Raw genomic sequence first — 57,671 nt, forward strand, 5'->3', positions numbered from 1 at the left:
CCAACGTGAAAACCGGCGCCGTGGAGCGTTTGAGCCCGAACAATTACCTGCTCTTCGCCAACGCACCGCTGCGGCATTACTTTGTGTTCGCCGCGCACCGGCTGGCGATGCTGGTCCGTGAGATTCGCCGGGTATCACCCGATGAAACCATCAGCATCATGGGCCACAGCCAGGGCACCTTGATCGCGCTGTTGGCGCAGGCCCTGTTGATGGACAAGGGCCAGCGCTGCGCCGACACCCTCATTCTCGTGGACTCGCCTTACAGCGTACTGCCCAAGGTCACGCCCAAAGACCATGACACCCTCGCCACACTGATCGGTATTGTCAGCGCGGTGACGCAAACCCCTCATGCGCAGCCACCGTTGTCCGCGCTCCGGGATATCAAGACCTATGGCGGGCGCAGCGGCCCTCGCTGGTCGCCGACGCAAGGTAGCCGGCCCGATAAAATCGGCAACCACACGGTTTTTCCCGAGCGCGACAATCGCGGCAAGGTGTATGTGTATTTTTGCCCGGATGACACCACCGTGGCGCTGGATGATGTGCAAGGCATTGGCACCTACGGCGTGCCCGATGCCACGCCGGATGGACGACCGGCAATGACGGCCCTGCAATCCCTCGGCTTTTACCAACGGCTGTGGACCAAGCGCCAGCGCGACGGCGAGCCGGTGCTGGTGGGTAAATCGCCGCAGCCTGAATTCATTCGCGCGCCGGGCGAGCACCGTTACCCGGGCGCGTCCATGCTCATCGGCGTGGCTTCGCAAGCGCCGATCGCCAAGGGGCAGGAACGCCTGATCAATGCCGAGGCCCTGACCCCGCCCCATGCGCCGCAGATGTTTGGCGGCGAAGCCATCCAGGGCAGCCCGACCACTGCCGGCCTGGACAAACCCGATGAAGTTGCCAAAAGCATCGCCCTGGGCAAAGACGCCGCGACCTTTTTGTGGATCAGGATGCCCGCCGAATATGACGCGCCCAACACCACGCAGCAGGAAGCGCTGGCGCGGTTTAACGGATTAACCGAAGACCCGGAGGACCACACCCGCGCCGTCCGCAAAGGCGCGGCCCGCACTCGCACCAGTTCTTTCCACGAGCGCGAGGAAACCCCGCGCGAAGCCCGGGCACGCATGGAGCGTGACCAACGTGAATGGGGTGCCAATTCCTATCACTCGGCGATCCTGCGCAGTCCGGAAAACCAGCGCTGGGTGACGGCGATGGACATTGCCATTGGCCAGGCGCATTGCCTTGACGACCCGCGGATGCGCGAGGTGTTGGTGGCGATTGCGGATTGGAAGATGGACAAAACACTATTCGATCAAGTCGGACGATTACCAGGATGGTCACGACTTAGTGCTGAGGCTCAGTTGTTAGTAAGGGCCAGTCATTTGTATTACGACAAAGGCACTTTTCCACCCTCCGACCTGGTCTCTCTAACACCGCCCTCCCTGCTTGCTGGTAACTCAAAAAAAGGAGGAGCCTTGTGAGCAATCCTCAACACCGAACCCGGACTTTACCGAAACTCAAACCCTACCTCTGGATCGCCGGCGTACTGCTGATCCTTTGGCTCGGCTTCGTCTGGCTTGTCCAAATCAAGGCACAGGAACTCAATATGGAACTTCGTGACATGAACCCGGTAATGCGCTGGGGAATCGCCGCTATTTTGGGGCCCTTGCTGCTGATCTTCAGCGTTCACTGGTGGGGCAAAGCCGTGGCCAGTGAAAAAGCGGGGCTCGCTGCTTACAAAGCCAACGTCGTGGCGCAAATCGCCGAGCGGCAAGCCACGCAAGTGCGGACATATGCCTTGGAAATCCGCGGGGTGGGGCTGGCTGTTGATGATTGGCATCAATCATCGATATGGAGAGAAACAAAAAAAACGAACAACAACTTCACTTCAATCTATTCACGAGACCCCAAGGATTACGATTCTTCTTTGAGTTCTCGGAAAATCACGAGGGATATTAATGTACGAGTTACGTTCAAGCATTCAGCAAGCGGGTCAGTAGCGTACTGGCCAATCCCGGTGTTTTCCATCGCGCCGCCCAAGCAACCGTCAGATACAGGAGCTGCGGATAATATTCTCAACGGGCGCAACGCCGCCACGCTCGGGGTCACGCTGTTTTTGTGGCAAGACGCAGAAAACACAACCCATGCCCAGGGCATGATCGAGCGATTGTTCCAGTTCTTCGATGACAACCCAGAAGTGCCCCAGGCCTTGATCGTGAGCGAGGATGGCGACGTCACGCGAGACGGATTGCGGGTTATAGGAACTCCGGGATTGCAGAACGGTCATGTCGTCCCGACGGTCTACGAGAGCATGGCCGGGTTGCTGGTCACCCGCTCGGATCGTGTGGATCGGTACATTCGTCGTTATGCCACCCACGAACGTGAGGACAACCAGAACAAGGACACTGATTTGGGCAACCTCTGGGCTTTCTATTGGGACCGTGATCGAGCATTTACCGATTGGTACGAAACCGCAGCACGTGCCAATGCATTAGAGGCGCCCTATGCGCCTACCACCATGTCCACCGCCTACTGGCAATCCCAACTCCCCACCCTCTGGCAAACCATCAGCAACCGCGGCCCCGGAGAGTTCGAACCTTCGCCATGGCTACCCATCCGCTGGGCCCAGCACCAGGTCAAAGAGTTCGACGCCGCGCCGGTGCTGGGTTATTTGCATCGCCCGATCAAGGTCTCGATGCAGGATGAACACGGCAAACGGCTCAAACCGGCATTGCAGGCCAAGGCGCTGCAAGCCGGCTGGTTGCAGGCGCTGGATACCCTGCCCGAAGGGCATAAGCCGGTGCGTGTGTTCTACGACACCACCGACAATCAAGAAGCTGAAATCGCCCTGACCCTTGCCTTGCACGGCCTGAATACCGACGGCCACGGCATCGAGTTGGGCAATGTCGACGAGGGATACAACATCGGGCGACGCCTGGGGAATACCGGGGTGAGTAGTGCGCTGGTGGAGATCAACCTGGCCACCATCGCGAGCTATCTGGACGGTGGAACCAGTGCGGTGGTTTACGCCGGTGCAGATGGCAGCCTGACGGTGCAAATGATCCGCCCTCCGAGCGAGGCCCGCAAAGAGAAAAACCGCAAGAACCGAGGCGCCGACCCTTTCAAATTCGGGTCGCCTAGCGGCGGAGTACCCAAACCATGAAGCACCCCATCTGCCTGAGTGACGCTACAAGTAGCGGCGGCGAAGTAGTCTCCTGCCAGCTCAAGGGCACGCATACCCTCAATGGAAAAACCCCGGCGGTGTTGGGCGACAAGGCTTACTGCCCGCTGCATCTGGGCGAGTTTGCCTTCGTCGAAGGGCATCCGCGCCGGCGTATGAATGGCATTCCGGTTGTATTGGAGGGCCATCTCCTGGCCTGTGGTTGTCATGGCGTAGCGAGCACTGCCCGGAATGTGCAAGTGGTCTAGGTCGAAAGTTGTGCAGCGTCGGGTGGCTTCAGTTTTGTGCACAAAGAAGCCGACAGCGATGTCGGCTTCTTTGTGCGCGCGGACTATTAAAATCCACGGATGATTCTGGACTTGAGATCCGTATGGAATCGATCCGCATTCGTCCTGTTGACGCTGCGCACAGACTCGCTGCCGTTCACCGACTCCAGTGACATCGATCGCTTGATGGTCGATTCGTTTCGATAGGCGTCAATGAAAAACTCAATGTCTCTGTTGCTGGTCAGCTTCGGCCATTTGTCGAGATACAACGGCAGTTCTGTCGGGCCGGTCTTGAAAGAACAAATGCGTCGGTTGGTGATGGTCGCCTCGCCGATTTCGAACGGCACCCACCACGACAGCGCGGTTTTTTCCGATACCACGGCGAGCAGGTGCGTGCATTCACTGATGTTGCGCGTGATCACCCCGGTGATGTCGTCGGTGGTCTGGGATTCGGCGTCCAGCACATCGAGGTAGGTCTTGATGTTGGCCTGCATCAGGCGGGTGTTGATGTTGACCGCATGGGCGCGATCCATGTGGCGGTAGCTGATAAACACTGGCATCAGAAATGTCCCTTGATCGCGAGTTCGCGGTAATAGGCGCCGAGCGCGGTGAGGCGGCAGCCGGTGGAGTGAATGGCGGCGTAATACATGTGTTCGGCGTCAACCGGTTCGATCAGGCTGTGACGATTGCACTTTTGCAGTTGCGCGAAGACCTCGCCGTGCTCTGGGTTGAATTCAGGCTCGGTGGGCTCAAAGCTCGGGGCGAGGGGATATACCGATTCCGCTTCGGCAAACCAGTCGGGCAGCTTGCGCAGGATTTCCTTGGGGATCAGCGGCGACACTTCGCGCAGGGAGATGAACTGCGACACGTTGGTCTTGAACACCGGGCGCTGCTCCCAGGCGTCGAGCGCATTGTCGACAAACGAATAGAGGCTGCCGGGGGTGATCTTGCCGAGGATGTTCGCGGCGCCACCGTGCAAGGCCTGGAGCAACAAGCCGGTGAACACGCCATGCTGCCCGCCTTCCATGGCTGGTTGCTCTTTTTTGCAGGCGGTGAGAATGGTCATGCCTTCGTCCACTACGCTGCTTTCACTGCGCAAGGCGCGTAGTTCGCCGGCCGAGCCGCTCTGGCAGCAGTCGAGAATGATCACCTTGTTTTTGATCCTCGTCGCTTTGCTCGCCCAGTTGAGAATATCGCTGAGGCGAATCCCGTCCTTGGCGCTCTTGTAGTCTTGCGGGATCAACATGCCTTCGTCGGTGTCGGTGTCAAAGCTGCCATGACCGGCAAAATACAGCAGCGCCACATTGCAGTCCCCGGAGAATAATTCGCGGATCTGGTCTTCGAGTTTTTCCCGGCTCAGGTAATCCTCGGCGGAGGTCAGCACGACGTTCTTGAAGTTCGGATCGCCATTGGCGTCAGTCTTCAGCACAGATGCCATGGCCATGGCGTCGTTGCTGCAACCGCTCAGGCGCGAGACATGGGTGTAGTCGTTGATCCCGATAAACAGTCCCTTGCGCATGGTTACACCGCCGTGTGCAGGCGAATGGCGCTGATGATGCTCTTGGTGTTCCACGCGCACTCGGCATGGGCGGCGTTGCGTACCACCGTGGAAATGCGCTCGGCACCAAACGGCTTGATGGCGATGATCACCTTGCCCATGCGCCTGGCAATTTCGATTTCCTTGTTGATCCACTTGCTGTAGGTGGAATACATCCCGGCCATGATCAACACCGCCGAGCACGGACGAATCTTGTTTTCCAGAGCCACTTCGAGCTGCTTGTCGGTTTTGGCGTCGACAATCGGGTTGTGAGTCGGGACCGAAAAGTTCTTGTAGGTGAAATCCGGCTGCGCATTGAGCAGGCGCACAAGATTGTCGTGGGCGTGAGGATAGGTCCACGAATGGCTGATGAACAAATGGTAGGTCTGCATGGGTGTCCCTCGGTGTCGCAGAAGTGCGAAGAGGGCTTGAACTTAGGCCATTGGCTGGCGGCCACAAGGGGCTGAGCGTTAAAGAGAAATGCCCTACAGGTGCGCGCGCAGACGCCCTACAGAAAGGTCTGATAGTTAAGTGGTTGGGGGAATTAAACAGCAGAACCGGCAACTCACCGCCCCGTTGGACCAGGGGCGGTGGACGCGACTGTTTAGTAGCCGTTTTCCGGCAAACTGGCGATGATCGAGCGGTAGCTGTTCATCCGTTGCTGTTGCACGCGGCCCTCTTCGAGGGCTTTGAGCAGCGCGCAACCGGGTTCGCGGTCATGCTTGCAGTCGCGGAAACGGCAGGTGCCTAGCAGGTCGTTGAACTCGATGAAACCGGCCTCGACGTCGGCACGGCTGACATGGCCCAGGCCGAATTCGCGGATACCCGGGGAGTCGATCAGCTCACCGCCACCGGGGAAGTGGAACAGCCGCGCGGTGGTGGTGGTGTGAGTGCCCTGGCCGGACAGCTCGGACAACGGGCCGACGCGGGTTTCGACTTCCGGCAGCAGGCTGTTGACCAGCGACGACTTGCCGACGCCGGACTGGCCGACGAACACGCTGATGCGTCCGTCCAACTGCTTTTGCAGTTGCTCCATGCCGTTGCCGTGATGGGCCGACACTTCCAGCACCGGATAGCCGAGCGTGCGGTAAACCGCCAGCAGGGCATTGAGCGCCGGGGCGTTGTGCTCATCGATCAGGTCGAACTTGTTCAACAGCAACAGCGGCTTGATGCCCGCGTGTTCGGCGGCGACAAGATAACGGTCGATGAGGTTGGCGTGGGGCTCAGGCAGTGGTGCGAAAACGATGACGATCATGTCGACGTTGGCGGCAACCGGCTTGAGCTGGCCACGGCTGTCCGGACGGCACAGTTCGGTGTTGCGCGGCAGTTGCGCCACGATCACACCGATGCCCTGGTTGCCGGCACGCCAGACAACCTGATCGCCCGTCACCAGCGCCGGCAGGTTGGCACGCAGGTGACAACGGAACACCTTGCCGGCCAACTCGCCGTCGCGGGCCTCGACCTCGACCTGCACACCGAAGTGCGCGATCACCAGGCCGTGCTGTTCCGGACCCAGGTCGCCACCCTCAAGTGCCTCGACAGCCGAGGACTCGCGTTTGGCGGCGCGGGCAGCGCGCTCGCCCTGAATCTTTTCGATGCGCCAGTTTTGACGACGATTGAGTTGGCGTTTGGCCATGGGTGTTCCGTATCAAGAATGCAGCGATTAGGTAAAACGGCCGCGAGTTTAGCACGCCCAGCCACCGGGCTAGGCTAAACTGCGCAGCATTGCCTAGGAGCCGACACATGCAAAATTCGCAGAACCTGATCTGGATCGACCTGGAAATGACCGGTCTGGATCCGGAAAACGACGTCATCATCGAAATGGCCACCATCGTTACCGACAGTGACCTGAACACGTTGGCCGAAGGTCCGGTGATCGCCATCCACCACAGCGACGCAGTCCTCGCCCGTATGGACGAATGGAATACCCGCACCCACGGCAACTCCGGCCTGACCCAGCGCGTGCGCGACAGCCGTATCAGCATGGCCGAAGCCGAAGCCGAGACCATCGCGTTTCTGGAAAAGTGGGTGCCGAAGGGCAAGTCGCCGATCTGTGGCAACAGCATCTGCCAGGACCGTCGCTTCCTTTATACGCACATGAAATCCCTGGAAAGCTATTTCCATTACCGCAACCTCGACGTGTCCACGCTCAAAGAGCTGGCCGCACGCTGGGCGCCGGACGTGCGCGACAGCTTCAAGAAGGGCAGCACCCACCTGGCGCTCGACGACATCCGCGAATCGATCGCCGAGTTGCAGCATTACCGCAAACACTTCATCAAGTTCTGATCCTGGAATCCGACCTGTAGGAGCCGGCTTGCTGGCGATGGGGCCATTGAGGACGCCATCGCCAGCAAGCCGGCTCCTACAAGTAGTGGTGCCCTCTTTTGGTGCCTTGGGGAAGTGAGTAGACTGCGCGGCTTTTTGCAAGGATCGCCACCATGTTGCTGATGCTCTACCTGATCGCCATCACCGCCGAAGCCATGACCGGCGCCCTGTCTGCGGGGCGTCGTGGCATGGACTGGTTCGGCGTGGTGCTGATCGCGTGCGTCACGGCGCTGGGCGGTGGTTCGGTGCGCGACGTGCTGCTCGGCCACTATCCGCTGACATGGGTCAAACACCCGGAATATCTGGTCCTGACCACCATCGCAGCGATGTTCACCGTGTTCACCGCACGCTGGATGCGTCATCTGCGCTCGTTGTTTCTGGTGCTCGATGCCGTGGGTCTGGTGGCGTTCACCCTGATCGGCTGCATGACCGCCCTGGAAATGGGCCATGGCATGTTGGTCGCGTCCGTTAGTGGCGTGATCACCGGGGTATTCGGCGGCATCCTTCGGGACATCTTCTGCAACGACATTCCGCTGATTTTCCGCCGTGAGCTATACGCCAGTGTCTCGTTCGCCGCGGCGTGGTGTTACATGCTTTGCCTTTACCTGAATTTGCCGGGAGAGCAGGCGATTCTGATCACGCTGTTCGGTGGTTTCCTGTTGCGACTATTGGCAATCCGGTTCCACTGGGAAATGCCGAAATTCGTTTACAACGACGAAGCCTGACGCTTGGCATGTTGCTTCAGCGCCCATTCGACGTGCTCTCGCACCAGCTCAGACGGATAATCCCGCCGCGCTTTCAACGCTTCCAGTACCGGAATCGTTGAAGGCGCATTGCCCAGGCCCACCGCCAGATTACGCAGCCAGTTTTCATAACCGGTGCGGCGCAGTGGCGAACCTTCGGTGCTGCTGAGGAATTTGTCCTCGTCCCACATGAACAATTCCGCCAGCCCTGCGTTGTCCAGGTTGTGGCGTGGCTTGAAATCGCTTTCGCCGGTCGGACGGGCAAAGCGGTTCCATGGGCAAACGATCTGACAGTCATCGCAACCGAACACCCGGTTGCCGATCAGTGGGCGCAGGTCTTCGGGAATGGCGCCCTTGAGTTCGATGGTCAGGTAGGAAATACAGCGTCGGGCGTCCAGCACGTAAGGGCCGACGAAGGCGTTGGTCGGGCAGATGTCCAGGCAGGCGCTGCAGCGGCCACAGTGTTCGGTGGCGTGGGGCGGGTCCACCGGCAGGGGCAAGTCGACGAACAGTTCGGCGAGAAAGAAATAGCTGCCAGCCTTGCGATTCAACACCAGGGTGTTTTTGCCGATCCAGCCCAGGCCGGCCTGTTCGGCGATGGCTTTTTCCAGCACGGGCGCGCTGTCGACAAAGGCGCGAAAGCCGAACGGGCCAATCTGGGCCTGAATCTTGTCCGCCAGTTGCTGCACGCGTTTGCGGATCAGCTTGTGATAATCGCGACCCAGGGCATAACGCGAGACGTAGGCTTTTTCCGGTTGGGCCAGCACTTTCGCCATGTGCGTATCGCCGGCCAGGTAGTCCATGCGCAGCGACACCACGCGCAACGTGCCCGGCACCAGTTCTTCGGGGTGTGAGCGTTTGCTGCCGTGGGCACCCATGTAGTCCATTTCGCCGTGGTAGCCGGCTTCGAGCCAGCGCTCCAGATGCTGCTCATGCTCGGCCAGGTCGAGGCCGCTGATGCCAACTTGCTGAAAGCCCAGCTCACGGCCCCAGTCCTTGATGGATTGGGCGAGGGCGGGCAGGTCTGTGGTAATAGCAGGCATGAGGCGAGAGAAACCGGAGCTGAGGTGCGTATAATTCTGCCAGACATCGGAGCCCGAAGACGCATGCCGCACACTAAAGATGAATTACCCGACGCGCTGTACAGCGCCGCCCAGGTGCGAGCACTCGATGCGAGCCTGATCGCGGCGGGTACGCCGGGTTTCCAATTGATGCAGCGCGCGGCGCGTGCGACCTGGCGTGCACTGGTCCGCCAATGGCCGACAGCGGGCGAGTTAAGCGTGCTGGCCGGTCATGGCAATAACGCCGGCGACGGCTATCTGGTGGCTGTGCTGGCCCGCCGCGCGGGATGGTCGGTGCGGGTACTGGCGGTCGGCGACCCGCAGCGTTTGCAGGGCGACGCGGCACTGGCCCACGCCGAGGCCGTCTCTGAAAAAATCCTTATCGAAACCTGGACGGCTCAGTCCGGGTTGCGCGGCATCGTGCTGGACGCCTTGCTCGGCACCGGTTTGACCGGCGACGTGCGCGAGCCGTACCGCAGCGCGATCCACGCGATCAATGCCGTCGGGCTGCCGGTGGTGGCGGTGGATACCCCTTCAGGGCTGTGCGCCGATACCGGTCGTATCTTGGGGAATGCAGTGCAGGCCGAACTGACCGTCACGTTCATTGGCTTGAAACTGGGATTGTTCACCGGCGATGCGGCGGATGTGGTGGGCGAGCTGGTTTTCAATGATCTGCACGCCGACCCGCAACTGCTTGAAAGCGCGCCAACCAGTGCCCGTCGTCTGTCAGCCAGTAATCTTCCGCGTCTGGCCACCCGTACACCGGCCTCCCATAAAGGCCGATTCGGCCATGTCTTGCTGATCGGCGGCGATCGCGGATTCGGTGGTGCGATCCTGCTGAGTGCGCAAAGTGCGCTGCGCAGCGGCGCCGGCATGGTGTCGGTGGCGACCCGCAGCGAACATGTGCCTGCCGCGCTGGCGAGAATCCCCGAAGCCATGGTGCTGGGCACCTCATCAGCCAATCAGTTGATGGGATTGCTTCAAAAGGTTTCCGTATTGGTCGTCGGGCCCGGACTCGGTCAAGCTGCGTGGGGGCGCAGCCTGTTGTCCGCCGCCGCCAACGCACCGTTGCCGCAAGTCTGGGACGCCGATGCGCTGAACCTGCTCGCCGAGGAGCGCGTGGCGCTACCGAAGGATTGCGTGATCACGCCGCATCCGGGTGAAGCCGCGCGGTTGTTGGGGATCAGCACCGCGCAGGTCCAGGCTGATCGACCTGGGGCGGCCCATGCGTTGAGCAAAAAATACACAGCTGTCGTTGTGCTCAAAGGTGCCGGGAGTTTAATCGCCAGTCCTGACGGACGGTTGGCGGTCTGTCATCAAGGGCACCCGGCAATGGCCACCGCCGGTTTGGGCGATGTGCTGGCCGGTTTGGTCGGCGCGTTGCTGGCCCAGGGCATGGCGACGTTCGACGCGGCCTGCCTGGCGGTCTGGCTGCATGCCAATGCCGGGGCCCGGCAAGGTAAATTCGGCCGTGGGCTGGCGGCCAGTGATCTGATACCAGCCATTCGTCAGTTGATGGAGGAGCAAGCACCGTGTCTGAAGTAACCCTGTACCTGGCTGATGAAGAAGCGATGACCGCGTTTGGCGCGCGTATCGCTCAAACGACTCAAGGGCACGGTTTGATTTTTCTGGAAGGCAATCTTGGCATGGGCAAAACCACGCTCTCCCGGGGCATCATCCGTGGCCTGGGTCATGTCGGGGCGGTGAAAAGTCCTACCTTCACCTTGGTTGAACCCTACGAAATCGGTGACATTCGCGCCTTCCATTTCGACCTGTATCGCCTGGTCGACCCTGAAGAGCTGGAATTCCTTGGTATTCGCGACTACTTCGAAGACGATGCGTTGTGCCTGATCGAGTGGCCCGATAAAGGTGCAGGCTTTTTGCCAAAGCCTGACCTGACCATTACCATTAGCCCGCAAGACAGCGGACGCTCGCTGAAAATTTTATCCCAGGGTTCGCGTGGCGAAGCCTGGTGTGCCGCTTTGGCATTGGAATCCAAATAAATGATGGGGTTAGGTATGCGCTTTCGCGCGTTGGTTGCTGCCGTTGGGGTGTTGTTTTTGGCGGTGACCGTCGACGCTGTGGCCGAGACGAAGGTCAGCAGTGTTCGCCTGTGGCGGGCGCCGGACAACACGCGGCTGGTGTTTGACCTGACAGGTCCCGTGCAGCACAGCGTGTTTACCCTGTCGGCGCCCGACCGTCTGGTCATCGACATCAATGGGGCAAGTCTTGGCGCGCCGCTGAATGTCAACACCTCCAATACGCCAATCACTGCCATGCGCTCGGCTCAGCGTACGCCGACCGACCTGCGGGTGGTCATCGACCTGAAAAAGGCGGTTACGCCGAAAAGTTTCTCCCTGGCCCCCAATGCCCAGTACGGCAACCGACTGGTGGTCGACCTGTTCGATAACCCGGCTGATGCCGCGCCGCCGCCTGCACCGACGCCGTCGGTCGCCACGGTGCCTGCCGTACCGGTTACGCCGGCGGAGCCTGCAATCAAGTTGCCGCCAGCCCCGGCCGGCAAGCGCGACATCATTGTGGTGATCGACGCCGGCCACGGTGGCGAAGACCCGGGTGCGTCCGGCTCTCGCGGTCAGCGTGAAAAAGACGTGGTGCTGCAGATCGCCCGCGAAACCCAACGCCAGGTCAACGGCATGAAAGGCTTCCGCGCGGAGTTGACCCGTACCGGCGACTATTTCATCCCGTTGCGTGGCCGTACCGAAATCGCCCGCAAGAAGGGCGCCGACCTGTTCGTTTCGATTCACGCCGACGCCGCGCCTTCGGCCGCTGCGTTCGGTGCTTCGGTGTTTGCCCTGTCTGATCGCGGCGCCACTTCTGAGACCGCCCGCTGGCTGGCCGACAGCGAAAACCGTTCCGACTTGATTGGTGGTGCCGGCAACGTCAGCCTCGATGACAAGGACCGGATGCTCGCCGGCGTGCTGCTCGATCTGTCGATGACCGCCTCCCTGACCTCCAGCCTGAACGTCGGCCAGAAAGTCTTGAGCAACATTGGCCGGGTCACGCCGCTGCATAAGCAGCGTGTCGAACAGGCCGGGTTCATGGTGTTGAAGTCGCCGGACATTCCGTCGATCCTGGTGGAAACCGGGTTCATCTCCAACGCCAACGAAGCCTCGAAACTCGCGGCTTCGAGCCACCAGCAAGCGCTGGCGCGTTCGATCAGCAGCGGCGTGCGCCAGTTCTTCCAGCAGAACCCGCCACCAGGCACTTACATTGCCTGGCTGCGTGACTCCGGGAAGATCGCCCAGGGTCCGCGTGACCACCGCGTCAGCCCGGGCGAGACGCTGGCGATGATCGCCGTGCGTTATCAGGTGTCCCCGGCCGCCTTGCGCAGCGCGAACAAGCTGTCGAGCGATGAGCTGAAGGTCGGTCAGCACCTGACCATCCCGGGTAATGATCTGGCGGCCAAAGAATGAATCAGGTCGTGAACAACGGCGCGCGCATCGAGCTGCTCAGCCCGCGACTGGCGAACCAGATTGCCGCCGGTGAAGTCGTTGAACGCCCGGCTTCGGTGATCAAGGAACTGCTGGAGAACAGCCTCGACTCCGGTGCCAGGCGCATCGACGTCGACGTGGAGCAGGGCGGGGTCAAGCTGCTGCGGGTGCGCGACGATGGCAGCGGTATTTCCGCCGATGACCTGCCGCTGGCCCTGGCGCGACACGCCACCAGCAAGATTCGCAATCTGGAAGACCTCGAACAGGTAATGAGTCTGGGCTTTCGCGGCGAGGCATTGGCGTCGATCAGCTCCGTAGCACGCTTGACCCTGACGTCCCGCACCCGTGATGCCGACCAGGCCTGGCAGGTGGAAACCGAAGGCCGGGACATGGCACCCCGCGTGCAGCCCGCTGCCCATCCGGTGGGCACCTCGGTGGAAGTGCGTGACCTGTTCTTCAATACCCCAGCGCGGCGCAAGTTTCTCAAAACTGAAAAAACCGAATTCGATCACCTGCAAGAGGTGATCAGACGCCTGGCCCTGGCACGCTTCGACGTGGCCTTCCACCTGCGCCACAACGGCAAAACCATCCTCAGCCTGCACGAGGCCCATGATGATGCGGCCCGTGCCCGGCGCGTGGCGGCCATCTGCGGCCCGGGTTTTCTGGAGCAGGCGCTGCCGATCGAAATCGAGCGCAATGGCCTGCACCTGTGGGGCTGGGTCGGTTTGCCGACCTTCAACCGTAGCCAGGCGGATTTGCAGTATTTCTTCGTCAACGGTCGTGCCGTGCGCGACAAACTGGTGGCTCACGCGGTGCGCCAGGCCTATCGCGATGTGTTGTTCAACGGCCGGCACCCGACATTCGTGCTGTTTTTTGAAGTCGATCCGACCGGTGTCGACGTCAACGTGCACCCGACCAAGCACGAAGTGCGCTTTCGCGAAGGGCGCATGGTCCACGATTTCCTTTACGGCACTTTGCACCGGGCGTTGGGCGATGTGCGACCGGATGATCATCTGGCGGCACCGGTGGCGACGGCGATCGTCCGGCCTACCGGTCTGGATGCCGGTGAGTTCGGTCCCCAGGGTGAAATGCGCCTGGCAGCCAATGCGCTGCTGGAGCAGCCACAGGCTCAGCCTTCATTCAATACGCCTGCCGGTTCAGGTGCTGGCGCCGGTTATCAATATCAATACACGCCGCGTCCGCAGTCCGCCGTGCCGGTCGCTGAAGCGCAAGCGGCCTATCGCGAGTTTTTCGCACCGCTGCCCGAGGCCAATGCCGTCGCACTGCCGGCAGGGCAGGACGATATTCCTCCGTTGGGTTACGCGCTGGCGCAGCTTAAAGGTATCTACATCCTTTCGGAAAATGCCCAGGGCCTGGTGCTGGTGGACATGCACGCCGCTCACGAACGGATCATGTATGAGCGTTTGAAGGTCGCGATGGCCAGCGAAGGCTTGAGCGGCCAACCGCTGCTGGTGCCGGAGTCGCTGGCGGTCAGCCAACGTGAAGCCGATTGCGCCGAAGAACACGTCGCCTGGTTCCAGCGTCTGGGCTTTGAATTGCAGCGCCTTGGCCCGGAAACCCTGGCCATCCGGCAGATTCCGGCACTGCTCAAACAAGCCGAAGCCAACCGCCTGGTCGCTGACGTTCTGGCCGACTTGATGGAGTACGGCACCAGCGATCGCATCCAGGCGCACATCAACGAACTGCTCGGGACCATGGCGTGCCACGGTGCGGTTCGGGCGAATCGGCGTCTGGCCTTGCCGGAAATGAACGGTCTGCTGCGTGACATGGAAAACACCGAGCGCAGCGGTCAATGCAACCATGGCCGACCGACCTGGACCCAACTGGGCCTGGACGATCTGGACAAACTGTTCTTGCGCGGTCGTTGATGAGCCAGCTCCCACCTGCGATTTTCCTGATGGGCCCGACCGCCGCCGGCAAGACCGACCTGGCCATCGAACTCACCAAGGTCCTGCCGTGCGAGCTGATCAGTGTCGATTCGGCGTTGGTCTACCGTGGCATGGACATTGGCACCGCCAAACCGTCGAAAGAGCTTCTGGCAGAGTTTCCGCACCGGTTGATCGATATTCTCGACCCGGCCGAGCCTTATTCGGCCGCCGATTTTCGTCGTGACGCCCTCGAAGCCATGGCCGATATCACCGCGCGGGGAAAAATTCCGCTGTTGGTAGGCGGCACGATGCTCTACTACAAGGCGTTGCTCGAAGGCCTGGCGGACATGCCGGCGGCTGATCCCGAGGTCCGCGCGCAAATCGAAGAAGAGGCTGCGCGCCTTGGCTGGCAAGCCCTGCACGACCAATTGGCAGTGTTTGACCCGGTTTCTGCGGCGCGGATTCATCCGAACGACCCACAACGTCTGAGTCGAGCGCTGGAAGTTTATCGTGTGAGCGGTCAAAGCATGACTGACCTGCGCTTGCAACAATCTGCGCAAAGTACTGAAGCAGCCGCTTCGGGACGGCAACAATTGCCCTATACTGTCGCGAACTTGGCCATTGCTCCGGCAAATCGTCAGGTATTGCACGAGCGAATTAAACAAAGATTCACTTTAATGTTGGAACAGGGATTCATTGACGAGGTCGTAGCCCTGCGCAAGAGAAGTGACCTGCATGCCGGGTTGCCGTCTATACGTGCAGTAGGCTACCGCCAGGTCTGGGACTACCTGGATGGCAAGCTGACGTCAGCCGAGATGCAGGAGCGTGGAATCATTGCCACGCGCCAGTTGGCGAAACGCCAGTTCACATGGCTGCGCAGTTGGGCTGATTTACACTGGCTGGACAGCCTGGATTGCGACAATCTGCCGCGCGCCTTGAAATACCTTGGGACCATCTCCATATTGAGCTGAGTCCTTGCAATTGCCGTCTATCCTTGGGGGTGTGGCGGCCAAAGCCATCTGTTTACCTATTTTTTATATTGAATCCTTAAAGGAGTGCGGCACATGTCAAAAGGGCATTCGCTACAAGACCCTTACTTGAATACTTTACGTAAAGAGAAAGTTGGGGTTTCCATTTACCTGGTCAACGGTATCAAACTGCAAGGCACGATCGAGTCGTTCGACCAGTTCGTTATCCTGCTGAAAAACACCGTCAGCCAAATGGTTTACAAACACGCTATCTCTACAGTGGTGCCGGTTCGTCCAATTCGTCTGCCTAGCGCAACCGAATCTGAAGCCGGTGACGCTGAGCCAGGTAACGCCTGATAGGAGTCTCCTTTGTTCTTTGAGCGCCACGGTGGTGGTGAGCGAGTGATCCTCGTTCACTTGGATGGACAGGACCCTGAGGCGCGCGAAGATCCGCAGGAGTTTCAGGAGTTGGCAAATTCGGCCGGCGCCGAGACCGTCGCGTTTTTCAACGTGCCGCGTCATCGGCCAACCGCCAAATTCCTGATTGGCAGCGGCAAGGTCGAGGAGCTGCGCGACCTGGTTAAAGCCGAAGAAGCCGATCTGGTGATCTTCAATCACGTCCTCACGCCCAGTCAGGAACGCAACCTCGAACGAGTCTTCGAGTGTCGCGTGATCGATCGCACCGGTCTTATTCTCGATATTTTCGCCCAACGCGCCCGTACCCATGAAGGCAAGCTCCAGGTAGAACTGGCCCAGCTTGACCACATGAGCACCCGGCTGGTTCGTGGCTGGACTCACCTTGAGCGTCAGGGTGGCGGTATCGGCATGCGTGGCCCGGGTGAAACCCAGCTGGAAACCGACCGCCGTTTGCTGCGGGTTCGCCTGCGGCAGATCAAGGGGCGGCTGGAGAAGGTGCGCAGCCAGCGCGAGCAGTCGCGACGCGGCCGTATGCGCGCGGATATTCCTACCGTGTCGCTGGTGGGATACACCAACGCCGGCAAGTCCACGCTGTTCAATAACGTCACGAAGTCCGACGTTTACGCGGCTGACCAATTGTTCGCCACCCTGGACCCGACTCTGCGCCGTCTGGATCTGGACGACCTGGGGCCGATTGTCCTGGCGGACACGGTAGGTTTCATTCGCCACTTGCCCCACAAGCTGGTCGAGGCATTTCGGTCTACCCTCGAAGAGTCGAGTAACTCCGACCTATTGTTGCACGTGATCGATGCGGCCGAACCGGATCGCATGTTGCAGATCGAGCAGGTGATGGTGGTGCTGGGCGAGATTGGCGCCCAGGACTTGCCGATCCTCGAGGTCTATAACAAACTCGATTTGCTTGAAGGCGTTGAGCCGCAAATCCAGCGCGACGAAAACGGCAAGCCCCAGAGGGTCTGGCTGTCGGCGCGTGATGGCACGGGGCTGGAATTGCTTGAGCAAGCCATTGCCGAATTGCTTGGCAGTGATTTGTTTGTCGGTACCTTGCGCTTGCCGCAACGCTTCGCCCGACTGCGTGCGCAGTTTTTCGAACTCGGTGCGGTACAAAAGGAAGAACACGATGACGAAGGCATCAGTTTGCTGGCCGTTCGTTTGCCTCGAGCCGAGTTGAATCGACTGGTGAGCCGCGAAGGTTTGCAACCGCTGGAATTCATCGAGCAACACACTTTGCAATAAAAGCCTGACAAAGCGGTTGTGCCGTGGTGACAGGCATTCTGTAGCATTGGTCGGCGCGCCGTGGGTGCGTCTTTGCTTTATCAGATGGAGAGCGCTATGGCTTGGAATGAGCCGGGTGGCAACTCGAATAATCAGGATCCTTGGGGTGGCAAGCGTCGCAATAACGGCGACCGCAAGGGACCACCAGATCTCGACGAGGCCTTCCGAAAGCTGCAGGAAAGCCTGAACGGGTTGTTCGGTGGTGGTAAGAAACGTGGTGATGACGGCGGCGGTTCGGGCAAGAGTGGCGGCTTCGGCGGTCTGCTCGGCATCGGCCTGGTCGTGTTGGCGGCCGTATGGCTGTACAGCGCGGTCTATGTAGTCGACGAGCAGGAGCAGGCCGTTGTGCTGCGCTTCGGCAAGTACTACGAAACGGTCGGCCCGGGTCTGAACATCTATTTCCCGCCGATCGATAAAAAGTACATGGAAAACGTCACGCGTGAGCGTGCGTACACCAAGCAGGGCCAGATGCTGACTGAAGACGAGAACATCGTCGAAGTGCCGCTGACCGTGCAGTACAAAATCAGCAACCTGCAGGATTTCGTGCTGAGCGTCGATCAGCCGGAAATCAGCCTGCAGCACGCGACCGACAGCGCATTGCGCCATGTGGTGGGTTCCACCGCCATGGACCAGGTGCTGACCGAAGGTCGTGAATTGATGGCCAGCGAAATCAAGGAGCGTCTGCAACGCTTCATGGATACGTATCGCACCGGTATCACCGTCACCCAGGTCAACGTACAGAACGCGGCAGCCCCGCGCGAAGTGCAGGAAGCCTTCGACGACGTGATCCGCGCCCGTGAAGACGAGCAGCGTTCGCGTAACCAGGCTGAAACCTACGCCAACGGCGTTGTGCCGGAAGCCCGTGGTCAGGCCCAGCGTATTCTTGAAGATGCCAATGGCTACCGTGACGAAACCGTCTCGCGCGCCAAGGGTGAGGCCGATCGCTTCACCAAACTGGTCGCCGAGTACCGCAAGGCACCTGAAGTCACCCGCCAGCGTCTGTACCTGGACACCATGCAGGAAGTCTTCAGCAACACCAGCAAGGTTCTCGTGACCGGTAACAAGAATGGCCAGAGCAACCTGCTCTACCTGCCTCTGGACAAGATGGTCGAAAGTGGTCGCAGCACCAGCACTCCGGTGACCGGCGCGGCAGCCAGCAGCAATGAAGCGAATGCGCGTGCGGCAGCTGATCTGCAGCAACAGCAAGCACGTACCCGGGAGAGTCGCTGATGAGCAATAAATCGCTGATCGCCCTTATTGTCGGCGTCGTCGTGGCGATCGCTGCCTGGAACTGCTTCTACATCGTGGCTCAGACCGAGCGTGCGGTGTTGCTGCAGTTCGGTCGCGTGGTTCAGACCGATGTCCAGCCAGGCCTGCATGTGAAAGTGCCTTACGTTAACCAGGTGCGTAAATTCGACGCACGCCTGATGACGCTCGATGCACCGACACAGCGCTTCCTGACGCTGGAAAAGAAAGCCGTGATGGTCGATGCCTACGCCAAGTGGCGTGTGAAGGACGCCGAGCGTTACTACACCGCGACTTCCGGTCTCAAGCAAATCGCCGACGAGCGTCTGTCCCGTCGTCTGGAATCGGGTCTGCGTGACCAGTTCGGTAAGCGCACCTTGCACGAAGTGGTGTCGGGTGAGCGGGATGCGTTGATGGCTGACATCACCGCGTCGTTGAACACGATGGCGGAAAAAGAGCTGGGCATTGAAGTGGTCGACGTTCGGGTCAAGACCATCGACCTGCCTAAAGAAGTAAACCGCAGTGTGTTCGAACGTATGAGCACCGAGCGTGAGCGTGAAGCTCGCGAGCACCGCGCCAAGGGTAACGAGCTGGCTGAAGGTATTCGTGCCGATGCCGATCGTCAGCGCCGCGTATTGTTGGCTGAAGCCTATCGTGAATCTGAAGAGGTTCGCGGTGACGGTGATGCCCAGGCCGCTGCGATCTACTCCAAGGCCTACGGTCAGGATCAGGAGTTCTACGCGTTCTACCGTAGCCTGCGTGCCTACCGTGAAAGCTTCGCGAACAAATCCGACGTCATGGTCCTGGACCCAAGCAGTGACTTCTTCCACTACCTGGAAAAAGCCAAGCCTTGATACGACGTTGACCTGAATCATCCCCGCCGGGCGGCTAAAACCTCTGGCGGGGTGATCCTTTGGGAAAACGTGTGTATGATGCGGCAGCCGGGAAATTCCCGGCTTTTTTGCGTCTGCACGTTTGATTGCTGTTTTATGCAGGTGCCCGAGCGCTATGGCTCGAAAGGTTTTACGAGGAAAGTGGTCGGCGAAGCCCGTTTCAGGCTTTTCGCCACGTCGCTCATGCGCGTGGTTTACGCTGGGCCGGCCATTTTCTGCTTCACTCAAGGCTCGCCTCAAGGCTGGCTGCCCGGATCATAGGGGATTGGCGTAATGGCAACGGTAGACCGCTGGCTGCTGCCAGATGGCATCGAAGAAGTACTGCCACCGGAAGCGGCGCGCATAGAAGTAGCGCGTCGCCAGGTGTTGGATCTGTTCCAGAGCTGGGGTTACGAGTTTGTCGTGACTCCCCATATCGAGTACCTGGAATCCTTGCTGACCGGCGCGGGCCAGGACCTGGATCTGCGTACCTTCAAGGTTATCGACCCGCAATCGGGTCGGCAGATGGGGTTTCGGGCCGACATCACCCCGCAGGTGGCGCGAATCGATGCGCATACCTTGCGTCGCGAAGGGCCGAACCGTCTCTGCTATGCCGGCAGCGTGCTGCATGCCCAGCCGCGCGCCTTGTCGTCCTCGCGCAGCCCGATTCAACTGGGTGCCGAGTTGTACGGCGACGGCAGCCCGAGCAGTGACGTCGAAGTCATCAGCCTGATGCTGGCCATGCTGCAACTGGCCGATGTGCCGGATGTGCACATGGACCTGGGGCATGTAGGCATCTACCGCGGCCTGGCCCGTGCTGCCGGTTTGTCCGGCGAAGTTGAACAGCAGTTGTTCGATGCGTTGCAACGCAAGGCCATCGACGAGGTCATTACCCTGACCGAGGGCTTGCCTGCCGATCTGTCGGGCATGCTGCGGGCGTTGGTCGACCTGTGTGGCGGCCGTGAGGTGCTGGCCGCTGCGCGTGAGCGTCTGGCCAAGGCGCCGGCGCCGGTTCTGGCTGCCCTGGACGATTTGCTGGCGATTGCCGAGCGTCTGTCCGCGCGCTTCCCGGAGCTGCCGCTGTATTTCGACCTGGGCGAATTGCGTGGTTACCACTACCACACCGGTGTGGTGTTCGCCGTGTTCGTGCCGGGTGTTGGCCAGTCCATTGCCCAGGGTGGTCGTTACGACGACATTGGCGCCGACTTCGGTCGTGCTCGCCCGGCAACCGGCTTCTCCACCGATTTGAAAACCCTGGTGACCCTGGGGCGTGCTGAAATCGAGCTACCGTCTGGCGGTATCTGGATGCCTGACAGTACGGATGCGGCACTCTGGCAGCAGGTTTGCCAGTTGCGCAGTGAGGGTCAGCGTGTCGTTCAGGCATTGCCTGGACAGCCTTTGGCCGCCGCCCGTGAAGCGGACTGCGACCGGCAATTGATTCAGCAGAACGGGCTTTGGCAAGTTTCGCCACTGGCTTCTTGAGTTTTCCTGCCGGCCGCCGCCGGCACCAAGTTTGCGCGAATGAGGACAAGTGTTATGGGTAAGAATGTCGTAGTCCTGGGCACCCAATGGGGTGATGAGGGCAAAGGCAAGATCGTTGATCTGCTGACCGAACATGCTGCCGCCGTAGTGCGCTACCAGGGTGGCCACAACGCTGGTCACACGCTGGTGATCGATGGCGAAAAAACTGTCTTGCACCTGATCCCCTCGGGCGTGCTGCGCGAGGGCGTGCAGTGCCTGATCGGTAACGGCGTGGTGGTTGCACCTGACGCCCTGCTGCGCGAGATCACCAAGCTGGAAGAGAAAGGTGTGCCGGTGCGCGAGCGCCTGCGTATCAGCCCGTCCTGCCCGCTGATCCTGTCCTTCCACGTTGCGCTGGACCAGGCCCGTGAAAAGGCCCGTGGCGAGCTGAAGATCGGTACCACCGGTCGCGGCATCGGCCCGGCTTACGAAGACAAGGTTGCACGTCGCGGTCTGCGTGTGGGCGACCTGCTCAACATGCCGCGCTTTGAAGACAAGCTGCGTGAACTGGTGGATTACCACAACTTCATGCTGGTGGGTTACTACAAAGAGCCAGCCATCGAGTTCGAAAAGACTCTGGCCGAGTGCAAGGAATACGCTGAACTGCTCAAGCCGCTGATGCTGGACGTGACGGCCGAGCTGCACGACCTGCGTCGCGCTGGTAAAGACATCATGTTCGAGGGCGCCCAGGGTTCCCTGCTGGACATCGACCACGGCACCTATCCGTACGTGACCAGCTCCAACACCACCGCTGGCGGCGTTGCGACCGGTTCGGGCGTTGGTCCGATGTTCCTGGACTACATTCTGGGCATCACCAAGGCTTACACCACGCGTGTAGGTTCGGGCCCATTCCCGACTGAGCTGTTCGACGAAGTCGGCGCGCACCTGGCCAAACAAGGTCACGAGTTCGGCGCGACGACCGGCCGTGCCCGTCGTTGTGGCTGGTTCGATGCCGTCATCCTGCGTCGCGCTATCGATGTGAACAGCATCTCGGGCATTTGCCTGACTAAGCTGGACGTACTGGACGGTCTGGAAACCATCAATATCTGCGTCGGCTACAAAGATGCGCAAGGTAATGCGGTTGCCCCGACCGATGCGGACAGCTACGTAGGTCTGCAGCCTGTGTACGAAGAAGTGCCGGGCTGGACCGAGTCGACCGTGGGTGCCAAAACCCTGGAAGAGCTGCCCGCTAACGCTCGTGCTTACATCAAACGCGTCGAAGAGCTGATCGGCGCGCCGATCGACATTATTTCGACGGGTCCGGACCGCAACGAAACCATCGTTCTGCGTCATCCGTTCGCTTGATAAGTTGTTGATGTAAAACACAAAGGCCCCTTAACAGGGGCCTTTGTCGTTTATGCCTGTCGGACGGCATGACCTTTGCTATCAGCTTTGCTTAAAGCGTCACTTTCGGCGTGCCATCAATTTAATGGCGCCTATGCAGAGGGATTTAAAGTGTCGGCCGTTCTCTCACTGTTACAAAGCCGTTTGTTGCGGCCTGTGTTCGTTACCCTTGGTATCGCACTTTTGGTGCAGGTGTTGGTGGCCGTTGCTCTGACCCGGAGCACGGTGACTGCACTGGAAGCCGATCTTGGCGTGCGTCTTGGTGCGGACAGTCAAAAACTGTCCGGTGAGCTCGAGCAGGCGGGGCGTGAAGTCACGTCGAGCCTCGACAGTCTCTCCACCAGTACCCGTCAACGTCTCACAGCAGGCTTGTCCGCCCGATTGAAGGACGAGCAGGCGCAGTTGCGTGCCACCCTGGAAAAAGACCTGAAGGACTCCGCCGGCGATATGGCGCAGCTTCTGGCTTCCGTGGCGCCTCGTGCCATGTGGGACAACGATGTGCCTACCCTGTCCGAGTTCGCCCGTCGAGCCCAGCGCAATCCCAACGTGCTGTTTGTGGTGTATGACGATGCCACAGGTCAGCACCTGACGCGCTACCTCAACCGGGAAAACCCGATCAACAAGGCGCTGCTGGAAAAGGGCCAGGGCGAGCGTGCGCTGGACAAAGTACTGGATGCAGCGAAGAACGATCCTTCAGTGTTCTACATCGAGGCTTCGATCAATCCTAACGGCGTAGAAATCGGCAAGGTCCTGATGGGCGTCTCGACCGCTTCGGTGGAAGCCGACCTGGCGGCGCTGGACAAGCGCTTTACGGCATTGATTGCCAGTGGTGATCAACTGGTGGGCGACAGCCTTAAAGGCGCGGCGGCCGACAGTGCGACGGCCATGCGTGCGCGTTTGCAGTCGGCGCAGACCACGGCATCCGAAATGAAGGCCAATACCACCACTACCGTGCAGGAGGCTGCATCCAACCTGCGCTGGCGCATCGGGGTGAGCCTCGCGGTAGTCGGTTTTGGCGTTTTGCTGCTGCTGGCCATAGTGTTGGGGCGTCGTGTGGTCAATCGCCTGAAAATGCTGATCGTGGCCATGGATGACCTGGCGGCAGGCGAGGGCGATCTCACCAAGCGTGTGCAAATCAACAGCAAGGACGAAATCGGCGACATGGCCTCGGCGGTCAATCGCTTTGTGGATAAGTTGCAGCCGATCGTGCGCGAAGCGGGTGATGTGGCTCAGCGTACCGGTGTGGAAATCGGTGCCATGACGTTGCGCAACGCCGGAGCCGACGCGGCGGCGGGGATGCAGCGTGATGAGGTCGCGGAAAGCCTGCGTGCCTTGTCACAAATGGCTGACGAAGCCCAGTCGGAAAGCCATGCCATGCAGGCGGCGTTGAAGCAGGTGGTGGAAATTCGTCAGGCGACCGACGAGAACACCCGGACGTCGGCGAAAGTCGGCAGCCTGATCGAGGAGTTGGCCGGACAGGTCAATACCGGCGCACAAGTCATTGAGCGACTGGCGCAGCAGAGTGAACAGATTGAAGTGGTGCTGACGGTGATTCACGGAATTGCCGAGCAAACCAATCTGCTGGCATTGAACGCTGCCATTGAAGCGGCGCGAGCCGGTGAGACCGGGCGCGGCTTTGCGGTGGTGGCTGATGAGGTGCGGGCACTGGCGAGCAAGACGCAGAGTTCCACCGGCGATATTCAGGCGCACATCGTGGCGTTGCAGCAGGGGGCGCGTGAGGCGGTGGCGGCGATTGGTCAGGCTGGGCGTCAGGCCAACGAAGGCTTGCTGGTATTGCGTGACAGTGCGCGGTTGCAGCAGTCGGTGCAGGCATCCGTTGAGCAGGTGCATGCGGCGATCGGTCTGGCTACCCAGGCAGCGGCGCATCAGGCCAAAGGCGCGCAAGCGGTGCGGGGTCGGGTCGAGACGATTCATGCGCAGGCTGAGAAAGCCGCTCAGGCGGTGGTGGAAACCACGGCCAGTGGGAAGGTGCTGGATGGTTTGGCGGCGCAGTTGAAGGCGAGCCTGGGGCAGTTCAGGGCTTGATGTGTTGTCAGATATGACGCCATCGCGGGCTTGCCCGCGATGGCAATCTCAACGGCTCAAATACATCCGGGTCGTCAGCAAATAAACCGGCAACCCCGACACCAATATCAACAACGCCGCATAAGGCGCCGCCGCCGCGAATTCCACATTCGCGGTATGCGCCCAGACTTCCGTGGCCAGCGTATTGAGCCCGGTCGGACTTAATAGCAGGGTGGCCGTCAGCTCCTTCATCGCATCCAGAAACACCAAGGCAAACGCCGCCCCCAGCGCCGGAAAAATGATCGGCAGCGTCACTCGGCAAAACGCGGTGAACGATGACGCGCCCAGCGTGCGCGCGGCTTCCTCCAGTTGCGGTGCGGCCTTGTTCAGTGCCGTGCGAATCGGTGCCTGAGCCAGCGGCAAAAACAACAACGCATAGGCGACCAGCAGCAGCGCCGAAGTCTGGTACAGCACCGGCACAAAGTGCAGGGCGAAATACACCAGCGTCAGTGCGATCACCAATCCAGGCAGTGCATGCAACAGGTAGGGCAGGCGTTCCGCCCAGATCGCCAGTTGGCCTTTGTAGCGCACCACCAGTAGTCCGACGGGCACCGCCAGCACCAGACACAGTGCCGCGCCGCCCAGAGACAGCGCCAGAGATGACAGTAACGCTTCACTGATTGCTGCCACCGGGAAAGCAGCGGAGGAACCCACCGCCAGCCAATACACCAGCATGCCCAGGGGAATGCCGCTGCCGATGATAGCCAGCATCAGGCAGTAAAGCTGCCCGGGCAACGCCCATGGTCCCAGGCGAACCTGCTCCGCCCGCCGTGCCGCGCCCTGGCCGGTGCGTACATGCCGGCCTTTGCCGCGAACTCGCAACTCCAGCCATAGCAACATCAGGCAAAGCACCAGCAGTACCGCCGAAAGCATCGCGGCATTGGCGTTGCTGAATTCCAGTTCGAACTGTTGATAGATCGCGGTAGTGAAGGTTTGCAGGCCGATAATCGACAGTGCGCCAAACTCCACCAGCATGTGCAATGCAATCAACAAAGAGCCGGCGAGCAGTGACGGCCAGAGCAGGGGCAGGGTGATCTTGAAGAACACGCCCCGGCGATTCTGCCCCAGTGTGCGGGCGGACTCTTCCAGGGATGGATCGAGATTGCGCAGGGTCGCGGCCACAGGAAGAAAAATCAGCGGGTACTTGGAAAGCGTCATCACCAGAATCGCTCCGCCCAGCCCTTCGAACTGAGCGCTCAAGGATACCCAGGTGAAGCTGCTGACAAAGGCGGGAACGGCGAACGGCAGGCACAGAATCACGCCCCATATCCGCCGTCCCGGCAAATCGCTGCGCTCCAGCAACCATGCCAGCGACAGGCCGATCACGCCGCAAGCCAGTGTGACGCCGATCATCAGTGCCAGGGTGTTGCGCAGCAGACCAAACACATAGGGGCGCCACAGCAAATGCACGGCTTCAGCCCAACCTGCCTGCCAGGCTTTGAGCCCGACATAGGCCAGCGGCAGCAGGCTGAGCACCACCAGCAGCAGAACCGGCAGCAGCAGCCAGATCGACGGCCGCTTGCGCCGGGGCACATATGCGCTCTGTGCAGCGAGGGCGGATAGCGATGCGCTCATCAGTTCAGGCCAACCTCACGTTCCAGTTCCAGGGCTTCTTCGGCATTGCCCAGGTCGGCAGGGGTGACTTTCGGTGCTTCCAGTTCGCTGAACGGTTTCAGGCCGCGATCCGATTCCATGCCTTTGTGCAGCGGATATTCGGCGGTGGTCTGGGTGATGACCCGCTGACCTTCTTCGCTGGCCATGTAGGCGAGCAATTGTTGGGCTTCTTTTGGATGTTTGCTGGATTTCAGGACTGCCGCGCTGGACACGGTGATCAGCCCGCCGACGTCGCCGCCGGTGAAATAATGCAGTTTTGAATCGAGTTGGCCTTTTTCGCGTTGCAGGGCAAACCAGTAGTAGTTGTTCACCAGGACGGTGGCCACCTCGCCGTTCTCCACGGCTTTAAGCGCGACCATGTTATTGCTGTAGGTCTTGCCGAATGCGCGCAAACCGGTCAGCCACTCTTCGGCGGCGTCCATTCCGTGCACTTTGATGATCGCTACGGCCTGCTCCTGGAAGGCGCCGCTGGTGGGTACGAAGCCGACCTTGCCCTGCCATTTCGGATCGGAGAACTCCATCACCGACTTCGGCAGGTCTTTTTCATCGATCAGCTTGGGGTTGAACGCAACGACGCGAACCCGGGCGGTTACGCCGATCCAGGTGCCATTGCCAGCCACGTAATCCTTGGGCAGAACTGCCAGTGTGGCGTCGTCGGCCCTGGCCAGCAGGCCTTGTTCGCCGAGCTTGTTCAGCGGCGGCGATTCCTCGGTGTAGATCACGTCGGCGGGAGAGCGGTCACCTTCTTCGACGACCTGACTGGCGAGCTGGTTGCTGCTGCCTTTGCGCACATTGACGTGAATGCCGGTCTTGGCTTCGAAGGCTTTGGCAACGGCGTCACCGACTTCTTTGTGTTGACCGTTGTAGAGGGTCAGGGAAACCGGATCGGCGGCCTGGGTGAGGGGAGTGGCGAGTGTCAGGCCAAGGAGGGTAATGCTCAGGCCGCGGCGCAGGGTATTTCGAAACATCATTCGCAGGGTTCCTCACTGTCGCATTGCAAAAACTTGCAACAATGATAAACGATATTCTTTCTCAAATGCGCCTTGCGGGGTTGAGAGGGTTTTGCTAGAGGGGGTGGTCCCTCGCCACAAAAGCCTTCCTGTCATTTCGAAAGCCAGAAACGCAAAAACCCGCTTTCGCGGGTTTTTGTGAAATTCAAGGTCGTAACCCTGAATCTGAATTGGTGCCCAGAAGAAGACTCGAACTTCCACGACCTTGCGGTCACCAGCACCTGAAGCTGGCGTGTCTACCAATTTCACCATCTGGGCAGTCATCTTCAGCGTTGCCGCTGTTGATGTGGCGCACTATACGGAGAGCATTTTGATCTGTAAACCCCTGATTTAAATTTAATAAATCAGAAACCCTGAATGCAAAAAACCCGCTTTCGCGGGTTTTGTGTGAGCCTTGAAATTGAACTAATCTCAAGCTCAAAATTGGTGCCCAGAAGAAGACTCGAACTTCCACGACCTTGCGGTCACCAGCACCTGAAGCTGGCGTGTCTACCAATTTCACCATCTGGGCAGTATCGGCAACGTTGTCCGTCGTCGATGGCGCGCACTATACGGAGCGTCTTTTTAACTGTAAACCCCCGGGCTCAAAAAAACCTGGAAAATTTCGCCAGCGGTCTTCAAAACAGCTTTTCAGTCTCGATACAGGGCTCAAGAAGGGTCGTCTGAGCTTGAAATTTCCCGTTTCATTACGCCTATGCCAAACTAACCCGTATATAGACAAGGTGAAAACTCTCTAATGGCCGATTGGCAGTCCCTCGATCCCGAGGCCGCTCGTGAAGCGGAAAAATATGAAAACCCCATTCCTAGCCGCGAACTGATCCTTCAGCATCTTGCTGATCGGGGTTCGCCTGCTAACCGCGAGCAGCTGGTTGAAGAGTTTGGTCTGACTACAGAAGACCAGATCGAAGCCCTGCGCCGCCGTCTGCGCGCCATGGAGCGCGATGCTCAACTCATTTACACCCGTCGCGGCACGTATGCGCCGGTGGACAAGCTCGACCTGATCCTCGGCCGCATCAGCGGTCACCGTGATGGTTTCGGCTTCCTGGTGCCGGACGACGGCAGTGACGACCTGTTCATGAGCCCGGCGCAAATGCGTCTGGTGTTCGACGGTGACCGTGCCCTGGCCCGTGTTTCCGGCCTGGACCGTCGTGGTCGCCGCGAAGGCATGATCGTCGAAGTGGTGTCCCGCGCTCACGAAACCATCGTCGGTCGCTACTTCGAAGAGGGCGGCATCGGTTTTGTCGTTGCCGACAACCCGAAGATCCAGCAGGAAGTGCTGGTGACGCCGGGCCGCAACGCCAATGCGCAGATCGGTCAGTTCGTTGAAGTGAAGATTACCCACTGGCCAACACCACGCTTCCAGCCGCAAGGCGACGTGGTCGAGGTTGTGGGTAACTACATGGCGCCGGGCATGGAAATCGATGTTGCCCTGCGCACCTACGACATTCCCCACGTCTGGCCTGATGCCGTGCTCAAGGAAGCCGGCAAGCTCAAGCCGGAAGTCGAAGAGAAAGACAAAGAGAAGCGCATCGACCTGCGTCATCTGCCGTTCGTCACCATCGACGGCGAAGATGCCCGCGACTTCGATGACGCGGTCTACTGTGAGGCCCGTCCAGGCAAGCTGCGTCTGTTCTCCGGTGGCTGGAAACTGTACGTGGCGATTGCCGACGTCTCCAGCTACGTGAAACTCGGTTCGGCACTGGATGCCGAGGCCCAGGTTCGCGGCAACTCGGTGTACTTCCCCGAGCGCGTGATCCCGATGCTGCCTGAGCAGTTGTCCAACGGCCTTTGCTCGCTGAACCCGCAAGTCGATCGTCTGGCCATGGTTTGCGAGATGACCATCTCCAAATCCGGCGAAATGACCGACTACTGCTTCTATGAAGCGGTGATCCACTCCCATGCGCGCCTGACCTACAACAAAGTCAGCGCCATGCTGGAAACGCCGAAAGCCACCGAGGCGCGCAAGCTGCGTGGCGAGTACACCGACGTCGTTCCGCACCTCAAGCAGTTGTATTCGTTGTACAAGGTGTTGCTGGCGGCCCGTCATGTACGTGGCGCGATCGATTTTGAAACCCAGGAAACCCGGATCATCTTCGGCTCCGAGCGCAAGATCGCCGAAATCCGTCCGACCGTACGCAACGATGCCCACAAGCTGATCGAGGAATGCATGCTGGCGGCCAACGTGGCCACTGCCGAGTTCCTGAAAAAACATGAAATTCCTGCGCTGTACCGTGTGCACGATGGTCCGCCACCGGAGCGTCTGGAAAAACTGCGCGCGTTCCTTGGCGAGCTGGGCCTGTCCCTGCACAAAGGCAAGGACGGCCCGTCGCCGAAGGATTACCAGGCGCTGCTGGCCGGTATCAAGGATCGTCCGGATTTCCACCTGATCCAGACCGTCATGCTGCGTTCGTTGAGCCAGGCGGTGTACAGCGCTGATAACCAGGGCCACTTCGGCCTCAATTATGAAGCTTACACCCACTTCACCTCGCCGATCCGCCGCTACCCGGACTTGCTCACGCACCGGGCGATTCGCAGCGTCATCCATTCGAAACAGGACACCCCGCACGTTCGCCGTGCCGGTGCGATGACCATTCCGAAGGCGCGCATCTACCCGTACGACGAAGCGGCCCTGGAGCAACTCGGCGAGCAGTGCTCGATGAGCGAGCGCCGTGCCGACGAAGCGACCCGCGATGTGGTGAACTGGCTCAAGTGCGAGTTCATGAAGGATCGCGTGGGCGAATCGTTCCCGGGTGTGATCACCGCAGTGACCGGGTTTGGTCTGTTCGTCGAACTGACCGATATCTACGTCGAAGGCCTGGTGCACGTCACCGCGCTGCCGGGTGATTACTACCACTTCGATCCTGTGCATCACCGCCTGGCGGGTGAGCGTACGGGGCGCAGCTTCCGCTTGGGCGACACCGTTGAAGTGCGGGTCATGCGCGTCGACCTCGACGAACGCAAGATCGACTTCGAGATGGCTGAAAAAACCATCAGTGCGCCGATCGGTCGCAAAAAGCGCGGCACCGAAAGCGCTGCGCCTGCTGCAAAAACAGCCGCAGAACCGGCGCCGGCTAAAACCGGTCGTCGTCCAGCGAAGGAAAAGGCTGTCGAGGCCTATCGTCCGAGCGATGCCGCGGCGAAAAACGCCGAAGTGCGCAAAAGTCGTGAAATGAAACAGGCGTTGCTGGCCGGTGCGAAAAGCGGCGGTAAAGCGGCGTCTGGGGGAAAGACCGGACGGTCGACGCCTGAAAAGGCCGTCGGCGGCAAGCCAGCCAAACCGAGTAAACATCGTAAAGGCCCGCCAAAAGCGGGCTCGGCCCCAGCCAAAAGCGGCGGGGCGCGTAAACCTAAGGCCAAGCCATGAGTCAGTTGGAAAAGATCTACGGCGTACATGCTGTAGAAGCGTTGCTGCGTCACCACCCGAAACGCGTCAAGCAGATCTGGTTGGCTGAAGGTCGCGGTGATCCGCGCGTGCAGACGTTGATCGAGCTGGCCAACGAAAATCGTGTCCAGGTGGGTCAGGCCGAACGCCGCGAGATGGACGCCTGGGTTGAAGGCGTGCACCAGGGTGTGGTGGCAGAGGTGAGTCCGAGCCAGGTCTGGGGCGAGGCGATGCTTGACGAGCTGCTCGATCGCACCGAAGGCGCGCCGCTGTTGCTGGTGCTCGACGGCGTGACCGACCCGCACAACCTTGGCGCCTGCCTGCGCTCTGCCGATGCGGCCGGAGCGCTGGCGGTAATTGTGCCAAAGGACAAGTCGGCAACCTTGACTCCGGTTGTACGAAAAGTCGCTTGTGGTGCTGCGGAAGTGATTCCGCTGGTGGCTGTGACCAACCTCGCGCGCACCCTGGAAAAACTCCAGCAGCGCGGGTTGTGGGTTGTCGGTACGGCGGGGGAGGCCGAGGTCAGCCTTTATGACCAGGACCTGACCGGCCCGACCATTCTGATCATGGGTGCTGAAGGCAAGGGCATGCGTCGCTTGACTCGCGAACATTGCGACTATCTGGTGAACCTGCCGATGGCTGGTAGCGTCAGCAGTCTCAATGTTTCGGTGGCCACTGGTGTTTGCCTGTTCGAAGCACAGCGCCAGCGTGGCGCCAAAGCCAAGGCTGCCGCCAAAAAAGCCTGATCCGGTTGTTGTCCCTGTGGGAGCGAGCCTGCTCGCGATAGCGGTGTAATATTCGGCATCAATGTTGAATATTAAGTCGCCATTGCGAGCAGGCTCGCTCCCACAGTGCTTTGTGGTGTGGCTTGAATGGTGACTGTTCAAATAATCACCAATTACCTTGCGCCTGTCTCGCCCCTTCTCTACAATTGCGCCCCTTGCTGTGATGGCAGGCACCCACGTGTCTAGCGTCCTCAAGTCCATAAGTGTCATTCACTCCTTGTCTGACCGCTTTTGAGCGGCAGGCTACAACCCGTAAGGAGCATTCATGCGTCATTACGAAATCATCTTTTTGGTCCACCCGGATCAAAGCGAGCAAGTCGGCGGCATGGTTGAGCGTTACACCAAGCTGATCGAAGAAGACGGCGGCAAAATCCACCGTCTGGAAGATTGGGGCCGTCGTCAACTGGCCTACGCAATCAACAATGTTCACAAGGCTCACTACGTGATGCTGAACGTTGAGTGCACTGGCAAGGCCCTGGCCGAGCTGGAAGACAACTTCCGCTACAACGATGCAGTGATCCGTAACCTGGTCATCCGTCGCGAAGAAGCCGTTACCGGCCAATCCGAGATGCTCAAGGCTGAAGAAAACCGCAGTGAGCGCCGTGAGCGTCGCGACCGTCCTGAGCACGAAGGCGCTGAAAGCGCTGACAGTGATGACAGCGACAACAGCGATAACGCTGACGAGTAATCCACGGACCTTTTAAGGAGCCTATCAAATGGCACGTTTCTTCCGTCGTCGTAAATTCTGCCGCTTCACCGCTGAAGACGTGAAAGAGATCGATTACAAAGATCTCAACACTCTGAAAGCCTACGTATCCGAGACCGGCAAAATCGTTCCAAGCCGCATCACCGGTACCAAAGCTCGTTATCAGCGTCAGCTGGCCACCGCTATCAAGCGCGCCCGCTTCCTGGCCCTGCTGGCCTACACCGACAGCCACGGCCGCTGAGACCGGGCAGTCGACTCGTAGCAAAGGATTGAATGTATGCGTGCCTTGGCTGAGTTCATCATGCGGGGCCGCGTGCAGGCCACTCTGGTAGTGGCTGGATGTGCGGCATTGCCGTTGTTGTATTGGTTGGGTGCTGCCGCTGGATGCCTTGTGCTCCTGCGGCGCGGATTGAAGGACGCCCTGGGCGTTCTTGCTCTGGGACTGCTGCCGGCATTGCTCTGGTGGCTTTACTCCGACGACCCACGGGCACTTCTGGTGCTGCTGGGATCGGCGAGCCTTGCGTTGGTTTTGCGCGCAAGCGAGTCCTGGAACCGCGTGCTGCTGGTCAGCATAGCGATGGGAGTGGTGTTTTCAGTGGTGTTGGGGACGGCTTTTGGTCCCCAGATCGAGATGCTGGCGCAGGCTTTGATAAAAGTCATGCCGTCGCTACTCGGTGACGTTTACCAGAAGTTATCGGTAGACGAACAAACGCGTTTCGCGTCCCTGATTGCACCGGTCCTGACCGGCCTGATTGCGGCTTTGTTGCAAATCGTCAGCTTGTTGAGCCTGCTTGTCGGGCGCTACTGGCAGGCGTTGTTGTACAACCCGGGTGGTTTTGGTCGCGAGTTTCGCGCCATCCGCTTCCCGCTGTTGCCGGCGATGTTGCTGCTGGCGTGCATGCTTCTGGGACCGAACCTCGGTTCACAGATGGCCATGTTGACGCCGTTGTGCAGCGTACCGCTGGTGTTCGCCGGGCTGGCCCTGATTCACGGGCTGGTGGCGCAAAAGCGACTGGCCAGATTCTGGCTGGTGGGGATGTACGTCACGCTGTTGCTGTTCATGCAGCTGATCTATCCGTTGCTGGTGGTCTTGGCCATCGTCGACAGCCTGATTGATTTTCGCGGTCGTTCGGCACCGAAAGATGCCGATAGCGCGAACGGTGAAGGTTAAAAGTTAAGAGGATTTTCACATGCAACTGATCCTTCTGGAAAAAGTCACCAACCTGGGCAACCTGGGTGACAAAGTGAACGTTAAGGCTGGTTACGGTCGTAACTACCTGCTGCCTTACGGCAAAGCTACCGCTGCGACCCCAGCCAACCTGGCTGCGTTCGAAGAGCGTCGTGCCGAGCTGGAAAAAGCAGCAGCAGATCGTAAATCGTCGGCTGAAAGCCGCGCTGCCCAACTGGCAGAGCTGGAAGTGACCATCACTGCCACCGCTGGCGACGAAGGCAAGCTGTTCGGTTCGATCGGTACTCACGACATCGCTGACGCACTGACCGCCTCCGGCGTTGAAGTGCAGAAGAGCGAAGTTCGTCTGCCGAACGGCACCATCCGCAACGTAGGCGAATTCGACGTAGCCGTGCACCTGCACGCCGAAGTTGAAGCCACCGTACGCGTTGTCGTGGTAGCAGCTTAAGCAGCACTTGTCGGCTGGCACCCTCGGGTGCTTGCCGGTAACATCGGGCACGATCCTGTTTACAGGTCGTGCCCTTTGTCTTTCTGGTAACTCCTGTTTTTCAATCCCTGTTTTTCTGAACAACCAAGTGGCCATGAACGAAATTTCCGCTCCTGAGCAATACGATCTGCAAACCGCCGCGCTGAAGGTGCCGCCGCATTCCATCGAAGCCGAACAGGCTGTTCTCGGTGGTCTGATGCTGGACAACAACGCCTGGGAGCGCGTGCTCGATCAAGTCTCCGACGGCGATTTCTATCGACATGACCACCGTCTGATTTTCCGTGCGATCGCCAAACTGGCCGATCAGAACATGCCGATCGACGTCGTGACCCTGTCCGAGCAACTGGATAAGGAAGGTCAGACGTCGCAAGTCGGCGGCCTCGGCTACCTCGGGGAGCTGGCGAAAAACACGCCATCGGTCGCCAACATCAAGGCTTATGCGCAAATCGTTCGCGAGCGGGCGACATTGCGCCAGTTGATCGGTATCAGCACCGAAATCGCCGACAGTGCGTTCAATCCGGAAGGCCGTACAGCCGCCGAGATTCTTGACGAGGCTGAGCGCCAGATTTTCCAGATCGCCGAGGCCCGGCCAAAAACCGGTGGCCCGGTGGGTGTGAATGATCTGCTGACCAAAGCCATCGACCGTATCGACACACTGTTCAACACCGACAATGCCATTACCGGCCTGTCCACGGGCTATACCGACCTCGACGAGAAGACCAGCGGCTTGCAGCCGGCTGACCTGATCATCGTCGCCGGCCGTCCGTCCATGGGTAAAACCACCTTTGCGATGAACCTGGTGGAAAACGCCGTGTTGCGCAGCGAGAAGGCTGTTCTGGTTTACTCGCTGGAGATGCCAGGCGAATCGCTGATCATGCGTATGCTGTCGTCCCTCGGTCGTATCGATCAGACCAAGGTCCGTTCCGGTCAGCTTGAAGACGACGACTGGCCGCGCCTGACCTCGGCGGTCAACCTGCTCAACGACCGCAAGCTGTTCATCGACGATACCGCCGGCATCAGTCCGTCGGAAATGCGCGCCCGAACCCGTCGTCTGGTGCGTGAGCACGGCGAAGTCGGCCTGATCATGATCGACTACCTGCAGTTGATGCAGATCCCGGGTTCCAGCGGTGACAACCGGACCAACGAGATTTCCGAGATCTCCCGATCCCTGAAAGCCCTTGCCAAGGAATTCAACTGCCCGGTGGTGGCGTTGTCCCAGCTCAACCGTTCCCTGGAACAACGTCCCAATAAGCGCCCGGTGAACTCTGACTTGCGGGAATCCGGAGCGATCGAGCAGGACGCCGACGTGATCATGTTCGTGTACCGCGACGAGGTGTATCACCCGGAAACCGAGCACAAAGGCATTGCCGAAATCATCATCGGCAAGCAGCGGAACGGCCCGATCGGCTTTATCCGTCTGGCCTTTATCGGTAAGTACACGCGATTCGAAAACCTGGCGCCGGGTAGCTATAACTTCGACGACGACGAATAATTTAGCGTCCTGATGGGCCCTATCGCTGGCTTGCCAGCGATAGGGCTACCGCAATTTCCGACCATGGCCGTCGGAATTGGTCAAAATTTGTGCTATATTCCGCGCCCGCGAAATTCAATGAAAGCCAACACCGGTTATCGACATGCAAGCAGCCAAGCCGTTATTTGACTATCCAAAGTACTGGGCCGAATGTTTCGGGCCAGCGCCATTCCTGCCAATGAGCAGGGAGGAGATGGATCAGCTTGGCTGGGATTCCTGCGACATCATCATCGTCACCGGTGATGCCTACGTCGACCACCCGTCGTTTGGCATGGCAATCATCGGCCGGCTGCTGGAGTCTCAGGGCTTCCGCGTCGGGATCATTGCCCAGCCGAACTGGCAGTCCAAAGATGACTTCATGAAGCTCGGCGAGCCGAACCTGTTCTTCGGTGTCGCGGCCGGCAACATGGACTCGATGATCAACCGCTACACCGCCGACAAGAAAATCCGTTCCGACGACGCCTACACCCCGGGTGGCCTGGCGGGTAAGCGTCCGGACCGCGCAAGCCTGGTCTACAGCCAGCGCTGCAAGGAAGCGTACAAAAACGTGCCAATCGTTCTCGGTGGCATCGAAGCCTCCCTGCGCCGCATCGCTCACTACGATTACTGGCAGGACCGGGTTCGCAACTCGATCCTGATTGACGCCTGCGCTGACATCCTGCTCTACGGCAACGCCGAGCGTGCGATCGTCGAAGTTGCCCAGCGTCTGTCCTACGGTCACAAGATCGAAGACATCACTGACGTGCGCGGCACTGCGTTCATACGTCGTGACACGCCGAAAGACTGGTACGAAGTCGATTCCACGCGCATCGACCGTCCGGGCAAGATCGACAAGATCATCAACCCGTACGTGAACACCCAGGACACCCAGGCCTGCGCCATCGAGCAGGAAAAGGGGCCGGTTGAGGATCCGCAGGAAGCCAAGGTCGTGCAGATCCTGGCAAGTCCCAAGATGACCCGCGACAAGACCGTGATTCGTCTGCCGTCGGTGGAAAAGGTCCGTAACGACGCGGTGCTCTACGCACACGCCAACCGCGTGCTTCACCTGGAAACCAACCCGGGCAACGCTCGCGCCTTGGTCCAGAAGCATGGCGAAGTCGATGTCTGGTTCAACCCGCCGCCGATTCCGATGACCACCGAAGAAATGGACTACGTGTTCGGCATGCCTTACGCGCGCATTCCGCACCCGGCGTATGGCAAGGAGAAAATCCCGGCCTACGACATGATCCGTTTCTCGGTGAACATCATGCGTGGCTGCTTCGGTGGCTGCACCTTCTGCTCGATTACCGAGCACGAAGGCCGGATCATCCAGAACCGTTCCGAAGAGTCGATCATTCGCGAAATCGAAGAAATTCGCGACAAGGTCCCGGGTTTTACCGGTGTGATCTCCGACCTCGGCGGCCCGACCGCGAATATGTACCGCATTGCGTGCAAGAGCCCGGAAATCGAATCCGCGTGCCGCAAGCCGTCGTGCGTATTCCCTGGCATCTGCCCCAACCTGAACACCGACCACTCGTCGTTGATCCAGCTGTATCGCAGCGCTCGCGCCTTGCCGGGTGTGAAGAAGATCCTTATCGCTTCCGGCCTGCGCTACGACCTCGCGGTCGAGTCGCCGGAATATGTCAAAGAACTGGTGACCCACCACGTGGGTGGTTACCTGAAGATCGCCCCGGAACATACCGAGGAAGGTCCGCTCAACCAGATGATGAAACCGGGCATCGGCAGCTATGACAAGTTCAAGCGCATGTTCGAGAAGTATTCCAAGGAAGCGGGCAAGGAGCAGTACCTGATTCCTTACTTCATCGCCGCCCACCCGGGCACCACCGATGAAGACATGATGAACCTGGCTCTGTGGCTCAAGGGCAACGGTTTCCGTGCCGACCAGGTGCAGGCGTTCTACCCGTCGCCGATGGCCACCGCCACCGCGATGTACCACTCCGGCAAAAACCCGCTGCGCAAAGTCACGTACAAGTCTGATGCGGTGACCATCGTCAAGAGCGAAGAGCAGCGTCGTCTGCACAAGGCGTTCTTGCGTTATCACGACCCGAAAGGCTGGCCGATGCTGCGTGAAGCGCTGACCCGCATGGGCCGCGCCGATCTGATCGGGCCGGGCAAGAACCAGTTGATCCCGCTGCACCAGCCGTCCACCGACAGCTACCAGAGTGCTCGTCGCAAGAACTCGACGCCGGCTGGCAGCCACAAGGTTGCAGGGGAAAAGACTACCAAGATCCTGACCCAGCACACCGGCCTGCCACCACGCGCCAGCGATGGCGGTAACCCGTGGGACAAGCGTGAGCAGGCCAAGGCTGCGGCGTTTGCCCGCAACCAGCAGGCGGCCAAGGAGCGCAAGGACGCGGCCAAAGGCAAGGGGCCAAAGCCCACGCGCAAGCCGGTCGTACCGCGCTAAGCTGCGCTTGAGCTGAACAGAACGCCAACCTTCGGGTTGGCGTTCTGCATTTCAGGGGCGGCGAATTCCATTTGTGGCGAGGGTGGCGCCACATTTACGTGCAATCGATTCAAACCATTTTCCCGCTTCGCCCGATTTTGGTGCTGTACTGCCTCAAGCAATCGGGGAAAGCGCCAGCGCTGCTGGATGGCATAAGTCTTGCGCGCTTTCCAATACGCTTAGGGCTCGCAGGAGGCACGCCGTGTCGATTCATGTCGCATTGCACCACGTCACGCATTACCGCTATGACCGCGCCGTTGAGCTCGGTCCGCAGATCGTTCGTCTGCGCCCGGCCGCCCACAGCCGCACGCGGATTCTGTCTTATGCGCTGAAAATCTCGCCCGAGCAGCATTTCATCAACTGGCAACAAGACCCGCAGGGTAATTACCTGGCGCGGTTGGTGTTCCCGGAAAAAACCGATGAGCTGCGGATCGAAGTCGATTTGCTGGCCGAAATGGCCGTCTTCAATCCCTTCGACTTTTTTCTCGAACCCTACGCCGAAAAAATCCCGTTCACTTACGCCGCCGATGAGCGCAAGGAGTTGGCCCCTTACCTGGAAACGTTGCCCCTGACGCCCAGGTTCCAGGCTTACCTGGATGCCATCGACCGCACGCCACTGCCCGCCGTGGATTTCCTCGTTGCGCTCAATCAGCGCCTGAGTGAAGACATCGATTATCTGATCCGCATGGAACCGGGCGTGCAAACACCTGAGTTCACCCTCGAACAACGTTCCGGTTCGTGTCGCGATTCCGCGTGGTTGCTGGTGCAACTGCTGCGTCACCTCGGGCTGGCAGCTCGTTTTGTTTCCGGTTACCTGATCCAGTTGACCGCTGACGTGAAAAGCCTTGACGGTCCTTCTGGCACCGACGTCGATTTCACCGACTTGCACGCCTGGTGCGAGGTGTACTTGCCCGGTGCCGGCTGGATCGGCCTGGACGCCACCTCAGGGCTGTTCGCCGGCGAAGGGCATATTCCGTTGGCCTGTAGTCCCGATCCGTCCTCTGCGGCACCGATTACGGGGTTGGTGGAACCATGCGAGTGCGAATTCAGCCACGAGATGTCGGTTGAGCGGATTTGGGAGGCGCCCCGCGTCACCAAGCCCTACACCGATGATCAATGGCTGGCGATTCAGGCGTTGGGTCGGCAAATCGATGCTGACCTGCTGGAAGGCGATGTGCGCTTGACCATGGGCGGTGAGCCGACCTTCGTGTCCATCGATGACCCGGATGGTGCCGAGTGGAATACAGCGGCACTGGGGCCGGATAAACGACGTCTGTCCGCCGAGCTGTTCCAGCGCATGAGGAAGCGCTACGCGCCGCAAGGCCTGGTGCATTTCGGCCAGGGCAAGTGGTACCCCGGCGAGCAGTTGCCGCGTTGGTCGCTCAATGCCTACTGGCGCCGTGACGGGGTGCCGATCTGGAACAACAGCGCACTGATTGCCGACGAGCAGCAGGACTATGGCGCGACCGGCGAATTGGCCGGGCGTTTCCTGGCGAGTGTCGCCGAGCGGCTGAAGATTCCCACGCGCTTTGTGTTTCCAGCCTACGAGGACAACTTCTATTACCTCTGGCGCGAAGGCTCGTTGCCGCTGAACGTCAGCGCTGAAGATTCGCGCCTTGAGGAGCCTCTGGAGCGTGCACGTCTGCGCAAGGTCTTCAGCCAGGGGCTGGACAAAATTATTGGCCAGGTCCTGCCGCTGGCACGCACCGCCAAGGGCGATCAGTGGCAGAGCGGTCGCTGGTATTTGCGCGATGAACATTGCCGTCTGGTGCCGGGGGATTCGCCACTGGGCTATCGCTTGCCGCTGGGTTCGCAGCCCTGGGTGAAAGCGGCGGAATATCCGTTTATTCATCCACAAGATCCGAATCAGGAGTTTCCACCGCTCCCCGACACCGCCCAATCGCAACGTCAGGGTACGGCGGCGCTGATTGAGGATCGAGTCCCGAAAATTGATGAGTCCGCCGACTGGCTGACCCGCACAGCGTTTTGCGCCGAGGCGCGTGAAGGCCGGTTGTATCTGTTCATGCCGCCACTGGAGCGGGTCGAGGATTATCTGGAGCTGGTGGCTGCGATTGAAGCCACGGCAGAAGAGTTGCGTTGTCCGGTGCTGCTGGAAGGGTATGAACCGCCAAGCGATCCACGGTTGAGCAACTTCCGTATCACGCCTGATCCGGGCGTGATCGAGGTCAACGTTCAGCCGTCCGCAACCTGGGACGAATTGGTCGAACGCACCGAGTTTCTCTATGAAGAAGCGCGCCAGACCCGACTGACCACCGAGAAATTCCTGATCGATGGTCGACACACTGGAACCGGCGGCGGTAACCATTTCGTACTGGGTGGCGCGACACCGGCTGACTCACCGTTTCTGCGGCGTCCGGATTTGCTGCGCAGCCTGATCAGTTACTGGCATAACCATCCTTCGCTGTCCTACCTGTTTTCCGGGCTGTTCATCGGCCCGACGTCCCAGGCGCCGCGCGTCGACGAAGCGCGAAACGATGCCTTGTATGAACTGGAAATTGCCTTTGCACAGATGCCTGCTCCGGGCGAAGCGTGTGCGCCGTGGCTGGTCGACCGGTTGCTGAGAAACCTGCTGATCGATGTCACTGGCAACACCCACCGCGCCGAATTCTGTATCGACAAGCTCTACTCGCCGGACGGCGCGACGGGACGCCTTGGTTTACTTGAACTGCGCGCCTTTGAAATGCCGCCGCATGCGCGCATGAGCCTGGCTCAGCAGCTGTTGCTGCGGGCGCTGGTCGCACGGTTCTGGCGTGAGCCGTACGCGCCGCCAAAACTGGCGCGCTGGGGCACGGAGCTGCACGACCGGTTCCTGTTGCCGCACTTTATCGAACAGGATTTTGCCGACGTCATCGTCGATCTCAACGCTGCCGGTTACCCGGTGCGGGCCGAATGGTTTGCGGCGCATCTGGAGTTTCGTTTTCCCAAGGTCGGCGATTACGCCGTCAGCGGCATTGCGCTGGAGCTGCGTCAGGCACTCGAGCCTTGGCACGTATTGGGTGAAGAGGGCGCGGTCGGTGGCACGGTGCGGTATGTGGATTCGTCTCTGGAGCGCTTGCAGGTCAAGCTCAGCGGTTTGCCGCCACAGCGTTATCTGCTGACCTGCAATGGCATTCCGGTGCCGTTGCAGCCGACCGGGCGTGTAGGAGAGTTCGTTGCAGGCGTGCGTTTTCGTGCGTGGCAACCGACCAACTGCCTGCAACCGACCATCCCGGTCCACGCACCGCTGGTGTTCGACCTGCTCGACACGTGGATGGGGCGTTCACTGGGCGGCTGCCAGTATCACGTGGCGCATCCCGGGGGCCGCAACTACGAGACCTTGCCGGTGAACGCCAATGAAGCCGAGAGCCGTCGTATGGCGCGTTTCTTCCGGATCGGACACACGCCTGGGAAACTTCCTATCCCGATTCTGGAAATTAACGACGAGCTGCCGATGACTCTCGATTTACGACGTTTCTAAACCGTACGCGACGCTCGGATTTTTCGTCTATCCGGGCGTCATGAGCCTGCGTTAGTCTGACCGTTCATTGCTGTCTGCCGAGCTTTCCATGCCTGACCTGCTAGACCGCTACCCGCTCACGGCGGGCACCTATCACGAACTGCTCGACGACAGCGGGGCCGTGCGCCCGCATTGGCGTCGATTGTTCGACCAATTGCAGCGCAGTTCGCCGGCGCAACTGGTGCAGCGTCAGGCCTTGTTGACCCGGCAGATTCAGGAAAACGGTGTCACCTACAACGTCTACGCCGACCCCAAGGGCGCCGATCGGCCGTGGGAGCTGGATCTGCTGCCCCACGTCATTGCCGCTGACGAGTGGGAACAGTTGTCTGCCGGCATTGCCCAACGTGCGCGGTTGCTCAATGCGGTGCTGGCTGACCTCTATGGCCCGCAACGCCTGATCGCCGAAGGCCTGTTGCCGGCCGAACTGGTGTTTGGCCACAACAACTTCCTTTGGCCCTGTCAGGGTATCAACCCGCCTGACGGCGCTTTTCTGCATCTGTATGCCGTGGATCTGGCGCGTACCCCCGATGGGCGTTGGTGGGTCACGGCTGACCGCACTCAAGCGCCATCGGGTGCCGGTTATGCACTGGAAAACCGCACCATCGTGTCGCGGGCCTTTCCCGAGTTGTACCGCGATCTGAAAGTGCAGCATCTGGCCGGCTTCTTCCGCACGCTGCAGGAAACCCTGGCGCGCCAGGCGCCGAGCGATGACGACGCGCCGCTGGTGGTGTTGTTGACACCGGGGCGTTTCAACGAAAGCTATTTCGAGCATCTGTACCTGGCGCGTCAGCTCGGTTATCCGTTGGTGGAGGGTGGCGACCTGACGGTGCGCGATGCCACGGTCTACCTGAAAACCCTCAGCGGCCTGCGCCGGGTTCATGCGGTCATGCGCCGGCTCGACGACGATTTCTGCGACCCGCTGGAGCTGCGTACCGATTCGGCCCTTGGCGTGCCGGGCCTGTTGGACGCCGTGCGGCAGGGGCGAGTGCTGGTGGCCAATGCCCTTGGCAGCGGTGTGCTGGAGTCGCCGGGGCTGCTGGGCTTCCTGCCGAAGATCAATCAATTCCTGTTTGGCGAAGAACTGATCCTGCCGTCCATTGCGACCTGGTGGTGCGGCGAAGCGCCAGTGTTGGCCCAGGCCCTGGAAAAATTGCCGGAACTGCTCATCAAGCCGGCGTTTCCGTCGCAGAGTTTTGCCCCGGTTTTTGGCCGGGACTTGAGTGAAAAACAGCGTCATGAACTCGCCGAGCGCATGCAGGCACGGCCTTATGCCTATGTCGCGCAAGAGTTGGCGCAATTGTCCCAGGCGCCGATCTGGCAAGCCGAGGACGGCGTGCTGCAACCTCGGGCCATCGGCATGCGGGTGTATGCGGTGGTCAGCCGCGAAGGCTATCGGGTGCTTCCCGGCGGATTGACCCGCGTGGCCGCCGAAGCCGATGCCGAAGTCGTGTCGATGCAGCGCGGCGGCGCCAGCAAGGATACCTGGGTGCTGGGTGACCGTCCGCCCAGCGGCGAACAATGGAAAGCCCAGCGCAACATCGGCGTGCACGATCTGGTGCGGCGCGACCCGTATCTGCCGTCGCGAGTAGTGGAGAACCTGTTCTGGTTCGGGCGTTACTGTGAGCGCTGCGACGACAGCGCCCGGTTGCTGCGGATCATGCTGGCGCGTTACGTTGACGGCGATGACCCGCAGGCGCTGCAAGCGGCGGTCGAGCTGGGCGAACGGTTGATGCTGTTGCCCGACGAAGGCGAGCTGCCAGAGCGCTTGCTGGCGGCGATCCTTGGTGATGACTGGCCGTTCAGCCTGCGCTCCAACCTGCAACGCTTGCAATGGGCGGCGTCGCAGGTGCGGGGCAAACTTTCACGGGAGAACTGGCAAGCGTTGGTGGAATTGCAGCGCGAGGCCATCGAGCTGGAAACCGATGAGCCGGATTTCGGCGAGTTGCTCGATTTTCTCAACCGTCTGGTGATGTCCCTGGCGGCACTGTCCGGTTTTGCCCTCGACGACATGACCCGGGACGAAGGCTGGCGTTTCCTGATGATCGGCCGGCGTATCGAACGTCTGCAATTTCTCAGTGGCAGCCTGGCGGCCTTTCTGCGTGGCGCCGGGGCGTTCGACCAGGCGGGATTGGAGTGGCTGCTGGAGCTCGGCAACAGTAGCATCACCTACCGCTCGCGATATCTGGCGGTGGCGCAATTGATCCCGGTGCTCGACCTGTTGTTGCTCGACGAACAGAACCCGCACGCGGTGCTGTTCCAGTTGAAGCTGGTGACCCGCACCCTCAAACGTCTGAACGACGATTTTGGCGCGCCGCGCGAGGCAGGGCTGCCGTTGCTGGTCGAACGACTGGCGCGTTTTGATCTGGGCTGCCTGGAGAATCCGCTGTTCGGCGAAAGCAGCGTACGCGCGGCCCTCGATGGGTTGGCTGATCTGCTGCAAGCGATCGCCGACGCCAGCGGGCAGGTCTCGGATCGCCTGGCCTTGCGCCATTTCGCGCATGTCGATGATGTCAGCCAGCGCACGGTGTCTGTCTGATGAGCGCCCATTACCAGATTTTCCACGACACCCACTATCACTACGACAGCCCGGTGTCCCTGGCTCAGCAGCTGGCGCACCTGTGGCCGCGTCCTTGTGCCTGGCAGCGTTGCACCGATCAGCAGTTGCAGATCAGCCCTGACCCCACCTCGCGTCGTGATGAGCTGGACGTGTTCGGCAATCCGTTGACCCGGCTGGCGTTTGAGCGTCCCCATGATGAACTGCTGGTCAACGCCAGCCTCACGATCGAAGTACTGCCCCGGCCGGTACTGGATTTCAATCGTTGCCCCGCGTGGGAAGACACCCGCAGTGCGCTGACCTACAGCAGCCAGCCGCTGTCGCCTGAACTGCTTGAGGCCTGCCGTTACCGCTTCGAATCACCCTATGTGCATTTGAAGCGCAACTTCGTCGAATTTTCCGCGAGTTGCTTCCCGCAAGGGCGGCCGCTGTTGCTTGGGGTTCAGGCCCTGATGGAGAAAATCTTCAGCGAGTTCACCTTCGATGCCGAAGCGACCCAGGTGGCGACGCCGTTGGTGGAGGTGCTGGAGCGTCGGCGTGGGGTCTGTCAGGACTTCGCTCATTTGATGCTCGCTTGCATGCGTTCCCGGGGGCTGGCTGCTCGATACGTCAGCGGCTATCTGCTGACCCAGCCACCACCGGGCCAGCCACGGCTGATCGGCGCCGATGCGTCCCATGCGTGGGTGTCGGTGTATTGCCCGGTGCTGGGTTGGGTTGATTTCGATCCAACCAACAATGTGCAGCCGGCGCTTGAGCACATCACGCTGGCCTGGGGGCGGGATTTTTCCGATGTGTCGCCGTTACGCGGGGTAATTCTGGGCGGCGGCCATCATGATCCGGAAGTCAGCGTCACCGTGATGCCCTTGGAGTAATGAAGATCGACTGGAGGCGCGAGCTGTTCGCGATAGCGGACGGTCAGTCATGGAAATGTTGACTGTCCCACCGTCTTCGCGAGCAGGCTTGCTCCCACAGAGAACTGTATTTTCATTCGAGATTTGAGTTTTTTCAGCTTGGCCTGTGAGGGTCAGCAGCAACGCTGCCAACCCTGGACACAGATCCGGTGGGCCTGATCAGATCATCCGGCCCGGAGGGTTTCAGGCGTCGGGCGCCTGATCTTTCGGTGCATCAACATCATCTTCTGCTGCCACTTCACCATCAGGGTTCAGTGCTGCTTCTTCAGCTGTAGCTTTCTTGCGCTGAAGTTTTTCCTCTTTCTTCTGCTCCTTTGCCAAGTCACGCTGACGTTTGGCGAAGGAATAATTGGGTTTAGCCATGGGCGATCCTCTGGGGTCGAAGGTGAGGTTGAGCGGCGCGTATTCTGCCCTGTATCGGTGCCAAGTCGTTAGTCGGGTTTTTGCTCGACCCACTTGGGCAATACGCTCGGCTGCCAGCTATCTAGCGCGTCGAGCAGCGTTTGCGGCGATTCGCTCACCTGCAGCATGTCACGGTGCGGCGCGCGAACGAAGCCTTCGCCGACGATGTGATCAAGAAAACCGGTGAGTTTGCTGTAGAAACCGTTCACTTCCAGCAAACCGAGCGGTTTGCCGTGGTAGCCGAGCTGGCCCCAGGTCCAGACTTCGAACAGCTCTTCCAGGGTGCCGAGGCCGCCGGGGAGGGCAATGAAGGCGTCGCTGAGTTCGGCCATCCGCGCCTTGCGCGCATGCATACCGTCGACCACTTCCAGGCGGGTCAGGCCTTTATGGCCGATTTCTTTATCCATGAGGTTTTGCGGGATGATGCCCACCACATCACCGCCGGCTGCCAGCGCGGCATCGGCCACAATGCCCATCAAGCCCACGGCACCGCCGCCATAGACCAGGGTCAGCTTGCGCTCGGCCAGGGCTTGGCCCAAGGCCACAGCCGCTTCACGATAAGCCGGATGGGTGCCGGTGCTGGCGCCACAAAAAACACATACGGATGTTAAAGACATGCCTTGCTCCATGGTCGATCAGGGCCACAGAGTAAAGGCAGGTGCTCGGCGCTCCAAGAGCTAAACTTCCCGCTTGGGCGTTTCATAAGTGCCGCTGGCGCCACAGGCATAGGCGGCGAGCAAGCTGCACAACAGGCTATTGATGGACATGACAGACGCTCCGTTGATTGAGGACGGTCTGATCATAGGGCCGGTCCAGACGCTTGGCCGGTAGATTGTTTCCATCGATGTCATAGCCTGAAAGTTGTATACAATTTTTGATTCAAGTCATATGAACTTGCGAAGTTTTCAGGCAGTCTTCTGTCCATTCGCATTTTTCGTTAACCCTGCCTTGGAGATTCACCATGTTTGCCAAACTTGTTGCGGTATCCCTGTTGACGCTGGCCAGCAGCCAATTGATGGCTGCCGAGTGCAAAGTCACCGTTGACTCCACTGACCAAATGTCCTTCAACACCAAGGCCATTGAGATCGACAAGAGCTGCAAGACTTTCACCGTCGAACTGACCCATTCCGGCAACCTGCCGAAGAATGTGATGGGCCATAACTGGGTACTGAGTAAAGAAGCCGACATGCAGCCGATCGCCACCGATGGCCTGAGCGCCGGCATCGACAAGCAATACCTGAAAGAAGGTGATACCCGTGTGATCGCGCACACCAAAGTGATCGGTGCCAAGGAAACCGACTCGGTGACCTTCGATGTGTCGAAGCTGGACGCCAACGAGAAATACGGTTTCTTCTGCTCGTTCCCGGGGCACATTTCGATGATGAAAGGCACGGTTACGCTGAAGTAAGCCGAAATACTGCGTCATCGTTCATCGCTGGCAAGCCCGCGATGACGCCGGTAAATCGACGCATGCTCCGGCCAAAGAAAAACCCGCTGAAGCTCAACGCTTCAGCGGGCTTTTTCATTCAGTCACGCCTCAAGGCGCAAACGGCATCACACGCTTGTGATGGGTCTTGTTGTACGTGTTGACGATGATATTGAACGCTTCTTCGCGCACCGGCTGACCGTGCAGGAACGCATCGATCTCGGCATAGGTGACGCCGTGGGAGGCCTCGTCCGGCTTGCCGGGTGACAGGTCTTCAAGGTCGGCGGTCGGGACCTTTTCCACCAGTGACTCCGGGGCGCCGAAACTGCGGGCAATCGCCCGGACCTGGTTTTTCACCAGCCCGCTCAACGGTGCGAGGTCGCAAGCACCATCACCGAACTTGGTGAAGAAGCCCATGACCGCTTCCGCTGCGTGGTCGGTGCCGATCACCAGGCCGTGGGCCGCACCGGCGATGGTGTACTGGGCGACCATGCGCATGCGGGCCTTGGTGTTGCCGAGCACGAAGTCCACCGACACCGCGTGCTTGCCTTCGAACGCCGCCACTTCATTGGCCAGGGATTTGACCGCCGGACCGATGTTCACGGTGTGGCGCTCGTCCGGCTTGATGAAGTCCACCGAGGCCTGGGCATCGTGTTCATCGAATTGGGTTTCGTACGGCAGTCGCACGGCAATGAACTTGTAGCCGCCGTCACCGGTGCGCTGGCGCAGTTCGCGCATGGCGCGCTGGGCCAGCAGGCCGGCGGTCAGCGAATCGACGCCGCCACTGATGCCCAATACCAGCGTCTTGAGCCCGGAATTGATCAGGCAATCCTGAATGAAGGTAATGCGCCGGGCGACTTCTGCCTCGAGGGCGGCGTCATCGGCGAACGGCGGTTGAACCTTGAGCTGCTCAGCAATCTCACGCTGTACGGCTTGCATGAATTCACTCCTTGCTAGATAGACTGGATGAGGCAGGAACCTGGAAAACGTGTCGCAAATAGGCGACGAAATTCGGGTCTTTACAGTGAGTCTTGCCTGGCTCGTCGGAGATCTTTGCCACCGGCTGGCCGTTGCAGGCGGTCATTTTAAGCACGATGCTCATCGGTTCGACACCGGGAATGTCACACGTCAGATGGGTGCCGATGCCGAAGCTGACATTGATCCGGCCGCGCAGTGCCCGGAATATCTCCAGGGCCTTGGGCAGTGTCAGGCTGTCGGAGAAGGTCAGCGTCTTGCTCATCGGGTCGATGCCAAGCGTGTGATAGTGGGCGATGGCTTTTTCCGCCCAAACCACCGGATCACCCGAGTCGTGGCGCAAGCCGTCGAAGAGCTTGGCGAAGAACAGGTCGAAATCACCGAGGAAAGCATCCATGGTGATGCAGTCGGTCAGCGCGATCCCCAGCAGGCCCCGGTACTCGCGGACCCAGCAATCAAGGGCGGCAATCTGGCTGTCGATCAACCGTGGCCCGAGTTGCTGGTGCGCCATGATCCATTCGTGGGCCATGGTGCCTAGAGGCTTCATGTCCAGTTCGCGGGACAGGTGCACGTTGCTGGTGCCGACGAAACGACCGGGGAAGTCGTGCTTGAGCACATTGACCACTTCTTCCTGCACACGATACGAGAAGCGTCGACGCGTACCGAAATCGGCGACCTGCAGCTCTGACAGCTCGTCGCTGCCGGCGTTGGCGGTCAGCCAGTCGAATTTGCGATAGAGCTGCTCGCGGGCCTGTTCGAGGACGATTTCACGGTAGCGAAAGCGGTTGCGCACTTCGCTGACGATTGCCAGCAAAGGGACTTCGAACAAAATCACGTGCAACCACGGGCCACGCAGGCGGATGAACAGTTCGCCATTCTCGATGCCGGTGTGGACGTAGCGCAGGTTAAACCGAAACAGCCCGAGAAAGCGCAGGAAGTCCGGCTTCAGGAAGCTGATGCGCTCGAGAAAGCCCAACTGATCGGCGCTCAGGCTCATTTCCGACAAGCGCTCGATCTGGTAACGAATCTCCGCCAGGTACGGACGTAAATCCTCACTGTTACGGCAACGAAACTCCCATTCCACTTCCACGTTCGGGTAGTTGTGCAGCACCGCCTGCATCATCGTCAGTTTGTAGAAGTCGGTGTCGAGCAGGTTCTGCACGATGCGATCGGCAAACACACTCTCGCTCATAACGGGGGTTCTCCACAGGGAATAAGGCTAGTGGCGCATATCGGTGGTGGGTATTGCCAGCAATTTTTTGGACACCGGATCTCTTGTGGCCAAGGATTTTTGTCTGGGCCTAAGCGTGTGGAGTGGCCGGGCTATCAACCTGCTCCAGCATCCACTTCACGAAATCGCGCACCTTGGGCACTTCCGCCGAATGCTCCGGGTACGCCAGGTAATAGGCATCGGTGCTGGGCATTGCATGCTGCCACGGAATGACCAGCTTGCCGTCCGCCAGTTCCTCTTCCACCAGAAAACGGGGTAACAACGCTACGCCGCAGCCGACCTGCGCCGCACGGATGCACATATAAAAGGTTTCAAAACGCGGGCCGTGGTAGCTGTGTTCGGTGTGATAGCCCTGACTGTCGAACCAGTCATGCCACGCCTGAGGCCGGGACGCGTTTTGCAGCAGGACCAGGTCGGTGAGTTGCGTCGGGTCGGTGAATGGCGTGTCGGGCAGGCTGCCGGGGGCGCACACCGGAACCAGCTCTTCACTGAACAGCTTCAGGCATTCGGTGCCGGGGCGCGAACCCTGGCCGAAATAGAACGCCAGGTCGCTGCGACCTTGCAGCAGATCATCGGCTTCCTGTTCGTTGCACAGGTCCAGATGGATCGAGGGATGACGCAGGCGCCAGCCTTTCAGACGTGGGACCAGCCAGCGCGCGCCGAAAGTAGACGGTGTCGAGACGCGCAGCACTTCTGTCTCGCCGCCGTAGGAACGCAGGTAATGGGTCGACATCTCGACCTGTGTGAGAATTTTCCGAACCTCCACCAGGTACAAATCGCCCGCCGGGGTCATTTGCAGGCGTCGACGCACCCGGCGGAACAGCAGGTGCTGTAACAGTTCTTCCAGTTGCGCCACCTGCTTGCTGACGGCGCTCTGGGTCAGGTTCAGTTCTTCGGCGGCCCGAGTGAAGCTCAAATGCCGGGTCACGGCTTCGAAACACTGCAAGGCAGCGATCGATGGCAAATAGCGTTTGTTCAGCATGGGCGGTCCTTTTGTTCTTGTCTCTTTATTGCCAGCAATGCACAGCATGAATAAACGGAATGATATCTCTCTTAATGGTCGTTTGTTGAGTAACCTCCGGGGAGCTAAAACTACAGGTCTGATCAGCCGCGATTTTCCGGCTGCACACGTTCCGTTTTTTGCTTGAGGAGTGACCCATGGTTGCCGCATTGCTTGATCGTCTTGGTGTGAACCCGGCCCTGTACCAGAACGGCAAAGTGCCGGTGCATTCGCCTGTCGATGGCAGTCGCATCGCCGCTGTGAACTGGGAAGGTGCCGCTGAAGTCGAGCAGCACATCAGTCGCGCAGATCATGCGTTCGAGCTGTGGCGCAAGGTCCCTGCGCCGCGCCGTGGCGAGCTGGTGCGGCAACTGGGCGACATTTTGCGTGAATACAAGGCCGATCTCGGCGAGCTGGTGTCCTGGGAAGCGGGCAAGATCACTCAGGAAGGTCTGGGTGAAGTTCAGGAGATGATCGACATCTGCGACTTCGCCGTTGGCCTGTCCCGCCAGTTGTACGGTTTGACCATCGCTTCCGAGCGCCCTGGCCACCACATGCGCGAAACCTGGCACCCGCTGGGCGTCGTCGGCGTGATCAGTGCGTTCAACTTCCCGGTCGCGGTCTGGGCCTGGAACGCCACGTTGGCGCTGGTCTGCGGCAACCCGGTGATCTGGAAACCGTCGGAGAAAACCCCGCTGACCGCGCTGGCCTGCCAGGCGCTGTTCGATCGCGTGCTGAAAAACTTCAGCGACGCCCCCCCGCACCTGAGCCAAGTGGTTATTGGCGGCCGCGATGCCGGTGAAGCCCTGGTCGATGACCCGCGTGTCGCGCTGGTCAGCGCCACGGGCAGCACCCGCATGGGCCGCGAAGTGGCGCCGAAAATCGCCGCGCGTTTCGCCCGCAGCATTCTGGAGCTGGGCGGCAACAACGCGATGATCCTCGGCCCAAGCGCCGACCTGGACATGGCCGTTCGCGCCATCCTGTTCAGTGCCGTCGGCACCGCCGGTCAACGCTGCACCACGTTGCGTCGCCTGATTGCCCATGAGTCGGTGAAAGAAGAAATCGTCACCCGCCTGAAAGCTGCCTACTCCAAAGTGCGCATCGGCCACCCGCTGGAAGGTAACCTGATCGGCCCGCTGATCGACAAAAACAGCTTCGAGAACATGCAGGACGCGCTGGAGCAGGCCATGAGCGAGGGCGGAAAGGTGTTCGGCGGCAAGCGTCAGCTCGAAGACACATTCCCGAATGCCTACTACGTATCGCCGGCCATCGTCGAAATGCCGGAGCAGAGCGACGTGGTCTGCCACGAAACTTTCGCGCCGATTCTGTACGTGATCGGTTACAGCGATTTCAACGAAGCCCTGCGTCTGAACAACGCTGTACCGCAGGGCCTGTCCTCGTGCATCTTCACCACCGACGTGCGTGAAGCCGAGCAGTTCATGTCGGCGGTGGGCAGCGACTGTGGCATCGCCAACGTCAACATCGGCCCAAGCGGTGCGGAAATCGGTGGTGCGTTTGGTGGCGAGAAAGAAACCGGTGGCGGTCGTGAGTCCGGCTCCGACGCCTGGCGCGGCTACATGCGTCGTCAGACCAACACCGTGAACTACTCGCTGGAGTTGCCGTTGGCGCAGGGGATTACGTTCGACTGATGCTCGGTCGTACAGGGATCCCCTGTGGGAGCGAGCCTGCTCGCGAAAGCGGTCTTTGAGTCACATTGATGTTGGATGTGTCGCCGCCTTCGCGAGCAGGCTCGCTCCCACAATTGAACTGTGTGTTGGTTAGGTTTCTGTTGGAGTCTGGCAATGCCGTTACGCGAAGAGTGTCTGTGGGAAAAACTGACGCCGCAAAGGCCCGACAACGCGGCGCTCAAGGGGGAAGTAAAGGTCGATGTCTGCGTCATCGGCGCCGGGTTTACCGGGCTGTCGGCGGCGGTGCATTTGCTGGAACAAGGCAAGACCGTTTGTGTGCTTGAAGCCCATCGCGCCGGCCATGGCGGGTCGGGGCGCAACGTCGGGCTGGTCAACGCCGGAATGTGGATTCCACCGGACGAAATCGAGGCCGGGTTCGGCGAGGCGGTCGGCAGCCAACTCAATCGCATGCTCGGGGCGGCGCCGGCCCTGGTGTTCAGCCTTGTGGACAAGTACAACATCGATTGCCAGCTGCGTCGCGAAGGCACGCTGCACATGGCGCACAACGCCCGTGGCGAAGCGGATCTGCGCAGTCGTGAAGAACAATGGAAACGCCGTGGCGCGCCGGTTGAATTGCTCACCGGCCAAGCCTGTGAACAAGCCACGGGCACCCGGAAAATTGCTGCCGCGTTGCTCGATCGCCGTGCTGGCACGATCAATCCGATGGCTTACACCACGGGGCTGGCCAAAGCGGCCATCGGCCTCGGCGGTCAATTATTCGATCATTCACCTGTGACCCGACTCGAACGTCAGGGCCAGCGCTGGTCGGTGCAAACCGCGCAGGGCTCGGTACTGGCCGAGCAAGTGGTGATTGCCTCCAACGCCTATACCGAAGGCGCCTGGACCGAACTGCGGCGCAATTTCTTCCCCGGTTATTACTATCAGGTGGCGTCGGTGCCGCTGACCGAAGACGCAGCGCAGCAGATTTTGCCCGGTGGCCAGGGTTCCTGGGACACCCGGCAAGTGCTCAGCAGCATTCGTCGAGACAAGGATGGGCGCTTGCTGCTTGGCAGTCTGGGGAATGGCAATCAGAAGCCAGCCTGGTTTCTCAAGGCCTGGGCTGACCGGGTGCAGCAGCATTATTTCCCCTACCTGAAGCCGGTGGAGTGGGAGTGCACCTGGACCGGTTGCATCGCATTTACCCCCGATCATTTGATGCGCCTGTTCGAACCGGCGCCCGGTTTAGTGGCAGTCACCGGTTACAACGGTCGGGGTGTGACCACGGGAACAGTGGTCGGCAAAGCGTTTGCCGACTACCTGTGTAACGGAAATCCTCAAGCACTACCGATTCCCTTTGCGCCCATGCAGCCATTGACCGGGGCAGGGTTGCGCAGTTGTCTGTATGAGGCGGGTTTTTCGCTGTATCACGCGGGCCAGTGCTTGCGCATTGTGATCTGATTGTTGAAATTTGTTGCCGGGAGCGGCGCTTTTCGGCGCAACGGCTAGCCTGTAATGGTGCGGGTTGTAGCAGTACCGCACCAGCAGTGTGCAGTTCGGTGACGCGCGTTGTTACAGGCTGGTTGCACGCCGTTTAGTGTCGCGGTTGCAATGATGGCGCGGGCGGGTTGCGCCTCAAAAAATTAATGGTTTCACCTTCTGCGGTTTAGACGGTTGCACGCCCAATGAAAATGGGCCCGAAACAGTCGAAATAACAATAAAGCAGCGACTTTTTTCAGAATAAAAAACCGATGGCACGGCCCTTGCTCTGAGCATTCATTGAAGTCGCAGTGCCAATTAAAAAAACCATGGAGCACCACCTCATGTCCCAGACGTTTTACAAGAAAGGCTTTCTGGCCCTCGCAGTGGCAACTGCGTTGGGTGTTTCTGCGTTTGCTCAGGCTGACATCAAGATCGGCGTAGCGGGTCCAATGACGGGCGCCAACGCGGCATTTGGCGAGCAGTACATGAAGGGTGCACAGGCAGCAGCCGATGCGGTCAACGCAGCGGGCGGCGTAAACGGGGAAAAAATCGTACTGGTCAAGGGCGATGACGCCTGCGAACCGAAACAGGCTGTGACGGTGGCCAAGGACCTGACCAACCAGAAAGTGGCGGGCGTGGTCGGTCACTTCTGCTCCTCGTCGACCATCCCGGCCTCCGAGATCTACGACGAAGCGGGCATCATCGCCATCACTCCAGGCTCCACCAACCCGCAGGTTACCGAGCGCGGCCTGAGCGCCATGTTCCGTATGTGCGGTCGTGACGACCAGCAAGGCATCGTGGCCGGCGACTACATCGTCGACGTGCTCAAGGGCAAGAAAGTCGTCGTGCTGCACGACAAGGATACCTACGGCCAAGGCCTGGCTGACGCCACCAAGGCGCAACTGGTCAAGCGCGGCGTCACGCCAGTGCTGTATGAAGGCCTGACCCGCGGCGAGAAAGACTTCAGCACCATCGTGACCAAAATCCGTGGCGCCGGCGCCGACGTTGTTTACTTCGGTGGTCTGCACCCGGAAGCCGGTCCTCTGGTTCGTCAACTGCGTGAACAAGGTCTGAAAGACGTCAAGTTCATGTCCGACGACGGCATCGTGACCGACGAACTGGTGACCACCGCTGGCGGTCCGCAATTCGTTGACGGCGTGCTGATGACCTTCGGTGCCGACCCACGCCTGCTGCCAGACAGCAAGGCCGTGGTAGACGCCTTCCGCAAGGCCGGTACCGAGCCAGAAGGCTACACCCTGTACGCCTACGCTTCGGTGCAAACCCTGGCTGCCGCTTTCAACGGCGCCAAGTCCAACAAGGGCGAAGAAGCGGCTGCCTGGCTGAAGAAAAACCCGGTCAAGACCGTCATGGGCGAGAAGGCCTGGGACAGCAAGGGCGACCTGAAAGTCTCCGACTACGTGGTTTACCAGTGGGACAAGGACGGCAAATACCACCAGCTGGAAAAACAGAAGTAAGGGCTGATTCGATTACTTGAACCCACATATCCCTTGTGGGAGCGGGCTTGCCCGCGATGGCGGACTGGCAGGAGACAATTTCGTCGAATGTTCAACCGCTATCGCTGGCAAGCCAGCTCCCCCAGGGGGTGGTGTGGGCCAGGTTGATCGTGATTGACATTGCTCCGACGTAAATCTGTATTTTCCTTAGAGGAACCGCACACCCCCAGGTGTGCAGGTTCTCATTGCGTGAGATTGCGTTATGGATGGTATTTTCCTGCAGCAACTGGTCAACGGCCTGACCCTCGGGTCGGTCTATGGCCTGATCGCCATCGGCTACACAATGGTTTATGGCATCATCGGCATGATCAACTTCGCCCACGGCGAGGTTTACATGATTTCCGCTTACCTCGCGGCAATCAGTCTGGCTCTGCTGGCTTACTTCGGTATCGAATCCTTCCCGCTGCTGATGCTCGGCACATTGGTCTTCACCATCGTCGTCACGGCGGTGTATGGCTGGGTCATCGAGCGAGTCGCCTACAAACCCCTGCGTAACTCCACCCGACTGGCACCGCTGATCAGCGCCATCGGTATTTCGCTGATCCTGCAAAACTATGCACAGATCGCCCAGGGCGCCAAGCAACAAGGCGTTCCGACGTTGCTCACGGGAGCCTGGCGTGTCGAGGTCGGTACAGGTTTCGTGCAGTTGACCTACACCAAGGTCTTCATTCTGGTCGCCGCGTTTGTCGGCATGGCCGCGCTGACCTACATCATCAAGTACACCAAGCTCGGCCGCATGTGCCGTGCAACCCAGCAAGACCGCAAGATGGCTTCGATTCTGGGGATCAACACCGACCGGGTAATCTCCTACGTGTTCATCATCGGTGCAGCGATGGCGGCCCTGGCCGGCGTGCTGATCACCATGAACTACGGCACATTCGACTTCTATGCCGGCTTCATCATCGGGATCAAGGCATTCACCGCTGCGGTGCTCGGCGGGATTGGCTCGCTGCCTGGCGCCATGCTCGGCGGGATCATCCTCGGGATTTCCGAGTCGCTGTTCTCCGGCCTGGTGAACTCGGACTACAAAGACGTTTTCAGCTTCTCGCTGCTGGTTCTCGTTCTGGTCTTTCGGCCCCAAGGCCTGCTCGGCCGTCCTCTTGTGTCGAAGGTGTAAGCGATGTCTTCAACCACTAAAAAAACCATTGATATCAAAAAAAGTCTGGTTGACGCGATTCTTGCCGGCCTCATTGCCCTGATTGTGTTCGGGCCGATTGTCGGCGTCGTTCTCGATGGCTATGGCTTCAACCTGGAAACCACCCGGGTGGCCTGGATTGTCGCCATTGTCATGGCGGGTCGATTCGCCCTGAGCATGTTCCTGCAAACCCCCAAGGGCCTGAAAATCCTTGAAGGTTTTGAATCCTCCGGTTCCGGGGTTCATGTGCTGGCGCCTGACTACAAGTCGCGCCTGCGCTGGATCATCCCGCTGGTGATCGTCATCGCCGTGGTGTTCCCGTTTTTCTCCAACTCCTACCTGCTGGGTGTGGTCATCCTCGGGCTGATCTACGTGCTGCTGGGCCTTGGGCTGAATATCGTGGTCGGCCTGGCCGGCCTGCTCGACCTGGGTTACGTGGCGTTCTACGCCATCGGCGCCTATGGCCTGGCACTCGGTTATCAGTACCTGGGCCTGGGTTTCTGGACGGTGTTGCCGCTGGCGGCGATCACGGCGGGGCTGGCCGGTTGCATCCTCGGCTTTCCGGTGTTGCGCCTGCACGGTGACTACCTGGCAATCGTGACCCTGGGTTTCGGTGAAATCATCCGCCTGGTCCTCAATAACTGGCTGTCCCTGACCGGTGGCCCGAACGGCATGCCGGCGCCACTGCCGACATTCTTCGGCCTGGAATTTGGCAAGCGAGCCAAAGACGGGGGCGTACCGTTTCATGAGTTTTTCGGCATCGCCTACAACCCCGACGTGAAGTACTACTTCATTTACGCGGTGTTGTTCCTGGTCGTGCTGGCTGTGCTGTACATCAAGCATCGTCTGGTGAAGATGCCGGTCGGTCGTGCCTGGGAAGCGCTGCGTGAAGACGAGATTGCTTGCCGTTCCATGGGTCTGAACCACGTGCTGGTCAAACTCTCGGCGTTCACCATCGGTGCATCGACGGCCGGTCTGGCGGGTGTGTTCTTCGCCACCTACCAGGGCTTCGTCAACCCGACCTCGTTCACCTTTTTCGAATCGGCGCTGATCCTCGCCATCGTGGTTCTCGGTGGCATGGGCTCGACCATCGGCGTAGTGATTGCTGCCTTCGTGCTGACCGTCGCCCCGGAGTTGCTGCGTGGCTTCGCCGAATACCGCGTCCTGCTATTCGGCATCCTGATGGTGTTGATGATGATCTGGCGCCCGCGCGGCCTGATTCGGATCAGTCGTACCGGTGTGACCCCGCGTAAAGGAGTAGCGCCATGAGCGAAGTCGTACTCAGTGTCGAAAAGCTGATGATGCACTTTGGCGGCATCAAGGCGTTGAGCGATGTCAGCCTGAAGGTCAAACGCAATTCGATCTTCGCCCTGATCGGCCCCAACGGCGCGGGCAAGACCACGGTGTTCAACTGCCTGACCGGGTTCTACAAGGCCTCCGGCGGCAAGATCGAACTCAACGTGCGTGGCGAGCAGACCAACGTCATCAAGTTGCTGGGCGAGTCGTTCAAACCGACCGATTTCGTCTCGCCGAAATCCTTTGCCAGTCGCCTGTACTACAAGATGTTCGGCGGCACCCACCTGGTGAACCGTGCCGGGCTGGCGCGGACTTTCCAGAACATTCGCCTGTTCAAGGAAATGTCGGTGCTGGAAAACCTGCTGGTGGCCCAGCACATGTGGGTCAACCGCAGCATGCTGGCCGGCATTCTCAATACCAAGGGCTATCGCAAGGCCGAAAGCGATGCGCTGGACCATGCGTTCTACTGGCTGGAAGTGGTGGACCTCGTGGACTGCGCCAACCGCCTCGCCGGTGAGTTGTCCTACGGCCAGCAACGCCGTCTGGAGATTGCCCGGGCCATGTGTACCCGTCCGCAGATCATCTGCCTCGACGAACCGGCTGCCGGCCTCAACCCTCAGGAAACCGAAGCGCTGAGCGCGATGATCCGGCTGCTGCGCGACGAGCACGATCTGACCGTGGTGCTGATCGAACACGACATGGGCATGGTTATGAGTATTTCCGACCACATCGTGGTGCTGGACCACGGCATTGTCATCGCCGAGGGTGGCCCCGACGACATCCGCAACGACCCGAAAGTGATTGCCGCCTACCTGGGCGCCGATGAAGAGGAAGTGGTATGACCCAACCGATCCTCGAACTCCAGGAACTGGACGTGTTTTACGGGCCGATCCAGGCCCTGAAGAAAGTCTCGCTGCACATCAATGAAGGGGAAACCGTCAGCCTCATCGGCTCCAACGGCGCGGGCAAGTCGACCCTGCTGATGTCGATCTTCGGTCAGCCGCGTGCGGCGGGCGGGAAGATCCTCTATCAAGGTGTGGACATCACCCACAAGTCGTCGCACTACATCGCCTCCAACGGCATCGCGCAATCACCGGAAGGGCGGCGGGTGTTCCCTGACATGACCGTCGAGGAAAACCTGCTGATGGGCACCATTCCGATTGGCGACAAGTACGCCAAGGAAGACATGCAGCGCATGTTCGAGTTGTTCCCGCGACTCGAAGAACGGCGTACCCAGCGCGCAATGACCATGTCCGG

Annotated in this window: 48 protein-coding genes and 2 tRNA genes (1 of these 50 running past the window's edge); 36 read left to right on the top strand and 14 right to left on the bottom strand. The window is 59.9% G+C overall.

The features are described from left to right. The 3 genes from BVK86_RS18215 to BVK86_RS18225 form a co-directional block, all read left to right on the top strand. Positions 1 to 1,478: effector protein Tle3 domain-containing protein (locus BVK86_RS18215; protein WP_075947730.1), on the top strand; the 1,478-nt coding region annotated here is incomplete at its 5' end. Further along, positions 1,475 to 3,160 carry a type VI lipase adapter Tla3 domain-containing protein gene (locus tag BVK86_RS18220; RefSeq protein ID WP_083659336.1) on the top strand — a complete coding sequence of 562 codons (1,686 nt, stop codon included), beginning with the start codon at positions 1,475 to 1,477 and terminating at the stop codon, positions 3,158 to 3,160. The genes BVK86_RS18215 and BVK86_RS18220, both read left to right, overlap by 4 nt. Further along, the gene (locus tag BVK86_RS18225) at positions 3,157 to 3,426 is read left to right on the top strand and encodes a PAAR domain-containing protein (RefSeq protein WP_075947731.1); all 270 of its coding nucleotides are present in this window, start codon (positions 3,157 to 3,159) and stop codon (positions 3,424 to 3,426) included. The genes BVK86_RS18220 and BVK86_RS18225 overlap by 4 nt, the downstream gene beginning before the upstream one ends. A gap of 86 nt (positions 3,427 to 3,512) precedes the next feature. Here the strand turns inward: BVK86_RS18225 and BVK86_RS18230 are convergent, their stop codons facing one another. The 4 genes from BVK86_RS18230 to rsgA form a co-directional block, all read right to left on the bottom strand. Further along, positions 3,513 to 4,004, bottom strand: a complete 492-nt coding sequence (locus BVK86_RS18230; RefSeq protein WP_075947732.1) for a toll/interleukin-1 receptor domain-containing protein — start codon at positions 4,002 to 4,004, stop codon at positions 3,513 to 3,515. Further along, complete coding sequence (locus tag BVK86_RS18235) at positions 4,004 to 4,963, bottom strand: caspase family protein (protein ID WP_075947733.1); 960 nt, start codon at positions 4,961 to 4,963, stop codon at positions 4,004 to 4,006. Before BVK86_RS18235 ends, BVK86_RS18230 begins: the two co-directional genes overlap by 1 nt. A 2-nt stretch (positions 4,964 to 4,965) precedes the next feature. Then, positions 4,966 to 5,373 (bottom strand): TIR domain-containing protein, encoded by a 408-nt coding sequence (locus BVK86_RS18240; protein WP_075947734.1) that lies wholly within the window; start codon positions 5,371 to 5,373, stop codon positions 4,966 to 4,968. Positions 5,374 to 5,585: 212 nt separating this feature from the next. Further along, positions 5,586 to 6,617, bottom strand: a complete 1,032-nt coding sequence (rsgA, locus tag BVK86_RS18245; protein ID WP_075947735.1) for a small ribosomal subunit biogenesis GTPase RsgA — start codon at positions 6,615 to 6,617, stop codon at positions 5,586 to 5,588. Between the two features lie 107 nt (positions 6,618 to 6,724). On the opposite strand from rsgA, the gene orn reads away from it, so the two are divergent. Both orn and BVK86_RS18255 read left to right on the top strand, forming a co-directional pair. After that, positions 6,725 to 7,267 carry an oligoribonuclease gene (gene orn, locus BVK86_RS18250; protein WP_075947736.1) on the top strand — a complete coding sequence of 181 codons (543 nt, stop codon included), beginning with the start codon at positions 6,725 to 6,727 and terminating at the stop codon, positions 7,265 to 7,267. 152 nt (positions 7,268 to 7,419) lie between these two features. Further along, positions 7,420 to 8,031, top strand: coding sequence for a trimeric intracellular cation channel family protein (locus BVK86_RS18255; protein WP_075947737.1), 612 nt, complete (start codon positions 7,420 to 7,422; stop codon positions 8,029 to 8,031). On the opposite strand, the gene queG is transcribed toward BVK86_RS18255, so the two are convergent. Next, complete coding sequence (gene queG / locus BVK86_RS18260) at positions 8,013 to 9,092, bottom strand: tRNA epoxyqueuosine(34) reductase QueG (protein WP_075947738.1); 1,080 nt, start codon at positions 9,090 to 9,092, stop codon at positions 8,013 to 8,015. The genes BVK86_RS18255 and queG overlap by 19 nt on opposite strands. Before the next feature lie 63 nt (positions 9,093 to 9,155). On the opposite strand from queG, the gene BVK86_RS18265 reads away from it, so the two are divergent. The 12 genes from BVK86_RS18265 (at position 9,156) to BVK86_RS18320 (ending at position 24,157) form a co-directional block, all read left to right on the top strand. Further along, positions 9,156 to 10,655: a bifunctional ADP-dependent NAD(P)H-hydrate dehydratase/NAD(P)H-hydrate epimerase gene (locus BVK86_RS18265; RefSeq protein WP_075947739.1), complete on the top strand. Its 1,500-nt coding sequence runs from the start codon at positions 9,156 to 9,158 to the stop codon at positions 10,653 to 10,655. After that, a complete protein-coding gene (gene tsaE, locus BVK86_RS18270) occupies positions 10,643 to 11,113 on the top strand; it encodes a tRNA (adenosine(37)-N6)-threonylcarbamoyltransferase complex ATPase subunit type 1 TsaE (protein WP_075947740.1) in 471 nt (156 codons plus the stop codon). Before BVK86_RS18265 ends, tsaE begins: the two co-directional genes overlap by 13 nt. Beyond that, positions 11,114 to 12,544: an N-acetylmuramoyl-L-alanine amidase gene (locus BVK86_RS18275; RefSeq protein WP_075947741.1), complete on the top strand. Its 1,431-nt coding sequence runs from the start codon at positions 11,114 to 11,116 to the stop codon at positions 12,542 to 12,544. It begins immediately after the preceding gene. Beyond that, the gene (mutL, locus tag BVK86_RS18280; RefSeq protein ID WP_075947742.1) at positions 12,541 to 14,451 is read left to right on the top strand and encodes a DNA mismatch repair endonuclease MutL; all 1,911 of its coding nucleotides are present in this window, start codon (positions 12,541 to 12,543) and stop codon (positions 14,449 to 14,451) included. The genes BVK86_RS18275 and mutL overlap by 4 nt, the downstream gene beginning before the upstream one ends. After that, positions 14,451 to 15,422, top strand: a complete 972-nt coding sequence (gene miaA / locus BVK86_RS18285; RefSeq protein WP_075947743.1) for a tRNA (adenosine(37)-N6)-dimethylallyltransferase MiaA — start codon at positions 14,451 to 14,453, stop codon at positions 15,420 to 15,422. The genes mutL and miaA overlap by 1 nt, the downstream gene beginning before the upstream one ends. Positions 15,423 to 15,515: 93 nt before the next feature. Next, complete coding sequence (gene hfq / locus BVK86_RS18290; RefSeq protein WP_007902656.1) at positions 15,516 to 15,776, top strand: RNA chaperone Hfq; 261 nt, start codon at positions 15,516 to 15,518, stop codon at positions 15,774 to 15,776. A 12-nt stretch (positions 15,777 to 15,788) separates the two neighbouring features. Beyond that, positions 15,789 to 17,090 carry a ribosome rescue GTPase HflX gene (hflX, locus tag BVK86_RS18295; protein ID WP_075947744.1) on the top strand — a complete coding sequence of 434 codons (1,302 nt, stop codon included), beginning with the start codon at positions 15,789 to 15,791 and terminating at the stop codon, positions 17,088 to 17,090. Positions 17,091 to 17,186: 96 nt separating this feature from the next. Beyond that, positions 17,187 to 18,359, top strand: a complete 1,173-nt coding sequence (gene hflK, locus BVK86_RS18300; RefSeq protein WP_075947745.1) for an FtsH protease activity modulator HflK — start codon at positions 17,187 to 17,189, stop codon at positions 18,357 to 18,359. Further along, positions 18,359 to 19,228, top strand: a complete 870-nt coding sequence (hflC, locus tag BVK86_RS18305; RefSeq protein WP_075947746.1) for a protease modulator HflC — start codon at positions 18,359 to 18,361, stop codon at positions 19,226 to 19,228. The genes hflK and hflC overlap by 1 nt, the downstream gene beginning before the upstream one ends. Positions 19,229 to 19,540: 312 nt before the next feature. Then, positions 19,541 to 20,728, top strand: a complete 1,188-nt coding sequence (locus tag BVK86_RS18310; RefSeq protein ID WP_056852377.1) for an ATP phosphoribosyltransferase regulatory subunit — start codon at positions 19,541 to 19,543, stop codon at positions 20,726 to 20,728. Between the two features lie 54 nt (positions 20,729 to 20,782). Continuing rightward, entirely contained in the window at positions 20,783 to 22,072 is a 1,290-nt protein-coding gene (locus tag BVK86_RS18315) for an adenylosuccinate synthase (protein WP_027921980.1), read from the top strand. 150 nt (positions 22,073 to 22,222) lie between these two features. Further along, positions 22,223 to 24,157 carry a methyl-accepting chemotaxis protein gene (locus BVK86_RS18320; RefSeq protein ID WP_075947747.1) on the top strand — a complete coding sequence of 645 codons (1,935 nt, stop codon included), beginning with the start codon at positions 22,223 to 22,225 and terminating at the stop codon, positions 24,155 to 24,157. Positions 24,158 to 24,205: 48 nt separating this feature from the next. On the opposite strand, the gene BVK86_RS18325 is transcribed toward BVK86_RS18320, so the two are convergent. From BVK86_RS18325 to BVK86_RS18340, 4 genes are all read right to left on the bottom strand, one after another. Beyond that, entirely contained in the window at positions 24,206 to 25,771 is a 1,566-nt protein-coding gene (locus BVK86_RS18325) for an ABC transporter permease (protein ID WP_075947748.1), read from the bottom strand. Next, entirely contained in the window at positions 25,771 to 26,781 is a 1,011-nt protein-coding gene (locus tag BVK86_RS18330; RefSeq protein WP_075947749.1) for an extracellular solute-binding protein, read from the bottom strand. Before BVK86_RS18330 ends, BVK86_RS18325 begins: the two co-directional genes overlap by 1 nt. 210 nt (positions 26,782 to 26,991) lie before the next feature. After that, positions 26,992 to 27,078: transfer RNA gene (locus BVK86_RS18335), tRNA-Leu, on the bottom strand. 166 nt (positions 27,079 to 27,244) lie between these two features. Beyond that, positions 27,245 to 27,331: transfer RNA gene (locus tag BVK86_RS18340), tRNA-Leu, on the bottom strand. 225 nt (positions 27,332 to 27,556) lie between these two features. Here BVK86_RS18340 and rnr point away from each other — a divergent pair. The 11 genes from rnr to BVK86_RS18395 all read left to right on the top strand — a co-directional run bounded on the left by rnr (position 27,557) and on the right by BVK86_RS18395 (position 44,289). Beyond that, a complete protein-coding gene (rnr, locus tag BVK86_RS18345) occupies positions 27,557 to 30,184 on the top strand; it encodes a ribonuclease R (RefSeq protein WP_075947750.1) in 2,628 nt (875 codons plus the stop codon). Next, positions 30,181 to 30,948 carry a 23S rRNA (guanosine(2251)-2'-O)-methyltransferase RlmB gene (rlmB, locus tag BVK86_RS18350; RefSeq protein ID WP_075947751.1) on the top strand — a complete coding sequence of 256 codons (768 nt, stop codon included), beginning with the start codon at positions 30,181 to 30,183 and terminating at the stop codon, positions 30,946 to 30,948. The genes rnr and rlmB overlap by 4 nt, the downstream gene beginning before the upstream one ends. Positions 30,949 to 31,252: 304 nt before the next feature. Next, the gene (rpsF, locus tag BVK86_RS18355; protein WP_003217491.1) at positions 31,253 to 31,675 is read left to right on the top strand and encodes a 30S ribosomal protein S6; all 423 of its coding nucleotides are present in this window, start codon (positions 31,253 to 31,255) and stop codon (positions 31,673 to 31,675) included. A gap of 28 nt (positions 31,676 to 31,703) precedes the next feature. Beyond that, positions 31,704 to 31,934, top strand: a complete 231-nt coding sequence (rpsR, locus tag BVK86_RS18360) for a 30S ribosomal protein S18 (RefSeq protein WP_002551829.1) — start codon at positions 31,704 to 31,706, stop codon at positions 31,932 to 31,934. Positions 31,935 to 31,970: 36 nt separating this feature from the next. After that, positions 31,971 to 32,864 carry a YybS family protein gene (locus BVK86_RS18365; protein WP_075947752.1) on the top strand — a complete coding sequence of 298 codons (894 nt, stop codon included), beginning with the start codon at positions 31,971 to 31,973 and terminating at the stop codon, positions 32,862 to 32,864. A gap of 19 nt (positions 32,865 to 32,883) precedes the next feature. After that, a complete protein-coding gene (gene rplI, locus BVK86_RS18370; protein ID WP_034149636.1) occupies positions 32,884 to 33,330 on the top strand; it encodes a 50S ribosomal protein L9 in 447 nt (148 codons plus the stop codon). A 133-nt stretch (positions 33,331 to 33,463) separates the two neighbouring features. Continuing rightward, the gene (gene dnaB / locus BVK86_RS18375) at positions 33,464 to 34,861 is read left to right on the top strand and encodes a replicative DNA helicase (protein ID WP_008058980.1); all 1,398 of its coding nucleotides are present in this window, start codon (positions 33,464 to 33,466) and stop codon (positions 34,859 to 34,861) included. A gap of 142 nt (positions 34,862 to 35,003) precedes the next feature. Next, positions 35,004 to 37,307 (top strand): YgiQ family radical SAM protein, encoded by a 2,304-nt coding sequence (locus BVK86_RS18380; protein ID WP_075947753.1) that lies wholly within the window; start codon positions 35,004 to 35,006, stop codon positions 37,305 to 37,307. A gap of 241 nt (positions 37,308 to 37,548) precedes the next feature. Beyond that, positions 37,549 to 40,824, top strand: a complete 3,276-nt coding sequence (locus BVK86_RS18385) for a transglutaminase family protein (protein ID WP_075947754.1) — start codon at positions 37,549 to 37,551, stop codon at positions 40,822 to 40,824. An 88-nt stretch (positions 40,825 to 40,912) separates the two neighbouring features. Further along, positions 40,913 to 43,399 carry a circularly permuted type 2 ATP-grasp protein gene (locus tag BVK86_RS18390; RefSeq protein WP_075947755.1) on the top strand — a complete coding sequence of 829 codons (2,487 nt, stop codon included), beginning with the start codon at positions 40,913 to 40,915 and terminating at the stop codon, positions 43,397 to 43,399. Further along, positions 43,399 to 44,289: a transglutaminase family protein gene (locus tag BVK86_RS18395; protein ID WP_075947756.1), complete on the top strand. Its 891-nt coding sequence runs from the start codon at positions 43,399 to 43,401 to the stop codon at positions 44,287 to 44,289. Before BVK86_RS18390 ends, BVK86_RS18395 begins: the two co-directional genes overlap by 1 nt. Positions 44,290 to 44,511: 222 nt before the next feature. On the opposite strand, the gene BVK86_RS18400 is transcribed toward BVK86_RS18395, so the two are convergent. Both BVK86_RS18400 and BVK86_RS18405 read right to left on the bottom strand, forming a co-directional pair. Continuing rightward, positions 44,512 to 44,691 (bottom strand): hypothetical protein, encoded by a 180-nt coding sequence (locus BVK86_RS18400; RefSeq protein ID WP_034149642.1) that lies wholly within the window; start codon positions 44,689 to 44,691, stop codon positions 44,512 to 44,514. 68 nt (positions 44,692 to 44,759) lie between these two features. After that, positions 44,760 to 45,347 carry an LOG family protein gene (locus BVK86_RS18405; protein WP_075947757.1) on the bottom strand — a complete coding sequence of 196 codons (588 nt, stop codon included), beginning with the start codon at positions 45,345 to 45,347 and terminating at the stop codon, positions 44,760 to 44,762. Positions 45,348 to 45,691: 344 nt separating this feature from the next. Here BVK86_RS18405 and azu point away from each other — a divergent pair, with 344 nt between their 5' ends. Further along, the gene (azu, locus tag BVK86_RS18410) at positions 45,692 to 46,138 is read left to right on the top strand and encodes an azurin (protein ID WP_075947758.1); all 447 of its coding nucleotides are present in this window, start codon (positions 45,692 to 45,694) and stop codon (positions 46,136 to 46,138) included. 129 nt (positions 46,139 to 46,267) lie between these two features. Here azu and nadE read toward each other — a convergent pair whose 3' ends face one another. From nadE to BVK86_RS18425, 3 genes are all read right to left on the bottom strand, one after another. Then, entirely contained in the window at positions 46,268 to 47,095 is an 828-nt protein-coding gene (nadE, locus tag BVK86_RS18415) for an ammonia-dependent NAD(+) synthetase (RefSeq protein WP_075947759.1), read from the bottom strand. A 4-nt stretch (positions 47,096 to 47,099) separates the two neighbouring features. Continuing rightward, a complete protein-coding gene (pncB, locus tag BVK86_RS18420) occupies positions 47,100 to 48,323 on the bottom strand; it encodes a nicotinate phosphoribosyltransferase (RefSeq protein WP_075947760.1) in 1,224 nt (407 codons plus the stop codon). 109 nt (positions 48,324 to 48,432) lie between these two features. Next, positions 48,433 to 49,344 (bottom strand): LysR family transcriptional regulator, encoded by a 912-nt coding sequence (locus tag BVK86_RS18425; protein WP_075947761.1) that lies wholly within the window; start codon positions 49,342 to 49,344, stop codon positions 48,433 to 48,435. A gap of 176 nt (positions 49,345 to 49,520) precedes the next feature. Here BVK86_RS18425 and amaB point away from each other — a divergent pair, with 176 nt between their 5' ends. The 7 genes from amaB to BVK86_RS18460 form a co-directional block, all read left to right on the top strand. Then, the gene (amaB, locus tag BVK86_RS18430) at positions 49,521 to 51,011 is read left to right on the top strand and encodes an L-piperidine-6-carboxylate dehydrogenase (protein ID WP_075947762.1); all 1,491 of its coding nucleotides are present in this window, start codon (positions 49,521 to 49,523) and stop codon (positions 51,009 to 51,011) included. Positions 51,012 to 51,164: 153 nt separating this feature from the next. Continuing rightward, the gene (gene amaA, locus BVK86_RS18435; RefSeq protein ID WP_075947763.1) at positions 51,165 to 52,448 is read left to right on the top strand and encodes an L-pipecolate oxidase; all 1,284 of its coding nucleotides are present in this window, start codon (positions 51,165 to 51,167) and stop codon (positions 52,446 to 52,448) included. 362 nt (positions 52,449 to 52,810) lie between these two features. After that, a complete protein-coding gene (locus BVK86_RS18440) occupies positions 52,811 to 53,944 on the top strand; it encodes an ABC transporter substrate-binding protein (protein WP_075947764.1) in 1,134 nt (377 codons plus the stop codon). Positions 53,945 to 54,185: 241 nt separating this feature from the next. Then, the gene (locus BVK86_RS18445) at positions 54,186 to 55,100 is read left to right on the top strand and encodes an ABC transporter permease subunit (protein WP_075947765.1); all 915 of its coding nucleotides are present in this window, start codon (positions 54,186 to 54,188) and stop codon (positions 55,098 to 55,100) included. A gap of 3 nt (positions 55,101 to 55,103) precedes the next feature. Continuing rightward, positions 55,104 to 56,387: a high-affinity branched-chain amino acid ABC transporter permease LivM gene (gene livM / locus BVK86_RS18450; protein WP_075947766.1), complete on the top strand. Its 1,284-nt coding sequence runs from the start codon at positions 55,104 to 55,106 to the stop codon at positions 56,385 to 56,387. After that, positions 56,384 to 57,256 carry an ABC transporter ATP-binding protein gene (locus tag BVK86_RS18455; protein ID WP_075947767.1) on the top strand — a complete coding sequence of 291 codons (873 nt, stop codon included), beginning with the start codon at positions 56,384 to 56,386 and terminating at the stop codon, positions 57,254 to 57,256. The genes livM and BVK86_RS18455 overlap by 4 nt, the downstream gene beginning before the upstream one ends. Beyond that, positions 57,253 to 57,671 carry the 5' portion of an ABC transporter ATP-binding protein gene (locus tag BVK86_RS18460; RefSeq protein WP_075947768.1) on the top strand. It continues 298 nt past the right edge of the window, so 419 of the gene's 717 nt are visible here — the first part of the coding sequence; the start codon lies at positions 57,253 to 57,255; its stop codon lies off the right edge, out of view. Before BVK86_RS18455 ends, BVK86_RS18460 begins: the two co-directional genes overlap by 4 nt.

Origin of the sequence: Pseudomonas reinekei, assembly GCF_001945365.1 — a bacterium.
Taxonomy (GTDB): Bacteria; Pseudomonadota; Gammaproteobacteria; order Pseudomonadales; family Pseudomonadaceae; genus Aquipseudomonas; species Aquipseudomonas reinekei.

Coding starts and splice junctions, on each gene's coding strand:
- BVK86_RS18225 (WP_075947731.1), top strand. CDS start 3,157: ATGAAGCACCCCATCTGCCTGAGTGACGCTACAAGTAGCGGCGGCGAA.
- BVK86_RS18230 (WP_075947732.1), bottom strand. CDS start 4,004: ATGCCAGTGTTTATCAGCTACCGCCACATGGATCGCGCCCATGCGGTC.
- BVK86_RS18235 (WP_075947733.1), bottom strand. CDS start 4,963: ATGCGCAAGGGACTGTTTATCGGGATCAACGACTACACCCATGTCTCG.
- BVK86_RS18240 (WP_075947734.1), bottom strand. CDS start 5,373: ATGCAGACCTACCATTTGTTCATCAGCCATTCGTGGACCTATCCTCAC.
- rsgA (WP_075947735.1), bottom strand. CDS start 6,617: ATGGCCAAACGCCAACTCAATCGTCGTCAAAACTGGCGCATCGAAAAG.
- orn (WP_075947736.1), top strand. CDS start 6,725: ATGCAAAATTCGCAGAACCTGATCTGGATCGACCTGGAAATGACCGGT.
- BVK86_RS18255 (WP_075947737.1), top strand. CDS start 7,420: ATGTTGCTGATGCTCTACCTGATCGCCATCACCGCCGAAGCCATGACC.
- queG (WP_075947738.1), bottom strand. CDS start 9,092: ATGCCTGCTATTACCACAGACCTGCCCGCCCTCGCCCAATCCATCAAG.
- BVK86_RS18265 (WP_075947739.1), top strand. CDS start 9,156: ATGCCGCACACTAAAGATGAATTACCCGACGCGCTGTACAGCGCCGCC.
- BVK86_RS18275 (WP_075947741.1), top strand. CDS start 11,114: ATGATGGGGTTAGGTATGCGCTTTCGCGCGTTGGTTGCTGCCGTTGGG.
- mutL (WP_075947742.1), top strand. CDS start 12,541: ATGAATCAGGTCGTGAACAACGGCGCGCGCATCGAGCTGCTCAGCCCG.
- miaA (WP_075947743.1), top strand. CDS start 14,451: ATGAGCCAGCTCCCACCTGCGATTTTCCTGATGGGCCCGACCGCCGCC.
- hfq (WP_007902656.1), top strand. CDS start 15,516: ATGTCAAAAGGGCATTCGCTACAAGACCCTTACTTGAATACTTTACGT.
- hflK (WP_075947745.1), top strand. CDS start 17,187: ATGGCTTGGAATGAGCCGGGTGGCAACTCGAATAATCAGGATCCTTGG.
- hflC (WP_075947746.1), top strand. CDS start 18,359: ATGAGCAATAAATCGCTGATCGCCCTTATTGTCGGCGTCGTCGTGGCG.
- BVK86_RS18310 (WP_056852377.1), top strand. CDS start 19,541: ATGGCAACGGTAGACCGCTGGCTGCTGCCAGATGGCATCGAAGAAGTA.
- BVK86_RS18315 (WP_027921980.1), top strand. CDS start 20,783: ATGGGTAAGAATGTCGTAGTCCTGGGCACCCAATGGGGTGATGAGGGC.
- BVK86_RS18325 (WP_075947748.1), bottom strand. CDS start 25,771: ATGAGCGCATCGCTATCCGCCCTCGCTGCACAGAGCGCATATGTGCCC.
- BVK86_RS18330 (WP_075947749.1), bottom strand. CDS start 26,781: ATGATGTTTCGAAATACCCTGCGCCGCGGCCTGAGCATTACCCTCCTT.
- rnr (WP_075947750.1), top strand. CDS start 27,557: ATGGCCGATTGGCAGTCCCTCGATCCCGAGGCCGCTCGTGAAGCGGAA.
- rlmB (WP_075947751.1), top strand. CDS start 30,181: ATGAGTCAGTTGGAAAAGATCTACGGCGTACATGCTGTAGAAGCGTTG.
- rpsF (WP_003217491.1), top strand. CDS start 31,253: ATGCGTCATTACGAAATCATCTTTTTGGTCCACCCGGATCAAAGCGAG.
- rpsR (WP_002551829.1), top strand. CDS start 31,704: ATGGCACGTTTCTTCCGTCGTCGTAAATTCTGCCGCTTCACCGCTGAA.
- BVK86_RS18365 (WP_075947752.1), top strand. CDS start 31,971: ATGCGTGCCTTGGCTGAGTTCATCATGCGGGGCCGCGTGCAGGCCACT.
- rplI (WP_034149636.1), top strand. CDS start 32,884: ATGCAACTGATCCTTCTGGAAAAAGTCACCAACCTGGGCAACCTGGGT.
- dnaB (WP_008058980.1), top strand. CDS start 33,464: ATGAACGAAATTTCCGCTCCTGAGCAATACGATCTGCAAACCGCCGCG.
- BVK86_RS18380 (WP_075947753.1), top strand. CDS start 35,004: ATGCAAGCAGCCAAGCCGTTATTTGACTATCCAAAGTACTGGGCCGAA.
- BVK86_RS18390 (WP_075947755.1), top strand. CDS start 40,913: ATGCCTGACCTGCTAGACCGCTACCCGCTCACGGCGGGCACCTATCAC.
- BVK86_RS18395 (WP_075947756.1), top strand. CDS start 43,399: ATGAGCGCCCATTACCAGATTTTCCACGACACCCACTATCACTACGAC.
- BVK86_RS18400 (WP_034149642.1), bottom strand. CDS start 44,691: ATGGCTAAACCCAATTATTCCTTCGCCAAACGTCAGCGTGACTTGGCA.
- BVK86_RS18405 (WP_075947757.1), bottom strand. CDS start 45,347: ATGTCTTTAACATCCGTATGTGTTTTTTGTGGCGCCAGCACCGGCACC.
- azu (WP_075947758.1), top strand. CDS start 45,692: ATGTTTGCCAAACTTGTTGCGGTATCCCTGTTGACGCTGGCCAGCAGC.
- nadE (WP_075947759.1), bottom strand. CDS start 47,095: ATGCAAGCCGTACAGCGTGAGATTGCTGAGCAGCTCAAGGTTCAACCG.
- pncB (WP_075947760.1), bottom strand. CDS start 48,323: ATGAGCGAGAGTGTGTTTGCCGATCGCATCGTGCAGAACCTGCTCGAC.
- BVK86_RS18425 (WP_075947761.1), bottom strand. CDS start 49,344: ATGCTGAACAAACGCTATTTGCCATCGATCGCTGCCTTGCAGTGTTTC.
- amaB (WP_075947762.1), top strand. CDS start 49,521: ATGGTTGCCGCATTGCTTGATCGTCTTGGTGTGAACCCGGCCCTGTAC.
- amaA (WP_075947763.1), top strand. CDS start 51,165: ATGCCGTTACGCGAAGAGTGTCTGTGGGAAAAACTGACGCCGCAAAGG.
- BVK86_RS18440 (WP_075947764.1), top strand. CDS start 52,811: ATGTCCCAGACGTTTTACAAGAAAGGCTTTCTGGCCCTCGCAGTGGCA.
- BVK86_RS18445 (WP_075947765.1), top strand. CDS start 54,186: ATGGATGGTATTTTCCTGCAGCAACTGGTCAACGGCCTGACCCTCGGG.
- livM (WP_075947766.1), top strand. CDS start 55,104: ATGTCTTCAACCACTAAAAAAACCATTGATATCAAAAAAAGTCTGGTT.
- BVK86_RS18455 (WP_075947767.1), top strand. CDS start 56,384: ATGAGCGAAGTCGTACTCAGTGTCGAAAAGCTGATGATGCACTTTGGC.